Annotated in this window: 47 protein-coding genes (2 of these 47 running past the window's edge); 22 read left to right on the top strand and 25 right to left on the bottom strand. The window is 64.7% G+C overall.

The window, feature by feature from the left end; translation table 11 throughout:
• Nucleotides 1-403, top strand: partial view of a hypothetical protein gene (locus AACY13_RS02735; RefSeq protein ID WP_339459143.1) — the final stretch only. It extends 917 nt beyond the left edge of the window; only the last 403 of its 1,320 coding nucleotides appear in the window; its start codon lies beyond the left edge, outside the window; it ends in the stop codon at nt 401-403.
• A gap of 23 nt (nt 404-426) precedes the next feature.
• Here AACY13_RS02735 and AACY13_RS02730 read toward each other — a convergent pair whose 3' ends face one another.
• Complete coding sequence (locus tag AACY13_RS02730; protein ID WP_339459142.1) at nt 427-2,052, bottom strand: AMP-binding protein; 1,626 nt, start codon at nt 2,050-2,052, stop codon at nt 427-429.
• Nucleotides 2,053-2,221: 169 nt separating this feature from the next.
• On the opposite strand from AACY13_RS02730, the gene AACY13_RS02725 reads away from it, so the two are divergent.
• Together AACY13_RS02725 and AACY13_RS02720 are read left to right on the top strand one after the other, a co-directional pair.
• On the top strand, nt 2,222-3,004 hold the full coding sequence (locus AACY13_RS02725; RefSeq protein WP_339459141.1) for an IclR family transcriptional regulator: 783 nt from the start codon (nt 2,222-2,224) through the stop codon (nt 3,002-3,004).
• Between the two features lie 133 nt (nt 3,005-3,137).
• Nucleotides 3,138-4,511, top strand: coding sequence for a spinster family MFS transporter (locus AACY13_RS02720; RefSeq protein WP_339459140.1), 1,374 nt, complete (start codon nt 3,138-3,140; stop codon nt 4,509-4,511).
• 768 nt (nt 4,512-5,279) lie between these two features.
• Here AACY13_RS02720 and AACY13_RS02715 read toward each other — a convergent pair.
• From AACY13_RS02715 to AACY13_RS02645, 15 genes are all read right to left on the bottom strand, one after another.
• Nucleotides 5,280-6,422: an acyl-CoA dehydrogenase family protein gene (locus tag AACY13_RS02715; RefSeq protein WP_339459139.1), complete on the bottom strand. Its 1,143-nt coding sequence runs from the start codon at nt 6,420-6,422 to the stop codon at nt 5,280-5,282.
• Between the two features lie 11 nt (nt 6,423-6,433).
• Entirely contained in the window at nt 6,434-7,630 is a 1,197-nt protein-coding gene (locus AACY13_RS02710) for an acyl-CoA dehydrogenase family protein (protein WP_339459137.1), read from the bottom strand.
• 19 nt (nt 7,631-7,649) lie between these two features.
• Nucleotides 7,650-8,831: an acetyl-CoA C-acyltransferase gene (locus AACY13_RS02705; RefSeq protein WP_339459136.1), complete on the bottom strand. Its 1,182-nt coding sequence runs from the start codon at nt 8,829-8,831 to the stop codon at nt 7,650-7,652.
• Complete coding sequence (locus tag AACY13_RS02700) at nt 8,828-10,933, bottom strand: 3-hydroxyacyl-CoA dehydrogenase NAD-binding domain-containing protein (protein ID WP_339459134.1); 2,106 nt, start codon at nt 10,931-10,933, stop codon at nt 8,828-8,830. The genes AACY13_RS02705 and AACY13_RS02700 overlap by 4 nt, the downstream gene beginning before the upstream one ends.
• A gap of 343 nt (nt 10,934-11,276) precedes the next feature.
• Entirely contained in the window at nt 11,277-13,847 is a 2,571-nt protein-coding gene (locus AACY13_RS02695) for a LuxR C-terminal-related transcriptional regulator (protein ID WP_339459132.1), read from the bottom strand.
• 194 nt (nt 13,848-14,041) lie between these two features.
• Nucleotides 14,042-15,409, bottom strand: a complete 1,368-nt coding sequence (locus AACY13_RS02690) for a DUF1329 domain-containing protein (protein WP_339459131.1) — start codon at nt 15,407-15,409, stop codon at nt 14,042-14,044.
• A gap of 25 nt (nt 15,410-15,434) precedes the next feature.
• Complete coding sequence (locus tag AACY13_RS02685; protein WP_339459130.1) at nt 15,435-17,219, bottom strand: DUF1302 domain-containing protein; 1,785 nt, start codon at nt 17,217-17,219, stop codon at nt 15,435-15,437.
• A gap of 317 nt (nt 17,220-17,536) precedes the next feature.
• Nucleotides 17,537-17,680 carry a DUF2474 domain-containing protein gene (locus AACY13_RS02680; protein ID WP_339459128.1) on the bottom strand — a complete coding sequence of 48 codons (144 nt, stop codon included), beginning with the start codon at nt 17,678-17,680 and terminating at the stop codon, nt 17,537-17,539.
• 151 nt (nt 17,681-17,831) lie between these two features.
• On the bottom strand, nt 17,832-18,839 hold the full coding sequence (gene cydB / locus AACY13_RS02675) for a cytochrome d ubiquinol oxidase subunit II (RefSeq protein WP_339459127.1): 1,008 nt from the start codon (nt 18,837-18,839) through the stop codon (nt 17,832-17,834).
• A 2-nt stretch (nt 18,840-18,841) separates the two neighbouring features.
• Complete coding sequence (locus AACY13_RS02670) at nt 18,842-20,275, bottom strand: cytochrome ubiquinol oxidase subunit I (protein ID WP_339459125.1); 1,434 nt, start codon at nt 20,273-20,275, stop codon at nt 18,842-18,844.
• Nucleotides 20,276-20,506: 231 nt separating this feature from the next.
• Complete coding sequence (locus AACY13_RS02665; protein WP_339459124.1) at nt 20,507-21,079, bottom strand: nucleotidyltransferase family protein; 573 nt, start codon at nt 21,077-21,079, stop codon at nt 20,507-20,509.
• A gap of 1 nt (nt 21,080) precedes the next feature.
• A complete protein-coding gene (locus AACY13_RS02660) occupies nt 21,081-22,052 on the bottom strand; it encodes an XdhC family protein (RefSeq protein WP_339459122.1) in 972 nt (323 codons plus the stop codon).
• Nucleotides 22,053-22,068: 16 nt separating this feature from the next.
• Nucleotides 22,069-23,277 (bottom strand): cytochrome c, encoded by a 1,209-nt coding sequence (locus AACY13_RS02655; protein ID WP_339459120.1) that lies wholly within the window; start codon nt 23,275-23,277, stop codon nt 22,069-22,071.
• Between the two features lie 2 nt (nt 23,278-23,279).
• Entirely contained in the window at nt 23,280-23,819 is a 540-nt protein-coding gene (locus AACY13_RS02650; protein WP_339459119.1) for a (2Fe-2S)-binding protein, read from the bottom strand.
• Nucleotides 23,812-26,640 carry a xanthine dehydrogenase family protein molybdopterin-binding subunit gene (locus AACY13_RS02645; RefSeq protein WP_339459118.1) on the bottom strand — a complete coding sequence of 943 codons (2,829 nt, stop codon included), beginning with the start codon at nt 26,638-26,640 and terminating at the stop codon, nt 23,812-23,814. Before AACY13_RS02645 ends, AACY13_RS02650 begins: the two co-directional genes overlap by 8 nt.
• A gap of 273 nt (nt 26,641-26,913) precedes the next feature.
• Between AACY13_RS02645 and AACY13_RS02640 the strand changes: the two genes are divergently transcribed.
• The gene (locus AACY13_RS02640; protein ID WP_339459116.1) at nt 26,914-28,140 is read left to right on the top strand and encodes an MFS transporter; all 1,227 of its coding nucleotides are present in this window, start codon (nt 26,914-26,916) and stop codon (nt 28,138-28,140) included.
• Between the two features lie 128 nt (nt 28,141-28,268).
• Here the strand turns inward: AACY13_RS02640 and AACY13_RS02635 are convergent, their stop codons facing one another.
• Nucleotides 28,269-29,144, bottom strand: a complete 876-nt coding sequence (locus AACY13_RS02635; RefSeq protein WP_339459115.1) for a LysR family transcriptional regulator — start codon at nt 29,142-29,144, stop codon at nt 28,269-28,271.
• A gap of 106 nt (nt 29,145-29,250) precedes the next feature.
• On the opposite strand from AACY13_RS02635, the gene AACY13_RS02630 reads away from it, so the two are divergent.
• Nucleotides 29,251-29,661, top strand: a complete 411-nt coding sequence (locus tag AACY13_RS02630) for a DoxX family membrane protein (RefSeq protein ID WP_339459114.1) — start codon at nt 29,251-29,253, stop codon at nt 29,659-29,661.
• A complete protein-coding gene (locus AACY13_RS02625; protein WP_339459113.1) occupies nt 29,658-30,353 on the top strand; it encodes a glutathione S-transferase family protein in 696 nt (231 codons plus the stop codon). Before AACY13_RS02630 ends, AACY13_RS02625 begins: the two co-directional genes overlap by 4 nt.
• A gap of 313 nt (nt 30,354-30,666) precedes the next feature.
• Here the strand turns inward: AACY13_RS02625 and AACY13_RS02620 are convergent, their stop codons facing one another.
• Nucleotides 30,667-31,221 carry a DJ-1 family glyoxalase III gene (locus AACY13_RS02620; RefSeq protein WP_339459111.1) on the bottom strand — a complete coding sequence of 185 codons (555 nt, stop codon included), beginning with the start codon at nt 31,219-31,221 and terminating at the stop codon, nt 30,667-30,669.
• A gap of 176 nt (nt 31,222-31,397) precedes the next feature.
• On the opposite strand from AACY13_RS02620, the gene AACY13_RS02615 reads away from it, so the two are divergent.
• The 3 genes from AACY13_RS02615 (at nt 31,398) to AACY13_RS02605 (ending at nt 34,553) form a co-directional block, all read left to right on the top strand.
• Nucleotides 31,398-32,690, top strand: a complete 1,293-nt coding sequence (locus tag AACY13_RS02615; protein ID WP_339459110.1) for an NCS2 family permease — start codon at nt 31,398-31,400, stop codon at nt 32,688-32,690.
• Nucleotides 32,691-32,838: 148 nt separating this feature from the next.
• Entirely contained in the window at nt 32,839-33,927 is a 1,089-nt protein-coding gene (gene trmA, locus AACY13_RS02610) for a tRNA (uridine(54)-C5)-methyltransferase TrmA (RefSeq protein WP_339459108.1), read from the top strand.
• Nucleotides 33,928-34,058: 131 nt separating this feature from the next.
• Nucleotides 34,059-34,553 carry a DUF4136 domain-containing protein gene (locus tag AACY13_RS02605; RefSeq protein WP_339459107.1) on the top strand — a complete coding sequence of 165 codons (495 nt, stop codon included), beginning with the start codon at nt 34,059-34,061 and terminating at the stop codon, nt 34,551-34,553.
• 1 nt (nt 34,554) lies between these two features.
• Here the strand turns inward: AACY13_RS02605 and AACY13_RS02600 are convergent, their stop codons facing one another.
• Nucleotides 34,555-34,941: a DUF4345 family protein gene (locus AACY13_RS02600; RefSeq protein ID WP_339459105.1), complete on the bottom strand. Its 387-nt coding sequence runs from the start codon at nt 34,939-34,941 to the stop codon at nt 34,555-34,557.
• A gap of 119 nt (nt 34,942-35,060) precedes the next feature.
• Here AACY13_RS02600 and AACY13_RS02595 point away from each other — a divergent pair, with 119 nt between their 5' ends.
• Both AACY13_RS02595 and ypfJ read left to right on the top strand, forming a co-directional pair.
• Nucleotides 35,061-35,495: a DUF411 domain-containing protein gene (locus AACY13_RS02595; protein WP_339459103.1), complete on the top strand. Its 435-nt coding sequence runs from the start codon at nt 35,061-35,063 to the stop codon at nt 35,493-35,495.
• A gap of 57 nt (nt 35,496-35,552) precedes the next feature.
• Entirely contained in the window at nt 35,553-36,422 is an 870-nt protein-coding gene (ypfJ, locus tag AACY13_RS02590) for a KPN_02809 family neutral zinc metallopeptidase (protein ID WP_339459102.1), read from the top strand.
• Nucleotides 36,423-36,603: 181 nt separating this feature from the next.
• Here ypfJ and AACY13_RS02585 read toward each other — a convergent pair whose 3' ends face one another.
• On the bottom strand, nt 36,604-37,491 hold the full coding sequence (locus AACY13_RS02585; RefSeq protein ID WP_339459100.1) for a PA4780 family RIO1-like protein kinase: 888 nt from the start codon (nt 37,489-37,491) through the stop codon (nt 36,604-36,606).
• Between the two features lie 356 nt (nt 37,492-37,847).
• Between AACY13_RS02585 and AACY13_RS02580 the strand changes: the two genes are divergently transcribed.
• Nucleotides 37,848-38,261, top strand: coding sequence for a DUF2218 domain-containing protein (locus AACY13_RS02580; protein WP_339459099.1), 414 nt, complete (start codon nt 37,848-37,850; stop codon nt 38,259-38,261).
• Nucleotides 38,262-38,349: 88 nt separating this feature from the next.
• A complete protein-coding gene (ada, locus tag AACY13_RS02575) occupies nt 38,350-39,387 on the top strand; it encodes a bifunctional DNA-binding transcriptional regulator/O6-methylguanine-DNA methyltransferase Ada (protein ID WP_339459098.1) in 1,038 nt (345 codons plus the stop codon).
• A gap of 354 nt (nt 39,388-39,741) precedes the next feature.
• On the opposite strand, the gene AACY13_RS02570 is transcribed toward ada, so the two are convergent.
• A complete protein-coding gene (locus tag AACY13_RS02570; RefSeq protein WP_339459096.1) occupies nt 39,742-41,019 on the bottom strand; it encodes an acetyl-CoA C-acetyltransferase in 1,278 nt (425 codons plus the stop codon).
• A gap of 166 nt (nt 41,020-41,185) precedes the next feature.
• On the opposite strand from AACY13_RS02570, the gene AACY13_RS02565 reads away from it, so the two are divergent.
• On the top strand, nt 41,186-42,541 hold the full coding sequence (locus AACY13_RS02565) for a 3-oxoacyl-ACP reductase (protein WP_339459095.1): 1,356 nt from the start codon (nt 41,186-41,188) through the stop codon (nt 42,539-42,541).
• Nucleotides 42,542-42,788: 247 nt separating this feature from the next.
• Here the strand turns inward: AACY13_RS02565 and speA are convergent, their stop codons facing one another.
• The 4 genes from speA to AACY13_RS02545 all read right to left on the bottom strand — a co-directional run bounded on the left by speA (nt 42,789) and on the right by AACY13_RS02545 (nt 47,139).
• Nucleotides 42,789-44,702: an arginine decarboxylase gene (gene speA / locus AACY13_RS02560; RefSeq protein ID WP_339459094.1), complete on the bottom strand. Its 1,914-nt coding sequence runs from the start codon at nt 44,700-44,702 to the stop codon at nt 42,789-42,791.
• A gap of 125 nt (nt 44,703-44,827) precedes the next feature.
• Entirely contained in the window at nt 44,828-45,199 is a 372-nt protein-coding gene (locus AACY13_RS02555; RefSeq protein WP_339459093.1) for a translation initiation factor Sui1, read from the bottom strand.
• Between the two features lie 326 nt (nt 45,200-45,525).
• Nucleotides 45,526-46,062, bottom strand: a complete 537-nt coding sequence (locus AACY13_RS02550; protein ID WP_339459092.1) for an NUDIX hydrolase — start codon at nt 46,060-46,062, stop codon at nt 45,526-45,528.
• Between the two features lie 3 nt (nt 46,063-46,065).
• Entirely contained in the window at nt 46,066-47,139 is a 1,074-nt protein-coding gene (locus AACY13_RS02545; RefSeq protein WP_339459090.1) for a DUF2333 family protein, read from the bottom strand.
• Between the two features lie 324 nt (nt 47,140-47,463).
• On the opposite strand from AACY13_RS02545, the gene AACY13_RS02540 reads away from it, so the two are divergent.
• The 8 genes from AACY13_RS02540 to AACY13_RS02505 form a co-directional block, all read left to right on the top strand.
• On the top strand, nt 47,464-49,083 hold the full coding sequence (locus AACY13_RS02540; RefSeq protein ID WP_339459089.1) for a PleD family two-component system response regulator: 1,620 nt from the start codon (nt 47,464-47,466) through the stop codon (nt 49,081-49,083).
• Between the two features lie 133 nt (nt 49,084-49,216).
• Complete coding sequence (locus AACY13_RS02535; protein WP_339459087.1) at nt 49,217-51,181, top strand: methyl-accepting chemotaxis protein; 1,965 nt, start codon at nt 49,217-49,219, stop codon at nt 51,179-51,181.
• A gap of 126 nt (nt 51,182-51,307) precedes the next feature.
• Nucleotides 51,308-53,080, top strand: coding sequence for a protein-disulfide reductase DsbD (locus AACY13_RS02530; RefSeq protein WP_339459085.1), 1,773 nt, complete (start codon nt 51,308-51,310; stop codon nt 53,078-53,080).
• A 120-nt stretch (nt 53,081-53,200) separates the two neighbouring features.
• On the top strand, nt 53,201-53,650 hold the full coding sequence (gene aroQ, locus AACY13_RS02525) for a type II 3-dehydroquinate dehydratase (RefSeq protein WP_339459082.1): 450 nt from the start codon (nt 53,201-53,203) through the stop codon (nt 53,648-53,650).
• 22 nt (nt 53,651-53,672) lie between these two features.
• The gene (gene accB, locus AACY13_RS02520; RefSeq protein WP_339459080.1) at nt 53,673-54,137 is read left to right on the top strand and encodes an acetyl-CoA carboxylase biotin carboxyl carrier protein; all 465 of its coding nucleotides are present in this window, start codon (nt 53,673-53,675) and stop codon (nt 54,135-54,137) included.
• Between the two features lie 17 nt (nt 54,138-54,154).
• The gene (gene accC, locus AACY13_RS02515) at nt 54,155-55,504 is read left to right on the top strand and encodes an acetyl-CoA carboxylase biotin carboxylase subunit (RefSeq protein ID WP_339459079.1); all 1,350 of its coding nucleotides are present in this window, start codon (nt 54,155-54,157) and stop codon (nt 55,502-55,504) included.
• A gap of 287 nt (nt 55,505-55,791) precedes the next feature.
• Complete coding sequence (gene prmA / locus AACY13_RS02510) at nt 55,792-56,670, top strand: 50S ribosomal protein L11 methyltransferase (protein WP_339459076.1); 879 nt, start codon at nt 55,792-55,794, stop codon at nt 56,668-56,670.
• A gap of 69 nt (nt 56,671-56,739) precedes the next feature.
• A protein-coding gene (locus AACY13_RS02505) for a DUF3426 domain-containing protein (protein WP_339459073.1) crosses the window boundary here: on the top strand, nt 56,740-57,671 show its 5' portion. Its footprint extends 346 nt past the window's final position; the window shows 932 of its 1,278 coding nt (coding positions 1-932); the start codon lies at nt 56,740-56,742; its stop codon lies beyond the right edge, outside the window.

Below are 57,671 nucleotides of genomic sequence, written 5' to 3'. Positions count from 1 at the left end.
CGGCTGTGCCGCCCTGCTCGGCGGGCTTGCCGGGCAACTGCTACCGCTGCACGGCCTTGCCGCCACCCTGGCCGTGCGGCCGGGGCTGTTGCACCTGATAGAGGCCGCAACCCTGCTCGGCATGATCGGCCTGGCACTGGTGGGGGTGGCCCCTATCGTGACCTTGAGTCTGCTGGCCGCGCTGCTGGCACAACTGGCCGCTCTCGGGGTACCGCCGCTCGGCCCAGCGGTGGCGCTGGTCTGCGGCTTCGCCATGGCCATGCTGTTGTCGCCCTTCGGCCCCTCGGCGCTGATGCTGTCGCGCCTGAGCGGCGTTTCACCGTGGCACCTGGCCGTCGGCTGGAACGTCCGGCTCGTCGTGATTAGCCTACCGCTACTGCTGTTGCTGCCCCTGCTGACCTGAGGCCCACAGGGGCAGTCGGGATCTCAGACAGCAGCGCCTGGCGCACGGTCACGCAGCTCGCGACGCAGCAGTTTGCCTACCGAGCTCTTGGGCAAGTCGTCGAGAATTTCGACATGACTCGGCACCTTGTAACCGGTCAGGAAGCGCCGGCAGTGGGCCCGCAGGGCGTCGGCGTCCAGCGTTGCCTCCTTGAGGCTGACGAACAACTTCACCGCCTCGCCCTTGCGTTCGTCCGCCACACCGACCACCACACACTCGCGTACGCCGGGGTGACGCATGACCACATCTTCGATCTCGTTGGGATACACGTTGAAACCGGAGACCAGGATCATATCCTTCTTGCGGTCGACGATCCTGACAAAGCCCGCCTCATCGAGCACGGCGATATCACCGGTCTTCAGCCAGCCGTCCGCGGTCAACACCTGAGCCGTCTCCTCCGGGAGCTGCCAGTAGCCTTCCATTACCTGGGGACCGCGCACCCACAACTCACCCGGCTCACCGGCGGGCGTATCGATGCCCTGCTCGTCGACGGTGCGCAACTCGGTTTCGATCAGGGGCAGACCGATATAGCCCTCGCGGTAGGGACTGATGCTGGTGGATGTGGCCACCACCGGCGAGGTTTCGGTCAGGCCGAAACCTTCGCGAATCGGCGCACCGGTCAGCGCCAGCCAGCGACGTGCCACTTCGCCGTTCAGCGGCGCACCACCAGATGTCACCCATTTCAAGCGGGAGAAATCGATGACGTGAAACTCCGGATGGTTCATCAGCCCGACGAACAAGGTGTTGATGCCATTGAACAGGCTGAATCGATGGCGTTTCATGGCAGTAATGGTCTCGTCCAGGTTGCTCCCGTCGCGGATCAATACCGTGTGCAGCCCCATGGCCACCGACAGCAGACAACTGGTGGCGAAAGCCATGATGTGATAAAGCGGCATCGGCGCGATGCGCACATCGCGCTCCGGGTCGATCAGCCCGCTTTGATCGAACAATTCCATGGTCTGCAGCAGGTTGGCCAGCAGGTTGCGGTGGCTGATCATCGCCCCCTTGGCCCCACCGGTAGTACCGCCGGTGTACTGCAGCAGGGCCAGGCGCTCCAGGCCAGCAACAGGTTCGACCTCTGGCAGGCCACGCCCTGACCGCAGCGCCTGGGCGAAGCCATGGACGCCAGCCTCGGCGAACCCCACCTCAGGATCCTCCTGATCGCCGGTGCGCGTCAGGATGATGTGCTCGATGGCGCTGTCCGCCTGGACGCTGCGCAGCAACGGCAACAACGGGGCGAACGCCAGAATCGCCTTTGCCCCAGAGTCACGGAACTGATGACGGGCCTCGGCCGCGGTGTACTTCGGATTGGTATTGACCAGCACCAGCCCCAGCTTCAGCGCCGCGAACACGGCGACCGGGTACTGCAGGGAGTTCGGCAATTGCAGAGCCAGTCGATCACCTGCCTGCAGGCCCAGGCCGTGATGCAGAAAGCTGGCGAAGGCATCCGCCTGCTGCTTCAGCTCGGCGTAGCTCAGCGTGCTTTCGCCACAGGAAAAAGCCGGCCTCTCGGCGTGCCGCTCACAGGCATTGACCAGGAGATCGTATACATTCTGGAAACTATGGCGTGCCAGTTCGGCGGCCACGTATCCCTTGGCAGAAGTAGACATTTTTCTTTCCTATGTGGTTTGTTATTTTGCTGTGCGAAACTATATACCGCAAACAAGCGTAAATAAACCACCTCCTGTCCTGCAATCGCCTGCCGCCGCAACGCTGCCTGTTGCGGCGCTATCTGATATGGTGCGCACGCCACCACGCCTACGCCGAGCCAGAATGCATATGAACGAAGAAGCAGACGACCCCTCCTCCAAAGACCGCAAGTTTGTTGAAGCGCTCGCGCGCGGCCTGGACGTGCTGCGAGCCTTTACCCATGGCTCGGTGGTGCTGGGCAATCAGGATATTTCCAGGCTTACGGGGCTGCCCAAGCCCACGGTGTCCAGGATGACCTACACCCTGACCAAGCTCGGCTACCTCAGCTATGCCCCCCAATTGGAGAAGTACCAGCTGGACTCGGGCGTCCTTGCCCTGGGCTACGCCTATGTCTCCAATCTGCGCGTGCGCCAGCTGGCCAAGCCCTATATGGACGACTTCGCCCGACGCACCAACACCACCGTGGGCCTGACCTGCCGTGATCGGCTGTCGATGATCTATGTGGAAAACTGCCGTCCAGCCGAGGTCACCACCCTGCGCATGGATGCCGGCGTGCGCCTCCCGCTGGCGACAACCGCCGCCGGCCGTGCCTATCTGGCCGCAACCCCGGAACAGGAGCGCGGGCACCTGCTGGCCGCATTGGAAGCCAAGCACGGCGAACAATGGCCGATGCTCGAGGCATCGTTGCGCGAGTCGTTCGCCGAATACCAGCAGCACGGCTTCTGCTTCTCCCTGGGCGACTGGGATCGCAACGTCATCGCCGCCGGCGTGCCGCTGCGACTTTCCGACGGCAGCATCATGGTGCTGACCTGCGGCGCGCCTTCGTTCCAACTCAGCGAGGACAGCTTGAAGGGCGGACTGGCGCAGCAGCTTGCCATGCTTGCCCACGACATCGAGAGCCTTGGCGCTTGATCGCGAATTTCGCATAGCGAAACACAAGCACAAATAAATGGAACTCTTGAGTCACTTTTAACTTGATGAAGGCGTTTATCTAAGGGAAAGTGACGGCTCCGCGGTACCACCCGCCTCCACCCGGAGCCACTTCATGCATAACAACAACAGCTATCCCTCAAGTACCCGCGCCTGGCTGACGGTCACCATCCTGATGCTGGCTTATGTACTGTCCTTCGTTGACCGCCAGATCCTCAACCTGCTGGTCGACCCCATACGGCGCGACCTGGATATCACCGACACCCATATGAGCCTGCTTATGGGGCTGTCCTTTGCGCTGTTCTACACCATCTGTGGCATACCCCTGGGACGCCTGGCCGATCGTAAAAGCCGACGCGGACTGATTGTCTGCGGCGTGCTGCTGTGGAGCCTGATGACTGCGCTATGCGGTACGGCGAAGAATTTCTGGCAATTCCTCACGTTCCGCATCGGGGTCGGTGTGGGTGAGGCAACGCTGTCGCCCTCGGCGTATTCGCTGATCGCCGATAGCTTCCCACCGAAACTGCGCGCCACGGCGATGAGCGTGTACTCCATGGGCATCTATATCGGCTCTGGCCTGGCCTTTCTGCTGGGCGGCCTGGTGGTCAAGTTCGCCTCGGCCCAAGGCGACGTGATGCTGCCGCTACTCGGCGAAGTCCGCCCCTGGCAACTGATCTTCCTGATCCTCGGCGCTGCAGGAGCGGTCTTTACTCTGGTCTTGCTGGCTATCAGGGAGCCGCAGCGCCAAGGCATAGACGCCGGGGTCGAGGTGCCGCTGCGAGAAGTGGCTGGCTACCTCAAGGCCAATCGGCGCACGGTGCTCTACCACAACTTCGGTTTCGCCTGCCTGGCCTTCGCCGCCTACGGCGGTGCCTCCTGGATTCCCACCTTCTTTATCCGCACCTATGGCTGGTCGGCCAGCGAAGTGGGAATACTCTACGGTTCAGTCGTGGCGGTTGCCGGCTCGCTTGGCATCATTACCGGCGGACGCCTGTCCGACCTGCTGCACCGCCGCGGTTATGCTGATGCGCCGCTGCGTGTGGGTATCGTCTCGGCCATCCTCACCCTGCCCCTGAGCCTTGCCTTCCTGGCGGGCAGCGGGGAGCTGGCATTGGCGGTTATCGCGCTGCACGTATTCACCATCGCCATGCCGTTCGGCGTCGGCCCGGCGGCCATTCAGGAGATCATGCCCAACTCGATGCGCGGTCAGGCCTCGGCGATCTACCTGTTCGTCATTACCCTGATCGGTCTGGGCGTGGGTCCCACCGCCGTGGCGCTGGTCACCGACTTCGTCTTCGCCGACGACATGGCGCTGCGCTATTCGCTACTGATCGTCACCGGCATTGCCTTGGTCGGGGCCATTATTCTGCTTGGCATGGGCCTGAAGCCGTACCGCGCCAGCCTGGAGCGCCTGCATCAATGGCGGCCCGAAGCGACGCCGAGGCCAGCCAGCATGGAGCCAACCGCACTGAGCTCGCCCCAGCCTTGATAGCGCCCGGCGATGGAGCCGCGCCCGCCGCAGATCCATCGCCCCAACAGATTCGACGCCAGAGGCCCCGTGGCCGCTTATCCCCACGCCCCACCTGAGGCACCCCACTCAAGACCCGCGACTCAGGGATAGCCCTGAGCGCCTGGCATTCGCCCTGTCTTGATCTGCCGCTATGCCAGACTCAGTCGTACTCGAGAGCCTGCCGCGCACGCTGCCGGTAGAAGGCACCCAGATCCCCTGCAAGATTCTGCTCACTCGTCCCGTAATGCAGTCGATAGCAATCGCCGACAGCTTGGCCCCCGCCTGAATCGGCGCGCAGACCATCCACTCAGCGCGGCCCAGGCGACGCTCCACTGCAGGGGGCTACTGGCGTAAACGGCCGTGGTTAGCCGCGGCACAGAGCCTTCCCGCCGGCATAACGTCCATTGTCAGGCCAGCCGAAGGCACGCCGCGCCATATTGATAACGCGCCCCCGAGCAACGACACAAATCGAGCGGTTCCGCACAAACGGCCGGCAGGCCAAGAGCGCTCAGCAAAAACGGGGAATAGGCAATCGACACGCCGGCAAGCAAGGGCCAAGCGTCGTCCATAGCCGGACGCGGGTAGCGGATACGGTGAGCGAGGCGGCGCTCAGTTTTGGCCGCGCGGACCTGGCCAGAGCACCGCCGTTATTGTCCGCAGCGAGACTGCCCGCTCGCCAACGAAAAGCGGGCCACGAATGGCCCGGAGCAATGGCTGGCTTACGCCAGCCAGACGTAACGCAGCTGATCAGGCGACGTCGAGCAGGTCAGCGTAGGCCTTCAAGTGATGGTCGTCATCGCCGAACTGGTGGCTGAGCATCACCAGGCGCTTGGCGTGATGGGCCAGCACGTACTCCCAGGTCATACCGATGCCGCCGTGCAGCTGGATGGCCTGTTCGGAAATAAAGCGACCGGCTCGGCTGCAAACGAACTTGGCGCTGGCGAGGAGGCGCGAGCGCTCCGCACAGTCGTCCTGATCGGCAACACAGGCCGCCAGGATCACCATGGACGTGGCCTGCTCCAGCTCGCTACGCATGTCCACCATGCGATGCTGCAGCGCCTGGAACTTGCCGATTTCGCTACCGAATTGCTTGCGCGTCTTCAGGTAGTCGAGGGTCAGGCTGCAGGCCTCCTGCATACTGCCCAGGGCCTCGGCACATTGCGCCGCGATCGCCCGGCCTTGCTGATAGCGAATGGCGGGGAGTGCGCCGCCGACCGAGCCGAGCAGCTGGTCGTTCGCCACCACCACCTCATCGAGGAACAGATCGCAGGCTTTCGGCCCATCGATGTTCGAGTAACTGCGCCGCGTAACACCCGCTGCCGTCGGATCAAGCAGAAACAGGCTGATGCCGTCTTCATCACGCGCCTCGCCGCTGGTACGTGCGCTGACCAGAATCTGCTCGGCGCTGTGGCCGCCGATCACCACCACCTTGCGCCCGCTCAGCCTGAAACCGCCCTCGACGGCTTGCGCACGCGTCTCGACGTCGTTCAGCCGGTAGTGGCTCTGCGCCTCTTCGAATGCGACCGCCAGCTGCAGCTGGGCGCTGGCCACCCCACCAAGCAACGCATCTTGCTGCGCCGCGCTGCCGAGCTGCTCGACCAGGCCACCGGCGAATATCACCGAATGAAGGTAGGGCTCCAGGCTCAGGACCCGGCCGAGTTCGGTCATGATCAGCATGGTCTCGACGCCACTGCCGCCGAAGCCGCCCAGTTCCTCGGCAAACGGCACGGCGGTCAGGCCCAGCTCACCCAGTTGCGCCCAGAACTCGGCAGAAAAACCCAGCGCTGTCCGGGCGTGCTGCTCACGCGCTTCGAAGCTATAAAGGTCGCGCACCAGACGCGCCGCGGTGTCTTGCAGCATTTGCTGCTCATCGGTCAGTTTGAAGTCCATTGTTTGTCTCCTTACAGCTCGAGAATCATCTTGGAAACGATGTTCTTCTGAATTTCGTTGGAGCCGCCGAAGATCGACAGCTTGCGCATGTTGAAGTAATGGCCGGCCAGGGCGGGGCTGTAGTCGGCGTGCAGCAGTTCGCCCTGATAGTCCAGCTCCAGTTCTTCCTCGAGGTGAGGCAACGCGTGGGGACCGACGACCTTGCGCAGCAGGTGGGTGATGGCCTGGCGGATCTCGGTGCCCTTGACCTTGAGGATCGAGCTTTCGGTGCCCGGCACCCCGCCCTGAGCGGCTGCCGCGCAGATGCGCAGGGTGCTGATCTCGATCGAGCACAGTTGCATTTCCAGCTCGGCGACCTGCGCCCGGAACAGCGGGTCCTCGATCATCGGCTTGCCATCGCACAGCTCTTTGCTGGCGATGTGCTTGAGTTTGCTGAGTGCGGCCTTGGAAGCGCCGATACCAGCCAGGCCGGTGCGCTCATGGGTCAACAGATACTTGGCGCAGGTCCAGCCCTTGTTCTCTTCACCCACCAGGTTGCCAACCGGCACCCTGACGTTGTCGAAGAACACTTCGTTGACCTCGTGATCGCCATCCAGGGTAATGATCGGCCGCACGCTGATGCCGGGGCTTTGCATATCGATCAACATGAAGGAAATGCCGCGCTGCTGCTGGGCTTGCGGGTCGGTGCGCACCAGGCAGAAGATCATGTTGGCGTGCTGGCCCAGGGTGGTCCAGGTCTTCTGGCCGCTCACCACATAGTGGTCGCCGTCGCGCACCGCGCGGGTCTTGAGGCTGGCCAGGTCGGAGCCGGCACCCGGCTCGGAATAGCCCTGACACCACCAATCCTCACCCGACAGGATGCGCGGCAGGTAGAAGTCCTTCTGCTGCTGGGTACCGAATTTGATGATCACCGGGGCGACCATGTTCACCCCGAAAGGTACCAGACGCGGAGCGCCGAAAGCGGCACCCTCTTCGTCGAAAATGTGCTTTTCCACGGGTCCCCAATCGGTACCGCCCAGCTCTACCGGCCAGCCGGGGGCATACCAGCCCTTGGCCGCGAGAATCTTCTGCCAGCGCTGGTGATCCTGCTTGGACAGGTGCTTGCCCAGCTTGACCTTGGCGGCGATATCGACCGGCAGCTGCTCGGCAAGAAAGGCCCGGACCTCGGTCCGGAAGGCGAGCTCTTCGGTGGTGTAGTTGATATTCATGGTTGTCCTGGTTCCTCTTTCAAGCGATTTCGAACAGGCCGGCGGCACCCATGCCGCCAGCGATGCACATGGTGACGACGACGAAACGGGCACCTCGGCGTCGCCCCTCGAGCAGGGCATGGCCGGTCATGCGCGCGCCGGTCATGCCGTAGGGGTGGCCGACGGCGATGGAGCCACCATTGACGTTGAGCTTCGCGGGATCGATGCCCAGGCGGTCACGGCAGTAAATGACCTGCGAGGCGAATGCTTCATTCAGCTCCCACAGGTCGATGTCATCGACCCTCAGGTTGTGACGTTTGAGCAGCTTGGATACGGCGAAAACCGGACCGATGCCCATCTCATCCGGCTCGCAACCGGCCACTGCAAAGCCGCGAAAGATGCCCAGGGCATCCAGGTTCTGCTGCTCGGCGATACGGCTGTCGACGATCACACACGCGCTCGCGCCATCGGACAGCTGACTGGCATTGCCTGCGGTGACCCAGTTGCCGGCACCCCGAACCGGCTCGAGGCCGGCCAGCGCATCGAGACTGGTGCCGGGGCGATTGCATTCGTCGCGCGCCAGGCTGACGGTCTCGTGGCTGATCGCGCCAGTGGCCTTGTCGGTGCTGACCTTGATCGACTGCAGCGGCACGATCTCGTCGTCGAACAATCCGGCTCGCTGGGCTGCCGCGGTACGCTGCTGGCTAAGCAGCGCCAACTCGTCCTGGGCTTCACGGCCGATACCGTAGCGCTGCGCGACTCTGTCCGCGGTGTCGATCATCGGCAGCCACAGGTCCGGTTTGACCTGGTACAGGCCCGCTTCCTGGATGTGGGCTTGATTGACGCTTGGCTGTACCAGGCTGATCGACTCGACCCCGCCGGCGACCATGGCCGCGACGCCTTCGGCCTTGATAAAGTGAGCAGCCTGGGCAATGGCCTGCAGGCCCGAACCACAGAAGCGGTTGATCGTCGCGCCAGCAACAGCAATCGGCAGCCCGGCCTGCACAGTGGCCAGACGGGCGATGTTCTTGCCGGTGGCCCCTTCAGGTAGGCCGCACCCCAGGATGCAATCCTCGATCAGTTGCGCATCGATGCCCGCGCGCTCGACGGCGTGGCGGATCACATGCCCGGCGAGAACGGCACCATGAGTGTTATTGAAGGCCCCGCGAAACGCCTTGCCGATCGGCGTGCGGGCGGTGGATAGAATGACGGCGTCGTTCATTGGCCGGGCTCCCAGGAGTTGAATGTGCGGCCTTCGGCGGCCAGTTTTTCCAGCAGCGGTGCGGGCTGCCACCAGGCACCGAAACGCTGATGGAACTCGCGAACACGTGCAAGCACCTGGTCCAGGCCGAGTTGATCGGCATAGAACATCGGCCCACCCCGGAAGGCCGGGAAGCCGTAACCGTTCAGGTAGATCGAGTCGATATCACTGGCCCGCTGCGCGATGCCTTCCTCGAGAATCTTGGCCCCCTCGTTGATCAGGGCAAAAATGCTGCGCTCAACGATATGCGCTGCACTCAGTTCGCGGCGCTCGATACCCTGCTGCTGTGAGGCGGCCTCCAGCAGTGCCGCCAGTTCGGGGTTCGGCTGCGGGGTGCGCGAGCCGGCCGGGTATAGATAGAAGCCCTTGCCAGTCTTCTGGCCGAGCATTCCGGCCGCGCACAACTTGTCCAGCAGGCACGGCAGGCGGTACTCGGACGGCAAGGTCTCGCGTTGGCGCTTGCGGATCGCCATGCCGATATCCAGCCCGGAAAGGTCGCGCATGGCCAACGGTCCCATGGCCATGCCGAAATCGCGCAAGGCGGCGTCCACCTGTTGCGCAGTGGCCCCCTCCTCCAGCAGAAATTCGGACTCACGGCCGTACTGGAAGACCATGCGATTGCCGACGAAGCCGTCGCAGACGCCTACCACCACGGCAACCTTCTTCAGGCGTTTGCCCAGGGCCATGGCGCTGGCCAGCACCTCGGCCGAGGTCTGCTCGCCACGTACCACTTCCAGCAGGCGCATGACGTTGGCCGGGCTGAAGAAATGCAGCCCGACCACATCCGCCGGGCGGCGGGTAAGCGCGGCAATGGCGTTGAGGTCCAGGGAGGAGGTGTTGGAGGCGAGAATCGCCCCCGCTTTGCACACGGCGTCGAGCTGCTCGAATACCTGGCGTTTGACCCCCATGTCCTCGAATACCGCTTCGACCACCACATCGACATCGGCCAGGGCCGCATAGTCGGTCACCCCTTCGAGCAGGGCCAGACGCTGGTCCATCGCCGCCTGGGTCAGGCTGCCGCGCTTGACACTCGCGGCATAGATGTCACGGGCACGTTGCAGGGCGCGATCGAGCGCCGCGGCGTCGACCTCCAGCAGCTTGACCGGCAGGCCCGCATTGACGAAGCAGAGGGCGATGCCCACGCCCATGGTGCCGCCCCCGATCACGGCGGCGCACTTGATCTCGCGTACCGGCGTATCGGCCGGCACGCCGGATACCTTGCCGGCCTGGCGCTCGGCGAAGAACGCGTGCACCAGCGCCGCGCGTTGCGGCGAGGCCAGGCACTCCTGGAACAGCTCGCGCTCGCGCTTCAACCCCTCAGCCAGGGGCAGCAAGGTGGCGGCCTCGACCGCTGACACGCAGCGCAGCGGCGCGAACAGGCCCGGCGAGCGCTTGCGCACCTCGGCGCGCTTGGCCTCGATCAACAGCGCGACATCCACATCGACCGACGCGATCCGCTGCTCGCCGCTGCGGCGTACGCCACGGCCCGCGGCCAGCAGGCGCTGGGCAAAAGCGCTGCCGGCCGCGGCCAGGTCGCCGTCGCACAACTCGTCAATGATGCCGTACTCGCAGGCGTCTGCCGCCGCAATGGGCGCACCGCTGACAATCATCTCCAGCGCTTTGGCCACCCCGGCCAGGCGCGGCAGGCGTTGCGTGCCGCCGGCCCCTGGCAGCAGGCCGAGCTTGACCTCCGGCAGGCCAACCCGGGTATCGGAGCGGGCGATCCGATAGTGGCAGCCCAGGGCCACCTCCAGACCGCCGCCCAACGCCGTGCCATGCAAAACCGCCACGCTGGGCTTGCTGCAAGCCTCGATCGCGTTGACCAGCTCGGGCAGGCTCGGCTCCTGCGGCGGCTTGCCGAATTCCTTGATATCGGCACCGGCGATAAAGGTGGAGCCGGCGCAGAGCAGGACGACCGCGTCGACCCGTGCATCCTCCTCGGCGGCGCGAAAGGCGTCCAGCAAGCCCTGGCGAACCGGCTGGCTCAAGGCATTGACCGGGGGATTATTAACGGTGATCAGGGCCAGATTGGCCCGTCGCTCGAACTGCACAGTGGCTTGCATTGCATATCTCCGCTCTATTTTATGGAAATATATTTCGCAGAGCGGAACATGTGCAAGCTTTTTGACAGAATAATCGAAATTAATCTGGGCCTGCCCGCCTTCGGGCCAAGCAATTCGTTATCAAGCCGAGGGATAAGAAAGGCCTGCGCGGAAAATCGCGCAGGACCAGGCCGACACCAACGTCGTCATGCCCAAGGTGCAGCAGTTAGATGGCAGCAGAATGGCCGTCAGCGCTTGTGAAAATATCGAGCGCCGTCGCAAGAGCACCTCGACTGTTCGCGGCACGCCGCGCCAGGCAGGGTGCCTGGGGGCTCACTGCAGGCGGCTATTGGTGTCCCGCCGCTTAGCTTAGCCAGCCCTGCGCCTTGGCATGCGCGACCGCCTGGGTGCGGCGCTCGACGCCGAATTTGACGTTGATATGGCGGGCGTGGCTCTTGACGGTATGCAGCGAAACGCACAGTTGCTCGGCGATCTGCTGGTTGGAGTGGCCCTGGGCGATCAGTTGCAGCACCAGCGCCTCGCGCTTGCTCAAGGGCGACTGGGCTGGCGCGGGCTCAAGCAAACGCAGGCAACCCTGACGCTCGGCCGGTGCTGGCAGCACGGATTCCAGCCAGCCCCTGCGCCGATCCCAGAGGCTGCGCAGCGGGCGCAGCAGAGCAAGACGCTCCGCCTCCGCCAAGGCCTTGCGCAGCAGAGCGGCGGCCGCTTGCTGTTGTCCAGCGAGCAGCTTGGCCTCGGCCAGGGCGAGCTGACACTCGCAGGCCAGGCCGCGCCGAGCGGATTCCCGGCACTCCCGCTCGAGCCCCTGCAGCGCCGCGGTCGCCGCGTCGACCCGGCCCAGCCTCAGCTCGGCCTGGGCAATACAGAGGCGGGCACGCAACGGCAGATCGTAGAAACCCGAGGGGGCCACCAATGCAAACCGCTGCAGGTTCTGCAGCACCTGATGGAAACAGTCCAGCGCGCGCGCCGGTTCGTCCTGGTATAGCCAGAGCACACCCTGGACATGGAGTAGCGCCTCGCGATAACGCACCTCCGGCACTTTCAGCCACTGCATCTGCCGCTCGGCCTTGCGCAAGAGCTGCTGGGCACGGTCGAGCTCGGCATTCTCCGCGGCCAACTCGGCCAGCTCCAGGTAACCGTATAGCAGGTAAGCGTCCTGACAGCGCTCGGCCTCCTCCAACGCCGCGCGCAGGGCGTGCTCAGCGTCGTCATGCTTGCCACGTCCGGCCAGCAATTTGCCGCGCAACACCAGCAAACGCACCATCACCGGCCCACGCTGGCCCGCCGCCTGAATATCCTGCAGGGATTGTTCGACCTGCTCCAACGCACGCTCGCCCTCGCCCTGCATCTCCAGCAGGTGAACGCGCTCGATGCTCAGCAACGCCTCGAAGGGCAGGTTGCCGCGCTGGCGAGTCAGGCGCAGCCCCTCGTGGTTGTACCCCTGGGCAGCCTGCAGGTCGTTCTCGGCCAGGGCCTGCTGGGTCAGCGTCTGGTAGCACAGCGCGCGCTGCGTCCAGGCTGACGAGGCCAGCATCGGCAACGCCTCCAGGCAGTGCTGGCGGGCACCGCTCAGGCCAAGCTGGCGCTGCAGCACGCCCTGAATCGTCTGGTACTGGGCCAGTAACTGCTGCTGACGACGGGCATCGGGCTGCGGCAGAAAGCGGGCGAGATCGTCGAGACAGGCGTTCACTTCCTCCAGTCTCGAGCAGATGATCAACGCCCAAGCCTGCAAGGTAATCAGCCGCGCGGTACTCACGAACAGCCCCGCCGGCAACTCGTCACGCCAAGCCAGGAACTGCGCGACGTTTTGCCCGATCAACAGTCGATCCTGGCCGAAGCGCTGCAGATAGCTGGCCGCCACATCCGGCTGCTCCGCCCAGAGGGCGTGCTCCACGGCTTCGCGCACCTCGCCCTGGAGGGCGAACCAACGGCTGGCCTGCGCATGGGCCGCACAGGGTACCTGGCTGCCCGGCTGAGACTTGAGCATGGCAACCAGGGGCCGGCCCAGGCGGAACCATTCTCTGTAACCGTCAGGCTCATGCAGACACAGCTGACGCTGCAGCAGCTCTTCGAAGACCTGGGTTCCGCGCTCCTCGCCCAGCAGGCGCACGCACAGCTCGACACAGAATTTTGGCATATGGGCCAACAGGGGCAGCGCTTGACGCAATCGCTCGGACAGGTCGGCAAGCAGCTCGCGGACAATGTACTCCTGCAGCAGCGGCGGATTGGCGCTCACCCGCTCGGGCAGATCCTGCGAATGCCCCTGGATAAGCAGCAGGCAGATGGCCGCCAGCCACCCCTCGCTTTGTGTCAGCAACAGCGCGCACTGCTCGCTGGACAGTTGCACCTGATAGCGCTGCAGCAAGGCGTTCAGCTCCTGCCGATCGAGCGCCAGGTCAGCCACGCCCAACTCCATCAGATCGCCCTGCAACAACAGCCGCGGCAGGCTCCAGGCCGGCCGCCGCCGGCCACTGATCCACCAACGCAAGGTGTGCGGCGCGCGCTCGAGCAGTCGGCTGAGGCAGGCATCGAGTTCATCGCAACGCTGCCTGGGGTAATCATCGAGCACGACCCACAGCGGCTGCTCGATACGCCCCAGCAGGTGCGCCAGTTCAATTTCGGGATCGCCGCCCCCATGGCTCAAGCGCAACGCAGCGGCCAAACGCTTGAGCAATTCGGCGGGGTCCAACGAATGGCCGAGCAGGTCGAGCCAGACCAGCCGAGTGTCGGGGCTGGCCTGGCGCAGGCATTCGTTGAGCAGCATGCTCTTGCCATAGCCGGCGGGTGCGCAAATCAGCGTCAGCCGGCATTCACTGGCCAGCAGCCGCTGGCTCAGGCGCGGCCGGGCGATATGCGCGGCAGACAACCGCGGCAAGGTGCACGCGGATCGGCTGGATGATTCGGCGAGAGTCATGGGTCGAGGCTCGTTAGGCGTGGTCATGCTTGGTTATGGTCACGGCTCCGGTCTTGTCCTTGACGAGACTATAGGAGCTCACGCGATATTACCCCGCACCGGCACAGGACGCGCGTAATGGCGAAAGCACGCGAGGCGCAGCCATAAAAAAGGCGACCGCAAGGCCGCCTCAAAGATGGAGCAGCGGACAGGACTCAGCGCACACCGGCGCTGCGCAGCGCAGCCGGGGTGAAGTCCTTGATCGACGCCAGAGTGCCGAACTCGGCGGGACGCTTCTCTTCGTTTCTCAGGCCGGACGCCACATAGCGTCCGCTAAGCAGATCGTAGAGCGCGTCGAAGGCACTGGCCGGGGTCTCGGCAGCGTAGTTTTGCAGCAGCATGCTCTGGCCGACCCGCCACAACTGACCGCGACCGTCATAGAACTCGGACGCGGCGATCTGCCAGGAATCCTCGGCGATAAAGAAACGGCGCTTGGCATAGATGTTCCGCTCGCCGGCCTTCAGCGTGGCTTCCACCACCCATACCCGATGCAACTCATAGCGGGCCAACTCCTGGTTGGTGTGGCCGGCCTTGAGGATGTCGCTGTATTTCAGGCGCGACGACGCGAGCCGGTAATTGTTATAGGGGATGTACATCTCTCGCTTACCCAGCAGCTTCCAGTCATAGCGATCCGGTGCACCGTTGTACATGTCGAAGTTATCCGAGGTGCGCAGACCGTCAGACGCCATGCCCGGTCCGTCGTAAGCCACCTGCGGGGCGCGACGCACGCGGCGCTGGCCGGCGTTGTAGAGCCAGGCCATACGCGGCTCCTTGACCTGATCGAGGAACTCGTGCACCAGCAGCACGTTGCCCGCCAGGCGAGAAGGCGCGGTGACCCGCTGTTTGAAGAACAACAGGGCGTTGTCGGCCTTGTCCGTCGCCAGATCCGGCATGCCGTCGGGGAAGGCCACTTCCTCTTCGACATGCACCGGGGTGAAGGCCCCATTAACTTGCGGGGTCGCCAGAACCGTGGTGCTGCGCTGGTTGCCGCCGCGGTAGCGCGTCATATGGTTCCACAGCACTTCCAGGCCGCTCTGGGGAATCGGAAAGGGGTAGTAACGACTCTCGGCGAAGTTCTTCAAGCCGTTGCCGCCCTCGATCAGTTCGGTCTGCAGCGCGCTGACCCGAGCGGCCTGGTAGATTGCCTGAGGTACCGCCGTCGAGCGATGGGTGGCATAGACCGGCATCTGGTAGCTGTCCGGGTAGCGCTCGAGCATGGCCGCCTGGCCTTCGGACAGCTTGTCGCGGTATTGCGCTACGTTCTGCGCGGTAATGGTGAACAACGGCTGCTCGCCGGCGAACGGGTCAGTGAGAAAGCCGCGCTCATCCACCGCCGCCGCGCCCTTGCCAAGCCCGCCGGTCCAGGCCGGAATACTGCCGTCGGCATTGCCGGCTTTCTCCGCGCCCAAGGGCGTCAGGAGGGTACCGAGCTGGCTGGCCTCCTCCGGGGATACGGCAGCGAGGACACTGCTCGCCAGCAACGAAAGGGTGAGCGCACTGATTAGCTTGCGTGTTGTTTTCATAATGCGAGTTCTCTGTGGGACCTGATTAGAAGTTCACGCCGAAACTGAGGGCGAGAAAGTCGCGGTCGACGGCCGTGTTGTATTCGCCACCGAAGAAGTCGGTGTACGACAGGCTGGCGCTGTAGGTGTTGCGATACTCGGCGTCCAGGCCGACGCTGATGGCTTTGGCCCCTTCGTTGAACACCGGACCGTAGCCGTCGACGTCGTGCGACCAGGACAAGTTGGGCTTGAGGTTGATGCCGGCGAACACATTGCTGTAGTCCCAGATTGCCCGGGTGCGGTAACCCCATGAGGTCGAGGTATAGAAGCCGTGAGTGTCCCCCTCGAAACCGAAAACGCCGAACAGCGAGTCACGTCCAAAACGCTCGCCATCTTCCGGGCTGGCAAGCCCGCCGATGCGCGTTACACCGAGTTCACCTACCAGAGTCAGGCGATCCGCCCCCATCACCTGATCGATAAAGTGGGTAAAGGTAGTCTGCGCCTGGGTCACTTCCATGCGTCGATAGCCGTTGTTATCCGCCCCTGGGGCGGTGGCGATCGGCGAAGTGCTGCCACCGGTAATGGGATTGACCAAGGCACGAGTCAGATCGGTGCTGTTCAGTTGCAGCGGCATGTTCGGTCGGTAGCTCAACTCGCCGGACCAGGCCGTACCGGTGGGCAGGCTGGTGGCGAAACTCAGACCGTACAGACGGATATCCTCGGGGTATTCGAGGAAATAACTGCCATTGCCAAGCATCACGCTCTGCGCCAACCCGGAGCGGAAAGGCGCAGGTGTGGCGGCAAGAATCCCGGGGAGCGCGGCCAGGGTCGCTGAGCCTGCCGTCTGGGTGCTGAAGATCGGGGTACGGCTGTGATAATTGAGGAAATAGGCACCATATTCCGCGTCATCGCCCATCCAGCGCAGGGCGAGTCCCCACTGGCCGTCATCGCGCGCATCACGATCACCCGCTCGCGGCACGACCACCCCCTCGGACGCCACCTCGAAGCCCTGACCGCCGGCGGCCGCGATGGGTTGCAGCGGCGCAATGGCCGGAGAGCCCACGGTGTCGTTGTGGTCGCAGCCATCGGCGACAACATCGCTGGAAGAGAAGAAAGTGCCGCAGTTGTCGACCACGGTCTGATCCCACTCCAACTGATAGAAGGCCTCGGCCGACAGATTGTCGGTCAGGGTCTGGGAGAGGTAGAACATATTGACCGGAATCAGGCCTTCCTTGACCTCGGCACCCGGACGACGGAAAGCGGCGGCATCGACCGGGTTGATCGCATTGATCGAGTTCTGGATAAAGGCGCTCTCACCCCAGCTAACCACCTGCTTGCCGATCCGAAATGTGCCCGGCAGATCGGCAACTGCATAGTTGTGGTAGAAAAAGGCATCGAGGATCTCTGCACCGGAAGCCTGCGCGGCGGTCTTGCGATTGTGGTCGTCGATATCCTTGAACAGACGCTTTTCGTCCTTCAACTCGAAGTCGTACCAGTACTTGCCACGCACGAACACGCCGCTGTCGCCGTATTTCAGCTCAAGGTCGTGGATGCCCTTGAAGATCTTCGAGAAGGTTTCCCCCTTCTTGAAGTTCAGCCGACCGTCATCGCCGGTCTGCGACTGACCCTGGCCACCGTTATTCGCACCGATCAGGTCCGGGTCGGCGCTGCGCATCGACCAACTAGCGCCCACAGACAAGGATGAATCGAACTGACCTTCGATCTCCCCAATGGCGAACGTGATGGCCTGCGCCGGCGCTGCGGCCCCGAGGGCTATGGCAAGGGCGAGGGCATGTGGCTGGAATAATCCGGGCCCTGTTGTTGTTATCATTGCGGCTCTCCAAGTGTGCAGAATGCACGGAGAAACCTACTCAGCGAACAGAGGGTTGATAAGTGATCGAAGGCTGGATTTTAGGCATCATACTTAAGTATGAGTTTTTCGATAAAGCCCCTAGAACAGGGCGTTGTGGCCACCACAGAGCATCCTGAATGCACGATGCTGGCGGTCGACAGGCATGCCGAGCGCCCGAAGGTTGCGAGGATGACTGGCAACGATCGCCGCACCCAGTGGATGCCCGCCTGCCTGCGCACGGCCCTCTCAACTCCGGCTGCGCCCTTGCCCTGAGCCCCCCCTCTTCGGCTCGACGATCAGGGCGTACCCATCCCCGCCGCCTGCATAAACAGGCGCAGCAGATAGGACACCGCGCCCAGGGCCAGCACGCTGCCGGCCCAGATCGCCACCAGCCAGCCGAGACGCTGCCATAGCGGCTTTTTCTCTTCTATGTCGTTCATCTTGCGGCCCTCATAACCTACTTGAGGTCTCGCGAGCTAGAGCCATGCAAGGCAAGAGCAGGCGAGGACGCGGAGTTTACTGCTGTAAATGAGCATCCGAGCCGGCTTTTAACGCAGCAGGGCCGACGCGCAGCAGACCGGAAACAGGCCCTCAGTGGTAGCCATCTTCTTCAGTTACCTTGCCGCGAAACACGTAATAGCTCCAGGCGGTGTACATCAGGATAAAGGGAATGATGAACAGCGCCCCGACCAGGATAAAGCCCTGGCTCTGCGGCGGCGCGGCGGCCTCCCAGATGCTGATCGACGGCGGAATGATATTCGGCCACAGGCTGATGCCCAGGCCGCTGTAGCCGAGGAAGATCAGCGTCAGGGTCAGCAGGAACGGCGCGTAGTTGGCATTGCGCGCCACCGCCCGCAGCAGCGCCCAGGTGCACAGCAGCACCAGCAGCGGCACCGGCATAAACCAGAAGATATTCGGCAGGCTGAACCAGCGCTCGGCGATCTCGGCATGGGCCAGCGGCGTCCACAGGCTGACGATGCCGGTGACGCCGAGCAGGACGAACACCAGCGGCCGCGCCAGGTCATGCATCTGCTGTTGCAGGCGGCCTTCGGTCTTCATGATCAGCCAGGTGCAGCCGAGCAAGGCGTAGGCGGCAATCAGCGCCAGGCCGCAGAACAGCGAGAACGGCGTCAGCCAGTCCAGCGCACCGCCGACATAGACCCGGTCGACCACCTCGAAACCGTCGATATAGGCCCCCAGCGCCACCCCCTGGAAGAAGGTCGCGGTCAGCGAGCCGCCGATAAAGGCCTTGTCCCAGAGATGCCGCTTGGCCGCCTTGGCCTTGAAGCGGAACTCGAAGGCCACGCCGCGGAAAATCAGCCCCAGCAACATAAAGATCAGCGGCAGGTAGAGCGCGCTCAGGACCACCGCATAGGCCAGCGGAAAGGCCCCGAACAGCGCCGCGCCGCCGAGCACCAGCCAGGTCTCGTTGCCGTCCCAGACTGGGGCCACGGTATTCATCATCACATCGCGCTCGCCTTCACTTTTGACGAAGGGAAAGAGAATGCCGATGCCCAGATCGAAGCCGTCCATGACCACATACATCATCACCCCGAAGGCAATGATCACAGCCCAGATCAGCGAAAGGTCGATACCCATGGTCAAGTCCTCTCAGTCAGGCTGTCGTTATCGTCCAGGCCTTCTTCGGCCGCTGACAGCGGCCGTGACGGCGTGCGTTTCTGGCCAGGCCCACCTTCAGCAACTTCTTTGCCTTCGTCGGTGATCGGGCCTTTGCGCACCAGGCGCATCATGTAGCCGATGCCCGCGCCGAACAGGGCGAAGTAGACCACCACGAACAGCACCAGGGTCAGGCTCATCTGCGCGAAGCTGTGCCCGGACGAGGCATCGGCGGTGCGCATCAGGCCATGGATAATCCACGGCTGACGGCCAATTTCGGTGGTGTACCAACCGGCAAGCAGGGCGATGATCCCCGACGGCCCCATCCACACCGCCAGATGCAGCAGCGGACGCGACTGGAACAGCGTGCCGCGCATGCGCGACCAAAGCCCCCAGAGCCCGGTGAGGATCATCAGCATGCCCAGGCCGACCATCACCCGAAAGGTCCAGAACACGATGGTCGAGTTGGGCCGATCTTCCTTGGCGAACTCCTTGAGCGCCGGCACTTGCTTATCCAGGCTGTGGGTCAGGATCAGGCTGCCAAGGGCGGGAATCTCGATCTTGAAGCGGGTCTCCTCGCGCTGCATGTCCGGCCAGCCGAACAGGATCAACGGGGTCGGCTCATCGCCGTGGTTTTCCCAATGCCCCTCGATCGCGGCGATCTTCGCTGGCTGGTACTTGAGGGTATTCAGGCCGTGGAAGTCGCCGATCATGGCCTGGATCGGGGCCACGATCAGCGCCATCCACATGGCCATCGAGAGCATCTTGCGCAGCGCCGGGTTGTCGCGGCCGCGCAGCAGGTGCCAGGCCGCCGACGCTCCGACGAAGAACGCGGTGGAGAGGAACGCGGCGGTGGCCATATGGGCCAGGCGGTAAGGGAACGAGGGGTTAAACACCACGGCCAGCCAGTCCACCGGGATCACCCGCCCATCGATGATCTCGAAGCCCTGGGGGGTGTGCATCCAGCTGTTGGAGGCGAGAATCCAGAAGGTCGAGATCAGCGTGCCGACCGCCACCATCAGCGTGGAGAAGAAGTGCAGGCCGGGACCGACGCGGTGCCAGCCGAACAGCATGACCCCGAGAAAGCCGGCCTCGAGGAAGAAGGCGGTGAGCACCTCATAGGTCAGCAGCGGCCCGGTGACCGCCCCGGCAAAATCCGAGAAGGCGCTCCAGTTGGTGCCGAACTGGTAGGCCATGACCAGACCCGAGACCACGCCCATGCCGAAGTTGACCGCGAAGATCTTCGCCCAGAAGTGATACAGGTCGCGGTACACCGTCTCGCCGCTCTTCAGCCACAGGCCTTCGAGCACGGCCAGGTAACTGGCCAGGCCGATGGTGATGGCCGGGAAGATGATATGGAACGAGATGGTGAATGCGAACTGGATTCGGGCGAGATCGAGAGCCTCCAATCCAAACATGGTGTTTCCTCAGTCAGATGGTACGGGGCATGGCGCACGGGGTGCCAGCCAGTCACGGGTCAGCAGTCAGGGGAGTTATTATTTGGGGGCTATCGAGCAGGGTAAAACGCCTTCACAACCACGCTCCAAAGGTGTTGACGCGGATCAAGGCATGCCTAAAGAGTAGCGCCTCGCTGGGCAAATTCTGCTGTGGTTGATTGTCGCGCGACGAGCTGCCACAAGGGCTGCGCCTCAGGGCTCGAGCAACGCCTCGGGGCGGTCGACATCGCGCAGCACGCCGGGATCATGCAGAACAATCCCGTGGCAGGCCGACGCATTCGCCTGCAGCAGGGCTCGCGCACCTTCATCACCGCGCAGGGTCTGCAGTTGCGACCAGAAGGCGCGACCGAACAACACCGGGTGGCCGCGCTGGCCGTCGTACCGCGGATAGACGATACGTTCGGCCGCCGCATGACTGCACAGCAGCTGCAGGCTGTCCGCGCGGATCCAGGGCATATCGCCGAGCAGCACCGCGATGGCTTCGGCGTCTTGCCCGGCCATGGCGCGGATACCGGCAGCCAGGCTATGGCCCATGCCCTGGTCGGAATCATGGCAACGAATAATCCGGCAAGCGACTGGCAGCCCTAGCGCCTGCGGGTCATCGCCTGGGCGCAGTAGCACATGCACCTCAGCGAACACCTGCAACGCGCTCTCGACGCTGGCGGCCAGCAGACTGCGACCGCCAGGCAAACGGGCCAGGCGCTTGTCACTGCCGAAACGCGTGCCACGCCCGGCGGCGAGCATCAAGGCGATCACCTTGGCCATCTCAGAGCGCATCCCGCGCCAGGCCGTTGCGCACCCGCAGGATGTCGGCCAATACCGCCAGGGCGATTTCCGCCGGGGTCTTGCTGCCCAGGCTCAGGCCAATCGGCGCAATGATCCGCGCCAACTGGGCCTCGTCCAGACCGCCGACCCGGCGCAGGCGCTCGAAGCGCTTGGCGCTGGTGGCCATGGAACCCATCACGCCGATATAGAAGGCTTCGGTGCGCACCGCCTCGATCATTGCCAGGTCGTCGATGCGCGGATCATGGGTCAGTGCCACCACGGCGGTGTCGGCATGGCAACCGCCCAGGCGGATCACCTCGGATGGCAGCTCGCGGCGAATCTCCACCCCCGGCAACTCGACGCCTTGCAGCACCTCGTCACGCGGGTCACAGAGCAGCACCTCGAAGCCCAGGCTCTGGGCGAACTCGGCACACACCTGAGCCACCGAGGAATAACCCGCCAGCAGCAAGCGCTGGGCCGCGCCGACGCGCAGGCGCAGCAGATTTGGTTGACGCTCCACCCGTGGGCCCTGAGCGCCATCAGCCAACAAGCGACGCTCGCCGTTTGGCAGGGCCACTTCGCGAATCAGCCGACGCTGGCCGGCCAGCGCGCCTTCCAGCTCACGCAGATGGGCCTGAACCTCGCAGTCGGCCGGCAGGTTTTCCACCAGCACTTCCAGCACGCCGCCGCAGGGCAGGCTGATCCGCGAGCGCGGGTCGCTGCCATCGCCATAACGCAGCACATAAATCGGCTCGGGGAACGCGCCGGCGGCCAGCTGCTCAAGCAATTCATCCTCGACGCAGCCGCCAGACAACGAGCCAATCCACTCACCACTCGCGGTGGCAGCCAGCAGCGAACCCGGCGCACGCGGTGCCGAGCCGTAGGTGGCCAGCACCGTGCACAGCCACACCCGCTGCCCCGCCGCCGACCATTGCAACGCCTGGCGCACGACCTGCTGATCAAGGTGCTGCATCAGCGTTCACCCAGCCTCAATGGCCCTTCTCGCTGCGCAGTTGGCTGACCTGCTGCGGGCTCAACTCGGCCGCCTGGCCGCCCCAGGTCTGCCGCAGGTAATGCAGCAGGTCGCGCAGCTGCGTGTCGTCCAGGGTGTCGCTGAACCCCGGCATCGGCTGCATGCGCTCGAAACCGGTGAATTGCTGTTCCTTGATGCCGTCATCGATCACCCGCAACAGGTTGCGCGCATCGTTCAGGCGCAGGGTGGTGTTGCCGTCCATGGCCACGGCCACGTGAGGAATGCCCTCGCCCGCCGCGCCGTGGCAACCGGCGCACAGGTTGAGGTAGTGCTGACGCCCCTGCTGAGCACTCTCGTCGAGCTTGTCCAAGGCCACGCTGGCGACCTTGCGCGCCTCGGGCGGCTGGTCGCCGAGCAGGTAGGTGGCCATGGCCTGGTGGTCATCCAGCGGCAGGTACTGGGTGCTGTGATGCAGCACCGGGTACATCTCGTTGAACATCGAGCCCTGGGCGCTGATCCCGTGCTTGAGGAAGGTTGCCAAGTCCTCAGGGTTCCAGCCACGCTGAGCCAAGTCCTCAGCCAACAGGCTCGGGGCTTCATAACCGAGCAACACGCCGCCCTGCATACGCTGATCCTGCTGCAACGCACCAAGAGCATTGCGCGGGGTGTGGCACTCGCCGCAGTGGCCGAGCACTTCAACCAGATACTGACCGCGCTGCCAGGTCTCGCTCTTGCCCTCGACCGGCTGCAACTGCACGCGGTTCTTGTAGAGCATGTTCCAGAAGCTCAGGCCGAAGCGCAGATTGAACGGGAAGCTCAGGGCGGTCTGCGGGCTGGGCTTGGCGATCGGCTCCAGGCTCATCAGGTAGGCGTAGATGGCGTCGGAGTCTTCACGCTTGAGCAGGTGATAGGAGGTGTAGGGCATCGCCGGATAGAGCTTGCTGCCGTCACGCCGCTCACCTTCGGCCACCGCGCGATAGAAGTCATCTGCGCTGTACTCACCGATGCCGTACTGTTTGTCCGGGGTGATATTGGTGCCGTAGATGGTGCCGAACGGCGACTCCAGCGGCAGGCCGCCAGCGTACTCGGCACCGCCTTCGATGCTGTGGCAGGCCACGCAGTCGGCGGCGCGTGCCAGGTACTTGCCGCGCTCGATCAGTTGCTTATCGGCCGCCTGGGCAGCCAAGGGCAGCAACAGGGCGGCAGCGATCAGAATGCTCTTCATGCTTAACCTTCCTTGACCAGGCCGAGTGATTCCACCACATCGCGCGCGGCGCTGTAGTAGCGCACGTAGCCGGTGCAGCGACAGATGTGCTTGCCCAGGGCGTCTTCGATCTCCCCTTCCAACTCGCTGCGCTTGACCGGCTGACGCTGGAGTTTTTCCACCAATACGGTGGCGGCGTTGACGTAGCCTGGGGTGCAGTAGCTGCACTGGAAGGCGAACTTGTCGACGAACTTCTGCTGGATCGGGTTGAGCTCGCTGACCTCGCCCTGCGCATCGCGCTTGGCGTGGCCCTCGATGGTGCGCACGCGCTTGCCGTCGAAGAAATGCACGCCGGTGATGCAAGTGCGGATCTCCTCGCTGGTGCCATCGGGCTTGTCGAGAATCGCCACGCAGGCGTGACACACACCCTGACCGCAACCCAAGCGCGAGCCGGTGAGGTTCAGGTGCTCATGCAGGAAGTCGATCATCATCAGATCGTCTGGCACCTCAACAGGGCCGACAGCCTGGCTGTTGATGATCATGCTCAAAACGCGCTTAGCCATGGAGGGCCTCCTTGATGCGGGCCGGGGTCAGAGGAAGGTCGCGCAAGCGCTTGCCGGTGGCGTGGGCCACCGCGTTGACGATGGCACCGACCACCGGAATCATCACCACCTCGGCAATACCCTTGGCCGGGTCGCTGGGCGATAGGGGCGGCAGAATCTCCGCTGTCTGGGTCCAGACGGCGCAATCCTTGGCACGCGGTAGCTGGTAACGGTTGAAGTTCCAGGTACCGTCGCCGGGGCCGCCTTCGTACAGCGGCATGTCCTCCAGCAGGGCATGGCCGATGCCCATGGCGATACCGCCTTCGAGCTGCCCGAGTACCAGTTCCTCGACAATCACCCGGCCACATTCGAGCCAGGAGTGATGGTTGATCACCCGCGCCTCGCCGCTGCCCTTGTTGACCTTGACCTCGACCAGGGTGGCGACCGGGCTGTAGTAGGTGACCATGGCGTTGTTCAACTGGGTGACCGGGTAGTTGATGCTGACGCGGTCGAGCAGGTGGAAACCGTTGCGGCTCATCTGCGCCTTCTGCGCCGCGGCGGCACCGTCACCGTATTTCACCGCCAGGGCGTCCAGCGGCACGCGCTCGCGCCGGCCGTTGATCTCGAACTCGCCCTCGGCCCAGCTCCAGCGGTTGAAACCGTGCACGCTGACGCCCGTCACCAGCCCCAGCTCATGGGCCTTGTGCGCCAGCAGCTTGAAGGGAATCGGTGGCATACCGTCGGCAGTCAGCTTGCCCTCGACCCAATGGGCATTCTCGCGCCGTACCACATAGGGGTTGGCCAGACCGCCGTGCTCGCCACGGCCCCAGATGGCCAGGGCGGCCGGCCACAGGCCATGGATAAACAATAGGCGCGCCGCCTCGCGGGTGGAGTGCCCGGTGTAGTAAGACGAGTTGGTCGCCGACGAGGGCGAGGCCAGCTTGCCGACCCAGCGCGGGTTCTGCAACGCGGCATCCTGCTCGGCCTGGCTGATCATGTAGGGGTTGCCGCTGGTGGTCAGGGCCAGCTCGCTCCACTCGGTTTCGCCGGTCTTGATTTCATCGGCAGGCTGGCCGAGGTAATCGGCGACCAGCAAGGCCTGCGAAGTGGCCATACCGGTGCCCATGTCGATGGCGATCTGGCGCAGGCTGACACGGCCGTCGGCGCTGAACTCCAGGCTGGCCATCGGCGCTTCGGAACCGGTACCGAAGTCCTTCTGGCAGATGGCGAAACCAACGCCATAGAGATTGTCCGGGTCCTCGGCATCGAAGCGCTGCTTGCGTGCCACGCGGTCCTTCCAGATCTCGTGCTGCGCGGCCTTGTCGAGGATTTCATCGAGGCGCAGGGCACCGGCCGGGATCGCGCCCTGGGTGTTCTTCATGCCGGACTGGAACACGTTCTTCTTGCGCAGCGCGATGGCATCAACGCCCAGCCGCTCGGCCACTTCGTCCACCATCATCTCGGTGGCCGCCATGGTTTGCAGGGTGCCGTAACCGCGCATCGAGCCGGCTTCCACGCCGCGAGAATAGTAGGCAGTCGCCGCCAGATCGCTGCGCGGCAGGTAGTAGATCGACTGCGCTGCGGTGGCCCCGACCGCCGCCACCGAGGAGCTGTAATTGGCACGGCCACCGCCATCGACATCCATATGCCCGCGGAAGATCTGGAAGCTGTGATCCTGCTTGTTCACCGCCAGTTGGTAATGCATGTCGAAGGGATGGCGCTTGATCCCACTCTGAAACTGCTCGTAGCGGTCATTGGCCAGGCGCACCGGCACCCCGTCGCCGTACATAGCCGCAAGGGCGGCGTAGAACACGAAGATGTTGTTGTCCTTGGAGCCGTAACCCACCGTGTAACCGGGGTGCATGCTCAGCTTCTTCACCCCGAAGCGCGACGGCGCGAGCATGTGTGCAGTCTGCTCGGCCACTTCAAACGGGCACTGGGTGGCGACCACGAAATGCAGGGTGCCGCTGGCGGCGTCATACCAGCCGTTGCCGTTGTCGGCTTCCAGCGCGGCCGGCTCGATGGACTGGGTCTTGAAGCGCTCGTCGAACACCAGCCAATCGTCCGGCGGCGTTTGCAGTTGGTTGAGCATCTGCTCTGCGTGGTACAGGCCCTGCTGGGTCAGGTCGCCGCTGACCTTGCCTTCGCCCCAGGCCGGTTTGCGGTTGTGGATCAGCGGAAACAGCATGCTGTCCTTGAGGCTGGAGAAGGTGTCCGGGTCGAACGGCGTGCTGCCGCCGACGCGCACGAAGCGGAAGCTGCCGTAAGGATCGCTCTGGAACGCCGGAGCCTTGTCGCCGTAGCGGATCACCTTGTCGTTGAACTTGAGGATGTTCTTGGCCTGGCGATAGCGCTCGAAATCCTTCCAGATCAGCAGCGCCACCGGATGGCCGATAAACATCGGCACCTGGCCTTCGGGGAGTAGCGGGTCGAGGTTGTGGCCATCCGGGAAGGCGATGCCGTCCCTGACCAGGTCGCTGGCAGTAACCACACGCTGCGGCTGCAATTCGGCCGGCAGCACTGACAGGTCAAAGCCCTGATACAACTGCTCGGTGCGCGTCGCCTTGAGCAACAGGGCATGGCCCTGCTGCTGCGGCCAGCCGGGCATGTCCTTGGCGCGGATATCGCGGGCAAACACCTTGCCGCCCACGACCTTGGAAACCCCGTCGATACGCGCCACGGCCTTGCCGCTGGCGTCGTACCAGGGCTGCGGCATGGCGGTCACCTGCGCTTCGAACAGGGCGGCAAAGGCCTTGCTCCCCAGCGGCGCGAAACTGATGCCGATACCGGCAATGACGCTGCCTTGCAGAAAGGCGCGGCGGGATAACTCAGGAGTGGACATGTCCGTTCCTCGGGGCCAGACCAGCTTGGCCATGTGCGTGAACAAAAGAGAGACAGGCGCACCGCTTACAAGCACGGAGCAGAATCAGCGTAGACGACAGATTTATTGACCTGAACGTCAAATTCTACCCAAGCCATTGCTACAACAGAATAAAAACCTGTCCTTATAGTCAGATAAATTTTACGCAGCTGCTCTAAACCAGTCTTCAGCGCACTGCTCACCCCGGCACATGCTAGGCTGCGCCTCCCGCTAGCCGTGCGAGTTCTTTCGGCCATGTCTCAGCTTTTACGTCACCAGCGTCCGTTCCTGGCCTTCTGGTTCGCCCGGGTATTTACCGCCAGCGGCTTCCAGATGATTACCGTGGCGATTGGCTGGCAGATGTATGCACTGACCGGCAACGTGCTCGACCTTGGCCTGATCGGGCTGATCGAGTTTCTGCCGAAGATCCTGTTTATTCTGCTCACCGGGCATGTTGCCGACCGCTTCGACCGGCGCAAGGTAGCTGCGCTCTGCCAGGGCGCGCAGGGGCTGATTGCCCTGTGCCTGCTACTGGGCAGCAGCGCCGGCGGCATCAGCCGCGAGATGATATTCCTGATTGCCTTTCTGCTCGGCACTGCCCGCGCCTTTGAGATGCCCACCACTCAGGCCTTGCTGCCGAATATCGTGCCGCCAGGGCTATTCCCAGCTGCTGTAGCTGCGGCGGCCTCGGCCATGCAGGCTGCCACCATCATTGCGCCAGCTTTAGGCGGTTTGCTTTATGCCGTAGGCACGCAATGGGTCTATGGCCCGGCGGTTCTGCTGTATGGCTGCGCCCTGAGCCTGATGCTCAGCCTGCCGGCGCGCCAACTGCCGCTGAAACAGAAGGTCTCGCTGGATTCGCTACTGGCCGGCTTTCGCTTTATTCGCAGCCGCCCCGCCGTCTTTGGCGCGGTGTCGATGGACATGCTGGCGGTGCTGCTCAGCGGTGCCACCGCGCTATTGCCAGTGTTTGCCAAGGACATTCTGCTCACCGGGCCGTGGGGGCTCGGCCTGCTACGCTCGGCACCAGCGGTGGGCGCATTGCTGATGTCACTGTGGCTAGCGCGCTTCCCCATTGAGCGACGGGTCGGCCCGGTGATGTTTACGTCGGTGGCGATCTTCGGCGTGGCGACCATCGGCTTCGGCCTGTCCACATCACTCTGGTTTAGCCTGACGGCGCTGGTGGTACTGGGCGCGGCGGACATGATCAGCATGGTGATCCGTGGCGCATTCGTGCAGCTGCAAACTCCGGACGAGATGCGCGGCCGCGTCGGCGCGGTCAACGGTCTGTTTATCGGCGCGTCCAATCAGCTCGGCGACTTCCGCGCCGGGGTCAGCGCCGCCTGGTTCGGTACGGTGCCGGCAGTGCTGATCGGCGGGGTCGGTGCCCTGCTGGTCAGCGGCATCTGGATCAAACTGTTCCCGGAGTTGGCCAAGCGCGATCACCTGAGCCCGCAGCACGAGCAAAGCACAACCGCCTGAGCCTCTGCGCGCAGGCTGTAGACAGAGCGAGCGGCGTAGCGAGACCGTCTCCGGGCGTTCGCGTAGCGCAACGCCAGCAGCGAGCGTTTGGTGGCGGCCGCAGTAGGCGGGAGTTTTTTCACAGCCTCTCAGTGCAGCAGGCGCGGATCGGCGCTCAGGTGCTGGTAGAGGAAGTCGCTCAGGGCACGAATGCGCGCCACCTTGCGCAGATCCGGATGAGTCAGCAGCCAGACCTGGGTATCCAGGGCTGGATCGGCGTCGGCCAGGCGCAGCAGATCGCCCCGCGCCTCGGCTAGCGGACAGAGCAGCAGGCCGAGGCCCATGCCCTGGCGCACACACTCGACCATCCCCACCAGGCTGTCGCTGCGCGCCACCACCTGTTCGGCCGGCACTCGCGCGGCCAGCCAGGTGGCCTGTTCCAGATGGGCCAGGCTGTCATCGGGGCCGACCCACAGGTGTTCGCTCAGTGCCAGCGTCGCCGGCCGACTGGCCAGATAGGCGGACGAGGCATAGAGCGCGGTCTGAATCCGGCCGACGCAACGCCCTACCAGGTTCTCCGGCGGCCGGTTGGTGCCGCGCACGGCCATATCGGCCTCGCGCTGGGTCAGGCTGAGAAAGCTGTTGTTGATCACCAGTTGCAGGGACAGGCCCGGGTGCTGCTGACGGAACTCTGCCAACAGCGGGGTCAGCAGGCTGGCGAACAGGGTGTCGGTGGAGGTCAGGCGGATGCTGCCGCGAACCTGCAGGTCCTGGCCCAGCAACTGGCGCTCGGCTCGCTCGATCTGCTCGGCAACCCCGTCCAGTTGCCCGGCCAGGGCCTCGCCCGCCGTGGTCAAGGCATAGCCGCCGGGAAGGCGCTGGAACAGCGCCACCCCGAGTTGCTCCTCCAGGCGCTGCAAACGACGCAGCACGGTGCTGTGGTTGACCCGCAGGATGCGCGCGGCCTGGCTGATCGAGCCGCACTGGGCGACGGCGAGGAAGTATTGCAGATCGCTCCAGTCCATCGATGCATTTTCGCATAGGCTTTTTGCAGATATTGGGAGTTTATCCGCCATTTTGCAAAGCATAGGCTGTCCTCATCGGCACCTTAGCCTCACTGGAGAATTCGACATGTCCCGCATCGCCCACTACCCGAGCAGCGCGAGCCTGTTACTGCGCATCGCCCTGGCCGCCATGTGGATCAGCCACGGCCTGCTCCTCAAACTGCTCACCTTCGGCGTCGCCGGCCTCGCCAGCTGGCTGGCCGCAACCGGCCTGCCAGCCGCCATGGCCCTGCCGCTGATCATCGCCGAAACCCTCGGCGGCCTGCTGATCCTGCTCGGCTGGCACGGCCGCTGGGTATCCCTGGCGCTGCTGCCGATCCTGCTCGGCGCATTGCTGATCCATGCCGGCAACGGCTGGGTGTTTTCCAACCCCAACGGCGGCTGGGAATACCCGCTGTTCCTCTCCGCCATGTCCATCGTCCACGTCCTGCTCGGCGACGGCCCGCTGGCCCTGAAAGCCGAAGGAGTCCACGCATGAACACTTCGTTCGAGCTGGTCAGCCACCCGCTGTGCCCCTACGTGCAGCGCGCGGCCATCGTCCTCGCGGAAAAGCGGGTGGCGTTCTGCCGCCGCGACATCGACCTCGCCGACAAACCGGCCTGGTTCCTCGCCCTGTCGCCGCTGGGCAAGGTGCCGCTGCTGCGCAGCGAGCGCGGCGTGCTGTTCGAGTCGACGGTGATCGTTGAGTACCTCGACGAAACCCTGGTGCCGCGCCTGCATCCAGCAGACGCCTTCGAGCGCGCCCGTCACCGCGCCTGGATCGAGTTCGCCTCGGCCGTGCTCAACGACATCGCGCGCTTCTACAACGCCGCCGACGCGACGCAGCTGGAAGCCCAGCACCTGGCGCTGAGGCGGCGCTTCGAGCAACTGGAGGACGAACTGGAAGACGGTCCCTGGTTCGCCGGGGCGGCCTTCTCCCTGGTGGATGCGGCCTTCGCCCCGGTATTCCGCTATTGGCAGGTGTTCGAGCGGATCGCCGACTTCGCCACCTTCGCCGACCTGGACAAGGTCGAACGCTGGCGCCTGGCCCTGGCGCAGCGTCCCTCGGTGCGTGGTGCGGTGCCGGCAGACTACGGACAGCGCCTGCGGCAGTTCATCGCCCGCCGCGACAGTCAGCTCAGCACCCTGCTTGAACAACAGGCGATTCGTCGCTCCGTTGCCGAGTGCTAGTCAACAATCCTATTGACCCAGCGCCGCGCTTGCCCAGGCTGGCCGCTCACCGCTCACCGCGCAGGCCTGGCATCGCTCGGCTCAAGCAGGGAGTCTTTCGCGGCGAGACAAGCGCCTGCTTACGAGCAGTGCTCGCGGCGGCTTTGCATCTCATCGGGACGGTGGCCAACGCGACCAGCAGCGCGGTACCGATCGTGCGCCAGGGAATGCGCACGCACGCGGCTATTGCCGCATGCAGTTGGCGCAATCACCTGCTTCTCAGCTGGCGCAACGCCGCAACGGGCATTTGCAGGCGCGCGTTTTTTACCAGCGTTTAATGCACCAGCATCGTCTCGGCCACCTGCTTGCGCACGGCCTTGCCGAGCAGTTGCTCGACCAGTGTCAGGGCGAATTCCAGGGCAGTACCTGGCCCCTGACTGGTGATGCAGTTGCCGTCGACCACCACCGCCTGGTCGACGAAGGTGCAGCCGCTCAAGCGGTCGCTGAATGCCGGGTAGCAGGTCATACGCCGTTGCTTGAGCACGCCGTACTGCTGCAGGGCCACGGCCGGCGCGGCGCAGATGGCGGCGAACAACTTGCCGGCCTTGGCCTGCTGGCGCATCCGTTCGGCCAGCGGTTCATGCTCGGCCAGACGCTGGGCACCGGGCATGCCGCCGGGCAGCACGATCAGGTCGAAGGCCTGGGCCAGCACATCCACCAGCATGGTGTCGGCGGTCAGCCGGGTGCCGCGGGCGCAGGTGATCATGCGCCGGCCTTCGATGCTGGCCACCACCACCTCGATCTCGGCGCGCCGCAGCACATCGATCAAGGTCACACACTCGAGGTCTTCGACACCGTCGGCAACACTGATAAGGGCCCGTGCGGTCATAGCGCTCTCCTTGGACTCAAAACTGTCTGTTCGGTCATAAATTCACCCCTCTCGGGTGAGCTGATATGATGCGCGCCTTTTCCCGGATCGCCAGCAAAATCCTGCACCTGCGCGCGGATGTGCTTTGCTTTCTTTTTGCATAAACACGGCACCACCGCCGTTACGGAGAGTTCCGCATGCTGGAAAGACTGTTCCACCTCAAGGCCCATGACACCACGGTGCGCACCGAGGTACTCGCCGGTCTGACCACCTTCCTGACCATGGCCTATATCCTCTTCGTCAATCCCAACATGCTGGCCGAAACCGGCATGGACAAGGGCGCGGTGTTCGTCGCCACCTGCCTGGCCGCGGCCATCGGCTCGGCCATCATGGGCCTGGTCGCCAACTACCCGATCGCCCTGGCACCGGGCATGGGCCTCAACGCCTTCTTCACCTACACCGTGGTGCTGACCATGGGTCATACCTGGCAGGTGGCGCTGGGCGCGGTGTTCCTCTCCGGGGTGATCTTCTTCCTGCTCTCGGTGTTCAAGATCCGCGAGTGGATCATCAACAGCATCCCCATGGCCCTGCGCGCCGGCATCGCCGCCGGTATCGGCCTGTTCCTGGCGATCATCGCACTGAAGAACGCCGGTATCGTGGTCGATCACCCGGCCACCCTGGTGACCCTCGGCGACATGAGCCAGGGCGGCACGCTGCTGGCCTGCCTGGGCTTCTTCGTCATCGCCGCCCTGGCCTACCGCAAGGTCACCGGCGCGGTGATGATCGGCATTCTGCTGGTCACCGTCCTGTCGATCCTGTTCGGCCTGTCGCAGCTTACCGGCGTGGTGTCGATGCCGCCGTCGCTGCTGCCGACCCTACTACAACTGGACATCATGGGCGCGCTGGATATCGGCCTGCTCAGCGTGATCTTCGCCTTCCTCTTCGTCGACCTGTTCGACACCTCCGGCACCCTGGTCGGCGTCGCGCAGAAGGCCGACCTGCTCGACAAGGACGGCAAGATGCCGCGCCTGGGCCGCGCGCTGATGGCCGACAGCACGGCCACCATGGCCGGTGCCGCGCTGGGCACCAGCACCACCACCAGCTATATCGAATCCGCCGCCGGCATCAGCGCCGGCGGGCGCACCGGCCTGACCGCCTGCGTGGTCGCCCTGCTGTTCCTCCTCAGCCTGTTCTTCGCCCCCCTGGCCGGTGCCGTACCGGCCTTCGCCACCGCGCCGGCGCTGCTGTTCGTCGCGGTGCTGATGATGAGCAGCCTGGCCCAGATAGACTGGGACGACCTGACCGTCGCCGCCCCCGTGGTGGTCGCCGCCCTGGCCATGCCGCTGACCTTCTCCATCGCCAACGGCATCGCCTTCGGTTTTATCGCCTGGACCCTGATCAAGCTGCTGGCCGGGCGCTGGCGCGAGCTCAACCCGGCGCTGGTGGTCTTGTCGCTGTTGTTCGTGGTCAAGCTGGGCTGGTTCGCGTAAAGAACCGTAGGGTGGGTTAGGCGCATAGACGATATCTGGCAACACCGCCAATATTGACGCGCCGTAACCCACCATCACCCTCTGCGTCGCAGGCTTACGAGGCCAGCCCCAGCCTACGGCTGCAACTTATTCACTGTTCGAGTCCCCCATGAGCCGTTCCCAGTTCGATCCCGCCAGCTACGCCAGCCAACTCACCGAAAAGAAGCAGCGTCTGATCGAGTTGCTCGCCCCCTTCGACGCCCCCGCCCCCGAGGTGTTCGAGTCGCCGCGCGAGCATTACCGCCTGCGCGCCGAGTTCCGCCTGTGGCGCGAAGGTGAAGACCGTCACTACGCCATGTTCGAGGCCGGCGACAAACACACGCCGATCTTCTTCGCAGACTTCCCCATCGCCAGCGTGCGGATCAATGCCCTGATGCCACGGTTGAAAGCGGCCTGGCAGGCCTCCCAGGCGCTGAGCTTCAAGCTGTTCCAGGTCGAGTTCCTTACCACCCTGAGTGGCGATGCGCTGATCACCCTGTGCTACCACCGTCCCCTGGACGCCGCCTGGCAGGCCGCCGCCGAACAGCTCGCGGCGGATTTGCAGGTGAGTATCGTCGGCCGTTCGCGCGGCAAACGCATCGTCATCGGGCGGGATTTCGTCGAGGAAGAGCTGCAGGTCGCCGGTCGTAGCTTCCGCTACCGCCAACCGGAAGGAGCCTTCACCCAGCCCAACGGCGAGGTGAACCAGAAGATGCTCGGCTGGGCCTTTGATGTCCTGGGCGAACGTCAGGACGACCTGCTGGAGTTGTATTGCGGTAACGGCAACTTCACCCTGCCGCTGGCCACCCGGGTGCGCAAGGTACTGGCCACCGAGATCAGCAAGTCCTCGGTCAACGCCGCCCTGGCCAACCTGGAAGGCAACGGCGTGGACAACGTCAGCCTGGTGCGCCTGTCCGCCGAAGAGCTGACCGAAGCGCTCAACGAGGTGCGGCCGTTCCGCCGCCTGGCCGACATCGACCTGAAAAGCTACGACTTCGGCAGCGTGTTCGTCGACCCGCCACGCGCCGGCATGGACCCGGACACCTGCGAACTGACCCGGCGCTTCGAGCGCATCCTGTATATTTCCTGCAACCCGGAGACCCTGGCCGCCAATATCGCCCAGCTCAGCGACAGCCACAAAGTGACGCGCTGCGCCCTGTTCGACCAGTTCCCCTACACCCACCATATGGAGTCGGGCGTGCTGCTGGAGCGGCGCTAGCGTTACCGCGCCACCCACAGCTACACAGGGTGCAAGCAGCAGACCCATCGGCGGATTGGCGCAAGGTTTCGGCACCCGGCCTAGACTGCGGTGGCCAGGGTGCCTGGTGCCCACCCGTAAAGGAGTCGTCGATGCGTCGTTATCTGTTAGCCCTGCTGCTGCCCCTGCTGAGTGCCTGCACCAGCACGCCAGAACAGTCGATACAGGTGCTGCAGCCTGTGCAAGCCACGCCATATCAGACCTTTAGCGTGCGGGCGGTCAGGGCCAGTGGTCATCGTATGGATCTGGAGCAGCGCTTTAACCAGGCGGTGCAGAACGCACTCAGCGCCAAGGGTTACCGCTTCACTGAAGCGCAGCCTGATATGCAAGTCATCTACGCCCTGGGCCTGGAGCAGGAGCAAGGCATTGAGCTCGCCCCGGTGGCCGTCGGCGGCACGGTCTATACCCAGGCCCGCGCCACCGAAGATGAACGTGCGCGCCTGGCCCTGCGCATTCTCGATAGCAAGACCCAGGCAGTGCTGTTTCAGGCGCAGATAAACCGGCAACTGCACAACCCGGACATGAGCCAAGAAAACTTCGATCACGGCGTGGCCAAAATCCTCGAAGGCTTCCCCGCCGCACGCTGACTCAGACGCGCTGCAACCCCCGCAGCGCCCAGAAGCACAGCCCCACCGACACCACTTCCAGCAGCAGCGCGTAGAGGTTGAAGGTCTGCTGGGCACCGCCATCCAGCCACAGGCCGCCGATGCGCGCCAGGGCCAGGGCGCTGTAAACCAGCACCAGCAGGGTCAGGGCGGCGCGCATCAGGTCGAGGCGCACCAGGGACAGGCCGATAAAGGCCGCCAGGCCCAGCTGCAGGCCGCCGTAATAGGCACGCACATCGGTCGCCGCCGCCGGAGCCATCAACAGCATGCCGCTGAGGTTGGCCATTTCGTGGGGCAGGATAAAATACGCCAGGCCCAAACCCGTCAGGGCCAGCAGTTGAAGCAGCAGAACCACGCGCGCAAACAGCATTGCCAGTTTCCTTCGCCATCGATGGTCAGCGCAGCATACGCCATCTGCAGCGACAGCCAGCAGTTACGACGCACCCGGCAAGCGCGCTATGCTCACCCCGTCACCAAGAGGATCCTTCCATGCGTCTTTCAGCCCTGTTTCTCTGTTGCTTCGCCGGTCTGGCCCAGGCCGCCGAGGTGCTCAGCATCGATGTGCACCGCGACCCCAACTGCGGCTGCTGCAAGGCCTGGATCAGCCACCTGGAAGACCACGGCTTCCAGGTCAACGACCATGTCGAAAGCGACATGAGTGCGCTCAAACAACGCCTGGGCGTACCGCCGCGCCTGGCCTCCTGTCATACCGGGGTGATCGACGGCCAGTTTATCGAGGGCCATGTGCCCGCCGCGGACATTCTCAAACTGCGCCAGCGCCCGGATCTGCTCGGCGCAGCCGTGCCGGGCATGCCGACCGGTTCGCCGGGCATGGAATACGGCGACGTGCGCCAGGCCTACGAAGTGATCGGCCTGGACAAGCAGGGCCAGGATCAGGTGCTTAGCCAGTACCCGGGCAATTGATGCAGCGGCGACAGGCCAATATTCGAATAGCAGCGATACACAGCCAGGGATAAACAGATGCGCTGGAAACGCGGAAGACGCAGCGACAACGTGGTGGATGCACGGGGCAAGGGCGGCGGCCTGCGCGGCGGCAAGGGCCTGACCCTGGGCGGCGTTGCCGTGGTGGTGATCATCGGCCTGCTCAGCGGCCAGGACCCGATGCAGATTCTCGGCCAGCTGGCCGGCCAGGCCATGCAGGGCAGCTCGCTCGGCGCGCCGCAAAGCGCCCCGCCGGCGGCCAATGACCAGCAGTCGGAGTTCGTCCGCGCCATCCTCGGCGACACCGAAGACACCTGGCGGGAAATCTTCCAGGGAGCCAGTCGGCAGTACAAGGACCCGACCCTGGTGCTGTTCCGTGACGGGGTCAATTCCGCCTGCGGCTTCGCCAACTCGGCGGTCGGCCCCTTCTATTGCCCGGGCGATCAGCGGGTGTATATCGACCTGGCGTTCTTCCGCGAGCTGGAACAACGCTTTGGCGCGGCCGGCGACTTCGCCCAGGCCTATGTGATCGCCCATGAAGTCGGCCACCACGTGCAAACCCTGCTCGGCGTCTCGGCCAAGGTCAACGCCGCCCGCCAGCGCGGCGAGCGCGTGGAGGGGGCCAGCGGCCTACTGGTGCGCCAGGAGCTGCAGGCCGACTGCCTCGCGGGCGTGTGGGCCTACCACGGCCAACGTCGACATGACTGGCTGGAACCGGGAGATATCGAAGAAGCGCTGAACGCCGCCAATGCCATCGGCGATGACCGCTTGCAGAAACAGGCCCGCGGCCAGGTGGTGCCGGATTCTTTCACCCATGGCACCTCGGAACAGCGCGTGCGCTGGTTCAAGACCGGTTTCGAAGGGGGCGCTGTCGGCCGCTGCGATACCTTCAAGGCCGCCCGCCTGTAGCCCCCGGCTCCGAGGGTCATGGCGGGCCCCGCAGGGTGGATATCCCTGCACTTCGCGGCCAGATGCTGGATAAAAAAGCGTTATCCACCCTACAGACTGAAGGGTGGCAGCCATAAATGGCTGACATAAAAAATGCCGCTCGCCCGATCGGGTGAGCGGCATTTTTTCTCAGCGTCTCAGCCTATTGCGCCCAGGGCGGCGGCGGTTCTACGCCCTGGGGCTCGTCGTCGGCATTGAGCAGCGCCTGGCGACGCTCCTCATCGGCCAGAGCCGCCTTGATTTCGCGCATCACCGCATCGATATCGGCCGACTCCTCCGGATCGTCGAATTCGCCGGTCAGCGGCGTGTCAGGGGTCAGCTTGCCTTCTTCGTAGAGCGCCCACATTTCCTTGGCGTATTTGGTGAACTTCAACTCCGGGGCGAACTGGCCGAAATAATCGGCCATATTGCCGACATCGCGCGCCAGCATGCTGAAGGCATGGTTGTTGGCCGCCGCATCCACCGCCTGCGGCAGGTCGATAATCACCGGGCCTTCGGGGCCGAGCAGCACGTTGAACTCCGATAGATCGCCATGCACCAGCCCGGCGCAGAGCATCTTCACCACCTCGTGAATCATAAAGGCGTGGAACTCGCGGGCATCGTCAGGATGCAGGTCGACATCGTTGAGACGCGGAGCCACCGCGCCCTCCTCGTCGGTGACCAGCTCCATCAGCAACACGCCTTCGAGGAAGTCATAGGGTTTGGGCACCCGCACCCCGGCACCGGCCAGATGGAACAGGGCCGCGACCTCGGCATTCTGCCAGGCATCTTCCTGGCCCTTGCGGCCGTACTTGGAGCCTTTGGCCATGGCCCGGGTGTCGCGGCTATTGCGCACCTTGCGGCCTTCCTGATACTGCGCGGCCTGGCGGAAGCTACGTTTATTGGCTTCCTTGTAGACCTTGGCGCAACGCAGCTCTTCACCACAGCGCACCACATAAACCGCGGCTTCTTTACCGCTCATCAGCGGGCGTATCACTTCGTCGACCAGACCCGCTTCGACCAGGGCTTCAATACGTTTTGGCGTCTTCATCAGCTTTAATCAGGGGTCCTGTGTTGCCCAATGCGCATCTGCCGCCCGTTATACGGCAATCTTTGTGCAGCGCCCACCCTCCTGTCGGCAAGACCCGCTTCCCGGCAGGCTGGCCCAGCCGCCTCCGGCCGGGCGAGAACCGCTCAACCACGCCTGCTGGCTGCACGCCAACACCGGCCAAGCGAAGCAAACCAATCGCTACAAGCAAGCCATCGATGCAACCAAAAGGGATTAAGTACAGTCCGATGGGCTACAAACCAGCGAGTAGTGCCCCGCGAGCATGCAACACGCGCTGGACGTTATCTTGCCCCCGCGAAGGCACCTCGCCTGAGCCAGCAGTGATTGGGGAACGAACCTTGAAATATGCCCAATCCGGCGTCCGCTCCCTGACTCGAAGGCCTGCCCTCTACCCGCACACCATGCTGCCCGTACGCGACAGCCTGGCCGCCCAGCGCCATACCCACTCCAGCCGCTGCAACGGTATCAGTGCCCCCTGCATCGCCTCCAGCCATGTCGCCACCGCTACGCCGGCGCGCTATATCAGCCGTCTGTGCGCGCAGTTCGCCCACAAGCTGCCGGTCAGTTTCGATGAGCAGCAGGGCCGCATCGAGTTCGCCTTGGGTCTCTCCCACCTGCATGCGGACAGCACAGGCCTGCACATCACCGCACTGAGCCATAACCCGCAGGACCTGGAAAAGCTCAAGCACCTGATCGCAGCCCTCTTCGAGCGTTTCGCCTGGCAGGCCGAGCTAAGCCTCGACTGGCAGTGAGAGCCGCCGACCTTTGAAAGTCTGATTCGGATTGGCGCAGCGCCGACAAAGGTCGACAATCGCCCCATAGTCCCATGGGAGCCAAGCGATGCTCGATCCTGATAGCTGCTGGCAAGCCGTCTGCAACCGCGATGGCCAGTACGACGGCCAGTTCGTCTTCGCCGTGCACTCCACCGGCATCTACTGCCGGCCGAGCTGCCCGGCGCGCAGGCCGCTGCGGCGCAATGTCAGTTTCCAGCGCACTCCGGCCGAAGCCGAGCAGGCCGGCTTTCGCCCCTGCCGGCGCTGCTCGCCCCAGGGCCTGAGCCCCGCCGAACAGCTCGACCAACTGGTGAGTGCCGCCTGCCGCCTGCTCGACAGCAGCGACAAACCCCTGACCCTGGCCCAGCTGGCCGCCCGTATCGGCCTGTCCGCCTCGCACCTGGCGCGCGCCTTCAAGGCCCGCACCGGGCTGACGCCCAAGGCCTGGAGCGAGGCGCAACGCCGCGCGCGCCTGGAGCGGCAGTTGCCCGCGGCAGGCAGCGTGCTGGATGCCGCCCTCGGTGCCGGTTACTCCGGCACCCGTGCGCTCTATCAGCAAGCGGCGGCCCTGACCCCGGCGCAGCGGCGCAAACAGGCCGCGGGGGAGCGGCTGCGCTACAGCATCGCGCCCTGCCCGCTCGGTCTGTTGCTGCTGGCCAGCAGCGCCAAGGGCGTCTGCGCCCTGCTGTTTGGCGACGACCCGGCCGCCCTGCTGAGTGAACTGCAGCAACGCTTTGCCGCCGCCGAACTGCATCTGGATGACACTGGCCTGGGCGAGGAGCTGCGTCGAGTACTGGCGCAGGTCGGCGAACCGCAGCGCGCCGCCCAGCTGCCGCTGGATATTCGCGGTACGGCGTTTCAGCAGCAGGTATGGCGCGCCCTGCAACAGATCCCGACCGGGCAAACGCGCAACTACGCCGAGCTGGCCGCGCAACTGGGCAGCCACCCACGCGCGGTGGCCCGCGCCTGCGCCAGCAACCCGTTGGGCCTGCTGGTGCCCTGCCACCGGGTGATCGCCAGCAATGGCAGCCTCAGCGGCTACCGTTGGGGCCTGGAACGCAAGGCGGCGTTGCTTAAGCAGGAAGCCAGTGCCGAGACGGAATAGAGCAAATTCGTAGGGTGGGTTAGGTCGCCCCCGCTCCCGGCGGGCTTGCGACATTCTCTCCATCCATGGGGATTGCGCATGACCATGGGTTATCTGCCGAGGCCTAAGTCAGCTGCGCCGTAACCCACCAGCGGGGCCAACTCGATCACCGCTTGGTGGGTTACGTGGCACCCCATCCCACCATTGCTTCGCCAACCCAGGTCCGCGCCACTAACCCACCCTACAACAGCGGCCAGCAACAGATGATCGGGGCAGGCCATAAAAAAAGAGCGGCACCACTTATGAGTGGCGCCGCTCCAAATCACGGAGTTGCATACATCAGTACCCGCACAGCGTGCGAATACCGCTGTTTGATTACTTTTCCAGGATCGCGGTCACACCTTGACCGCCGGCGGCGCAGATCGAGATCAGCCCACGGCCTTCCTGTGCCACCGACAGCAGCTTGGCCAGGTTGGCGACGATACGCCCGCCGGTGGCGGCAAAGGGGTGGCCGGCGGCCAGCGAGCTGCCCTTGACGTTCATCTTGCGGCGATCGATGGAGCCCAGCGGCGCATCCAGGCCCAGGCGGGTCTTGCAGTAGTCGGCGTCTTCCCAGGCCTTGAGGGTGCACAGCACCTGGGCGGCAAAGGCCTCGTGAATTTCGTAGTAATCGAAGTCCTGCAGGCTCAGCTTGTTGCGCGCCAGCAGGCGCGGCACCGCGTAGGCCGGGGCCATCAGCAGGCCCTCCTGGCCACCGACAAAGTCCACCGCCGCCGCTTCGCCATCCTTCCAGTAGGCCAGGATGGGCAGGCCACGGGCCTTGGCCCAGTCTTCGCTGGCCAGCAGCACCAGGGACGCGCCATCGGTCAGCGGCGTCGAGTTGGCGGCGGTCAGGGTGCCGCGCGGGCTGCGCTCGAAGCAGGGGTTGAGGGTGGCGAGTTTTTCCAGGCTGATATCGGCGCGCAGGTTCTGATCGCGGGTCAGGCCCTGGAAGGGCGTGAGCAGGTCGTCGTGCCAGCCTTCGGCATAGGCGGCGGCCAGCTTCTGATGGCTGGCCACGGCCAGTTGATCCTGCTCGTCACGCGGGATGGCCCAGGCCTGCGCCATCAACTCGCAGTGCTCGCCCATGGACAGGCCGGTGCGCGGCTCGCCGTTGCGCGGAATCGCCGGAGCCAGATGGCGCGGGCGGATCTGCAGCAGGCTCTTGATCTTGTCGCCGGTGCTCTTGCCGCGGTTGGCCTGCAGGAGAATCTTGCGCAACCCTTCGTTGACTCCGATCGGCGCATCCGAGGTGGTGTCGACGCCGCCGGCGATGCCGCATTCGATCTGTCCCAGGGCGATCTTGTTGGCCACCAGCAGCGCCGCTTCCAGGCCCGTGCCGCAGGCCTGCTGCAGGTCATAGGCGGGGGTTTCCGGGGCCAGGCGCGAACTCAGCACGCACTCGCGGGTCAAGTTGAAATCGCGCGCATGCTTGAGCACCGCACCGGCCACCACCTCGCCGAGGCGCTCGCCGTGCAGGTTGAAGCGCTCGACCAGGCCGTCCAGCGCACTGATCAGCATCTCCTGATTGCTCGCGGTGGCGTAGAGGGTGTTGGAACGGGCGAACGGAATGCGGTTACCGCCGACAATGGCGACGCGACGCGGCTGGGTCATGGAGAGGTCCTTGGCTAGTGAGGCAGATGGATGAGGCCAAGGCTAGCCTATACCTGGCCACCCGCATTGGCCGCCTTGCCGGCGCGGCAGGCGGTGCGGTCAATTGCGCATTGCCGTGGCCTGCGTAGAGTGGGCGTACTTTCGATCCATGCGCAGGAGCCACTCCATGTCCGACCGTTATCTCGCCTTCGCCAACTCCAACGCCGGCCGCCGCCTGGTCGGCGCACTCGGTCTGCCTGCTCCGCTGCTGCTGGAGCGCTGGATGGCGGGCCGCAGCCGGCCGGTGGACGGAGCCCTGCTGATCGGCGGCGAAGGCAGCCTGGCCAGCGCCGTGCTGCCATTCGCCAACAAGCTGACCGACGCCCTGTTCGCCCCTCGCGAAGGCCAGTTCGAGCTGCCACGCTGGACCGCCGAGCACGGCCCCAAACTCAAGGCGCTGGTGTTTGACGCAAGCGGGCTGACCCGCTTCGAGCAACTGATCGAGCTGCGCGATTTCTTCCAGCCGACCTTCAAGGGCCTGGGCAAGTGTCCGCGCGTGGTGATCCTCGGCCGCGCCCCGGAATCCCTGAAAGACCCGATTGCCGCCAGCGTGCAGCGCTCGCTGGAAGGCTTTAGCCGCTCCCTGGGCAAGGAAATCCGCCGTGGCGGCAGTGTGCAGCTGATCTATGTCGGCAAGGGCGGCGAGGCGCAGCTGGAAGGTGCGCTGCGCTTCTTCCTCTCGCCGAAAAGCGCCTATGTCTCCGGCCAGGTGCTGCGTCTGAACGCCTGCAGCGAACAGGTCAAGGACTGGACCCGCCCGCTCGCCGGCAAGAAGGCCCTGGTCACCGGTGCCTCGCGCGGCATCGGCGCGGCCATCGCCGAGACCCTGGCCCGGGATGGGGCCGAGGTGGTGCTGCTGGATGTGCCGCCCGCCAAGCAAGCGCTCGACGCCCTGGCCGCGCGCCTGGGCGGACGCGGCCTGGCCCTGGATATCTGCGCCAGTGATGCCGCCGCACAGCTGGTCGAGGCGCTGCCGGACGGTATCGATATCGTTGTGCACAACGCCGGCATCACCCGCGACAAGACCCTGGCGAAGATGAGCGACGAATTCTGGAACTCGGTGATCAACGTCAACCTCAACGCCCCGCAGGTGCTGACCCAGGCCCTGCTGGACGCCGGCAAGCTGCACGACAACGGCCGCGTGGTGCTGATCGCCTCGATCAGCGGCATCGCCGGCAATCTGGGCCAGACCAACTATGCGGTGAGCAAGGCCGGGGTGATCGGCCTGGCCCAGGCCTGGGCCCCGGCCCTGGGCAAACGCGGCATCAGCATTAACGCCGTGGCCCCCGGCTTTATCGAAACCCAGATGACCGCCGCCATCCCGCTGACCATCCGCGAAGCCGGCCGGCGGATGAACTCCATGGGCCAGGGCGGCCTGCCCCAGGACGTCGCCGAGGCCGTGGCCTGGTTCGCCCAGCCGGGTTCAGGCGCAGCCACCGCGCAGGTGCTACGCGTATGCGGGCAGAGCCTGCTCGGAGCCTAATCAACGCAGAAACTCTTCCCGGATTGCACCCGGGCTACTGGCTTGGCGTAGGGTGGATGACGCGTCACCCATCCACCAATTGCACCTCGAAGGTGGATGAAAAGAGCGTCAGCTACGCGCCCCAATCCACCCTACAGCTCTGGGCGCTTAATCGCCCCCCGGATTGCATCCGGGCTACGGTTCTTGATCAGTGTCAGCAGAAAACAAAAGGCCCCGCACTGCGGGGCCTTTTGCATTCAGCGTGAACTTATGAGGAGAGGTAAGACGAACGGGTAAGCCCCAGCCGCAAAGCGTCGAGGAACTGGGTACGCTCACGCGGGCTGATCTTGGCGCTGGCGACCTTGTCGCGGTAGTGGGTCATCAACTCCTCCGGCGACAGGTGCACGTAGCGCAGCATGTCCTCGATGGTGTCGTGGGTCTCGATACCGGCGTGGTACACGCTGCCATCCTGGTTCTGGTAGATGTTCACCGAGTCGGTATCGCCGAACAGGTTGTGCATATCGCCGAGAATTTCCTGATAGGCACCCACCAGGAAGATCCCCAGCAGATAGTCCTCACCCTCGCGCACTTCATGCACCGGCAGGCTGGTCTCGATGCTCTGTTCGTCGACGTACTGGCGGATCTTGCCGTCGGAGTCGCAGGTCAGGTCCTGCAGCACGGCGCGGCGCAGTGGTTCTTCGTCGAGGCGGTTGAGCGGCAGGATCGGCAGCACCTGGCCGATGGCCCAGGTGTCCGGCAGGCTCTGGAACACCGAGAAGTTGCAGATGTACTTGTCGGCCAGCTTGTCGTTGAGCTCGTCGAGCACCTGACGGTGCGAGCGCTGGCGCGCCTTGAGCGAGTTGTACAGGCGCCGGCACAGGGCGAAGTAGCACTGTTCGCCCAGGGCCTTGTCGGTCAGGCCGATCTTGCCATCGGCATACTGGCTGGCGATATCGCTCATGTAATGCGTGGCACGCCAGTAGGTCTCGGTGACCATCTCGATATCGGTCGGGCCAAGCAGATCGACCAGGTACTGCACGGTCTCCGGCAGGCTGGCCTTGTCCTCGATCACCGGCACCGCGTCGTTGTGTTTCTCCACGTCGGTGACCTGCACCACCAGCATGGCGTGGTGCGCGGTCAGCGAGCGGCCGCTCTCGGAGAAGATATGCGGATGCGGCAGCTCCTGGGCATCGCAGAACTCCTTGAGCATGCCCACCACCACGCCGGCATAGTCGTCCATGTCGTAGTTGATCGAGCTGGCGTTGCGCGAGTGGGTGCCGTCGTAGTCAACCCCCAGGCCGCCGCCGACGTCGATATGATCGACCGGCAAGCCCAGCCCGCGCAGCTCGCCATAATAGCGGATGGCTTCCTTGAAGCCGTGCTGGTAGTCGGCCAGGTTGGCGATCTGCGAGCCCATATGGAAATGCAGCAGGCGGATGCCCTGATCCAGCTTGGCCGCGCGGAAGCGCTCGACCACCGACAGCAGCTGCGCCGCCGACAGGCCGAACTTGGATTTCTCGCCGCCGGTGTCCGCCCACTTGCTCGATGCCAGGGACGACAGGCGCACACGCAGGCCGATCTGCGGAGCGACCTTGAGTTCGGCCGCCTCCTCGATCACCAGCTGCACCTCGGATTCCTTCTCGATCACGATAAACACGTTGTGGCCGAGCTTCTGCCCCATCAGCGCCAGCTTGATAAATTCACGGTCCTTGTAACCGTTGCAGACGATGGTGCCGCCCTTCGGCGCGAGCGCCAGCACCGCCATCAGCTCCGGCTTGGAGCCGGCTTCCAGGCCGATGGAGACGTTCTGCGTGGCGATGATGTTCTCCACCACCGCTTCCTGCTGGTTGACCTTGATCGGGTACAGCGCGGTATAGGGGCTCTGGTACTCGAGACGGGCGATATTGGCATCGAAGGCCCCGGTCAGCTGGCGCACGCGGTCCTGCAGGATGTCCGGAAAGCGCACCAGCAATGGCAGGCTGAGACCACTGGAGCGCAGTTCATCAACCTGTTTGAACAGGTCGATGGGCGTGCTCTCGGGCCCGTTCGGACGCACCTCGACGCGGCCCTGGTCATTGATCGCGAAATAACCCGCGCCCCAATGGCGAATGCCATAGACGCTGCGACTGTCCGCTACCGTCCATTGGCTGCCGTCATCTTTGCGTGTGCGTCGTGCAGACATCGAAGTCTCCCTTGCTGGCGATAGTGGCCCCGGATCGACCGGGGCCTGTGCAGATTAAAGTCTGGAAATGACGATTACCCGGCGATGGACTGGCCATGTGCTGGGGAAGTTTAGAAAACCTGGGGTCAGCCGCCGGATTTTTTGGCTTTAAAGCCACGCTTGATCAGCTCGGCGATCAGCAGTTCGACGTGATCGCCCTGAATTTCGATCACCCCGTCCTTGAGCGAGCCGCCGCAGCCGCAGCGCTTCTTCAGCGCGCTGGTCAGCTCCTGGAGCGCCTCGATGGCCAGGGGCACACCGCTGATGGTGGTCACCGTCTTGCCGCCGCGGCCTTTGCTTTCGCGGCGCACGCGGGCGATGCCGTCCCCTTCGGGGATCAGGGTCTGTTTGCAGATGCAGGCGTCCACCGGTTGACTGCAGTCCGGGCAATGCCGGCCGCTGTCGGTGGAATACACCAGGCCGCCGAGGGCGGCAAATGCGGAAGCTTTCTTGACCACCGGTTGGTCCTCGAAGGGGTCAGGATAGCGACTGATCGACTGAGTGTTCAGAGTCGACCGCGAAGCCCCACTCAGGCAGGGGCAGCGCACCCAGGCGATACACGGCCAGGGCTTGAAGGCCGCGCAGTGTAACGGCAAAAACCCGCGCTGCTAAGTGTAAAAATGCGCCATTAATCGGTGGATTGGCGACGCCGTTGTGGATGATTTACAGCTGCGCTCAAAATCTCGGACAAAGCACAACGTAGGATGGGCCGCAGGCGTAACCCATCAACTCAAGGATGCGGGAAAGGCCAAAACCGCATGGGTATCGCTACGCTCAACCCATCCTACGCCCGGGCCGCCAGATAACGCTGCAAGGCGGCCAACGAGTCGGGGCAATAGGGCAGGTGCCGGGTCTCGGCCAGGGCTTCGTCGATGGAGATAAAGCGCGCCTCCAGCACCTCCTCCGGCTGCAGTGCCAGGGGCGCATCGGACACCGCCGAATAGGCCATGCACCACAGGCGGCTTTCCGGGGCGTCGTAGAAAAAGTGCGCGTGTTCGACCAGCGGCGCACCCTCGATACCCAGTTCCTCGGCCAGCTCGCGGGCGGCCGATTCGGCATAGCTTTCGCCTTCGAGCACCATGCCGCCGGCCGCCACATCCCAGTAACCGGGATACAGCGCCTTGCTCAGGGTGCGCCGGTGCACGCACAACTGGCCGGCACCGTTGAACAGCAGGATATAGCTGCCCCGCCCGATCAGCCGGCGCTCGCGCAACTCGGCGCGCAGCACGCCGCCCAGGGGTCGGTCCTGCTCGTCGACCCAGGCGATCAGCTCGGCGTCGGAGGCGGCGCGGTGCGCCACCTCGGCTTCGGACCAGGCCATGGCTCAGCCCTGCGACAGCAGCTGACGCAGGTCGATCAGCCCGGCATTGGCCCGCGAAATGTAGTTGGCCATTACCAGCGAGTGGTTGGCCAGCAGGCCGTAACCGCTGCCGTTGAGGATCATCGGACTCCACAGGGTTTCCTGGGCGGCCTCCAGCTCGCGGATGATCTGGCGCACGCTGACGGTGGCGTTCTTCTTCGCCAGCACATCGGCAAAGTCGACTTCGATGGCGCGCAGCAGGTGCGCCAGCGCCCAGGCCTGACCGCGGGCTTCGTAGAACACGTTGTCGATCTGCAGCCACGGCGTCTCGTAATTGACCCCCGCGACAAAATCGGCTGGTGCGTCATCACCCAGCAGGCTCGGGTCGACCACCGCCGTGTTCAGGCGTACCTGGCCGACGCTGGCCGACAGCCGTTGCGACAGCGAGCCCAGGCGCGTGGCGGCATCGCCCAGCCAGTTGTTGAGGTTGTCGGCGCGGGTATAGAACTGCGCATTGGACTGGCCCGGATCGGCCAGACGCGCCAGGTAGCGATCCAGGGACTTGATGCCTTCGGCATACTCGGCCTCGGAGGCCGGCAGCGCCCAGCTCTTGTTGTCGAAGTGGAAGCGCGGCTCGGCCTTGGCCAGGTCCGGGTCTTCGGTGGACTGCGACTGCGAACGGGTGAAGTCCTTGCGTAGCGCGCGGGACATGTCGCGCACCTGCACCAGCACGCCAAACTCCCAGCTGGGCATATTGTCCAGCCACAGGCCCGGCGGGGCGAGGTCGTTGGACAGATAGCCGCCCGGCTTGTCGAGCAGGGTGCTGGCCACCTGCTTGAGGGTTTCGGCCGTGGTGTAGCCATTGACCAGCTTGTGCCCGCGGGCCTGGGAGGCGGCTTCAGCACGCTGCTGCACCGAGAACTGCGCCGGCTCCTGGCTCCAGTACCAGCCCACGATCACGGCCAGCAGCAGGTAGCCCCCCAGCAGAGCGCCGATCACCCGGACGGCCCAGCCGCCGGCGAAATAGCTGCGTACGTTATCGACGGAATCCGCAGCACCATTGCGTGCGCCGGCAGTTCGGTTCTTCCAATCCAACATGGCCTTGTCCTTTGTTTGCTCAACTCGGTGATTCGACCGCAAGCCCTGGGCAGGGTTGCGAACAGACCCTAGGGTCTATTGCCGCGCCATCACAAGCGCGCGGAAGCGGCAACAGACCCTAGCACTATAAGTGAAGCGCGACGCGCTGCGCAGCGTCGCGCGGCAAACTTACTGCCGGTTGCCGTTGTCACAGAGTGTGACGCCCTAGACAGAAGGCCGCCGTCAATAGATCGACGGCACCCGCAGAGGCGATTGCCAGTGGTAGCATTGCTGGCAATGCGCCACCACTTGCGGCCGCCAGGCCGCCCAAGCAGACCAAAGGCCATGACCGAGCACGAAGACCCCAGCAGCGACCGCCTCAAACAGCACTTCGCCCAGCGCGTGATCAACCAGGCACGCCAGCTGCTCGAGGTCTGGCAACGCCTGCAGCGCAGCGAGTGGAATGACAGCGGCATGCGCGAACTGGTCCAGGCCAACCAGCTGCTGCAGCGCTACGCCGAACGCTTCGAGCAGGCCGAACATGGTCAGCTGGCCGGGGAAATCGGTCATTGCCTGGAGCAGGTCGCGAGCAACCGTAGCCGCCTCAACAGCGAGCTGATCAGCCAGCTCAACCTGCTGATGCAGCGCCTGTCGCGCACCGGCCTGCGCCATGGCGACCGCTTCGAACAGACCGTCCTGCCGCCCCTGCGCAAGCCGGTCTACCTGGCCCTGCAGCATCTCGACCAGGCCGAGCAGCTGGCCCAGCGCCTGGAGTTCTTCGGCATGACCGCGCTGCCCTTCGACAGCGCCAATGCCTTTCGCGATGCGGTGCTGGAGCGCCACCCGGCCGCCATCCTGATGGACGTCGACTTCTCCGGCCCGGGCTGCGGCCTGCAACTGGCCCAGGCGGTGCAGGAAGGCCTGGAGCACAAGCTCCCCCTGCTGTTTTTCAGCCGCCAGGATACCGACACACCCACCCGCCTGGCCGCGGTACGGGCCGGCGGCCAGGAGTTCTTCACTGGCAACCTGGATGCCTCGAACCTGTTCGAGCGGATCGAAGTGCTCACCCATGTGGCCCAGTACGAGCCCTACAAGGCGCTGATCATCGACGACTCGCGGGCCCAGGCCACCCACACCGAACGGGTGCTCAACAGTGCCGGCATCATCACCCGCACCCTGATCGAACCGATTGCCGCCATGGGCCAGCTGGCCGAGTTCCAGCCGGACCTGATCATCCTCGACATGTATATGCCCGAGTGCAACGGCCCGGAACTGGCCAAGGTGATCCGTCACAATGACCGCTATGTCAGCGTGCCGATCATCTACCTGTCCGCCGAAGACGATCTGGACAAGCAACTCGACGCCATGAGCGAAGGCGGCGACGACTTCCTCACCAAGCCGATCAAGCCGCGCCACCTGATCGCCACGGTGCGCAACCGCGCCGCCCGCGCGCGCAACCTCAAGGCGCGCATGGTGCGCGACAGCCTGACCGGCCTGTTCAACCACACCCACACCCTGCAACTGCTCGAGGATGCGCGCTTTCGTGCCGAGCGCGACAGCCAGCCGCTGAGCTTTGCGATGATCGATATCGATTTCTTCAAGAAGGTCAACGACACCTACGGCCACCCCATGGGCGATCGGGTGATCAAGAGCCTGGCGCTGTTTCTCAAGCAGCGCCTGCGCAAGAGCGACCATATCGGCCGCTACGGCGGTGAAGAGTTCGCCGTAGTGATGCCCGACACCGACGCCCAGTCGGCCAAGCGGGTGCTCGACGAGATCCGCCAGCGCTTCGCCGAAATCCAGTACTCGGCGCAGCCCCACGAACTGTCCTGCACCTTCAGTTGCGGGATCGCCCAACTCGCCCCCGAACTGGACGGCAAACTGCTCTCGCAGCAGGCCGACCAGGCGCTCTATGTGGCCAAGCATGGCGGGCGTAACCGGGTGGAGATTTATCAAGGCGACTAAAGTGACGGCGAAAAGCTGTGACGCAGCCCACGCAGTCATACTCCGGTCATAAAAAAGCAATAAATTCCGAGGCTTAGCCGGCCACCCCGAAACCTCGGAGGTGGCCCGTACCGTTCTCCATCGGTCGAGCCCCATGCGTCTTAAATCCCTTACCAACCTCAATACCCTGCTGCTGGTCGCGGTCTGCGTGGCCCTGGCGGCGACGCTCTGGTGGTCGCAGCGCGCCCTGCAGCGCCCCTACCAGCTGATGGAGCGCTACCTGAGCCTGTCGCAGCAGTTTCAGGACGAGAGCGCGCAGAACATCGCCGCCTACCTGGAAAGCGGCGACGCCCTGCGCCATAGCGCCGCCCTGCAATCCTTGGCCGCCCTGGAGCTGGCGCTCACCGAGCTGCCGGCACAGCTGGCGGAAAACCTGCGCCCCAGTCTGAGCGAACTGCAGCGCTTCAGCGCCGACCAGCTGCTGGCCGCCGGCAAACTGTCCGGCGACCCCCAGGGGCTGCTGCTGCAGGCCGAACGGGAAATGGACGCGGCACTGGAACAACTGGCGAGCTACGCCGACAACGGCGAACCCGCCAGCGCCGCCGACTATCGCCGCCCGCTATTCAATGCCGCCCGCCACCTGACGCGCCTGGGCCATGCTCGGGGCAAGCTGGTCAGCAGTGGCCGCGGCGAACTGGTCAGCGAGGTCGAACGCGAACTGGCCGCCCTGCAAAAGCAGGCCCGGCGACTGGATGCCCTGCCGCTGCTCGGCGTGGTCGAGGCCGAGCAGTCCCCCGGCAACGCCTTTGCCGACCTGCTGGGACTGGACACGGTCAACGAAAACAACCAGGCCGCAGACCGCGGCATCGCCCTCAAGCGCGACCTGGCCAACCTGATCAACCGCTATCCGGCCGAATTGCAGCGCACCCGCGAGCTGATCGAGCAACGCGGCGTACTGGCCAGCAGCACCCGCGCCCAGGTCGATCGGGTGCAGCAGGCCCTGGCCGCCCTGAAACCCCTGGTGCGCGCCGAGCACGGGCGTATCCAGGGCGAAGTGCAGCTGATTCTGGGCCTGATGATCGGCCTGATCCTGCTGATCGCTCTGCTGATCGACCGCATCCAGCGCCGCCTGACGCAGATCCTCACCCGCCTGGTGCCCTCCCTCTCCGCCTGGGCCCAGGGCGACTTCGCCACGGATATCCGTCTGGGTTCACAGATCCGCGAGCTGGCGGATATCGAGGCCTCGCTCAATCGCCTGCGCGCCTACCTGGTCGATCTGGTCGGCACCATCCGCCAGCACGCCGAACAGGTGGTGGGTTCCAGTCGCACCCTGGCCGAGCTCAGCGGCGGCCTGCATGGCGGGGCCGAGCGCCAGGCCGGCGATACCGCGCAGATCCACGACGCCCTCGGCGAGCTGCAGGCGACCATCCAGCAGGTGGCCGGCGACGCCAGCCAGGCCGCCGATGCCAGCCGCGACGCCGACCGCGCCCTGGGCCAGGGACAACAGGTGATCGGCCAGAGCCTCGATGGCCTGCACGCGCTGGTCGGCGAGGTGCAGGGCAACGCCCAGGCCATCGAGCGCCTGGCCGAGGAAACCGCCACCATCGACAAGGTGCTGACGGTGATTCGCGGCATCGCCGAGCAGACCAACCTGCTCGCCCTGAATGCCGCCATCGAGGCCGCGCGGGCCGGCGAGCTGGGCCGCGGCTTTGCCGTGGTGGCCGACGAGGTGCGCTCGCTGGCGCAACGCACCAGCGGCGCGACAGCCGAGATCCAGGCGCTGATCGGCCGCCTGCAGCAGGCCGCTCTGCAGTCGGTACAGGCCATGCGCGCCCAGGTCGAGCATGCCGAACAGACCGCCAGCCAGGCCGAAGCGGCCGATGGCGCGCTGGACGAGATAGTCGCGGCGATCCGCACCATCGCCAGCATGGCCGAGCGCATCGCCGACGCCACCGCCCAGCAGAGCGGTGCGGTCAGCGAGATCCGCGGCCACAGCGAGCGCATCCACAAGCTGGGCGGCGACAACCTGTTGCGCATCGGCGAGGGGCGCAACCAGGGCGAGCAGCTGCTGCACCTGGGCGGCCAGTTGCATACCGCGGTGCAGGCTTTTCGCGTTTGACGGCCACCAGCGCGGCAATCTGCCGCGCCCCTTTTAGCGTGCCGACAAGACCGCTTACAGCCTGGGCCGTGCCCTCGGCACGCCGGCTCCGTTATGATGCGCGAACGCCCGCATCACGAGCCCGCCATGCACCGTTTACTCAGCCTGTTCCTGCTTCTGTTGGTCCTGCCCGCCAGCGCCGGCCTGTTCGACCAGCGCCCCGTACCTGCGCAACTGGGCGCGGCATTGAACAACAGCGCGGATTTCCTGCCGGTCAGCGAGGCCTTCAAGCTGAACCTGATCGACAGCTCCAGTGCGTCGGTCAAACTGCGTTTCGTCGCCGCCGAGGGCTACTACCTCTACCGTCATCGGTTCAGCTTCAGTGCCGAACCGACGAGCGTGCGCCTGGGCGAGGTCGTTCTACCGGCCGGCCAGGCCAAGACCGACGAGTACTTCGGCGATGTCGAGGTGTACTACGAGGTGCTGGATATCGAGGTGCAGGTCGACAACCCAGACAATCTGCCGTTCAACCTCAGCGTCAACTACCAGGGCTGCGCCGACAAGGGCCTGTGTTATCCGCCGGAAACCACGGTGCTGGCCATTGGCGGCGGCGCAGCGTCCGCCGGCACCAGCAGCCCGGATGCCGCGACGCCCTGGCGCTGGACCGACCTGGCGCTGTTCTTCCTCGGCGGCCTAGCCCTGACGTTCACCCCCTGCGTGCTGCCGATGCTGCCGATCCTCACCGGTGTGGTGCTGCGCGGCCAGCCGGGCGGCGTGCGCAGCCTGGTGTTGTCGCTGGCCTACGTGCTGCCGATGGCCCTGAGCTTTGCCATCCTCGGCGCACTGATGGGCCTGTTCGGAGCCGAACTCAATCTGCAGGCGCGGCTGCAGTCGCCCTGGGTGCTGGTGCCGTTCGCCATCTTCTTCGCCCTGTTCGGCGCGGCCAGCCTGGGCTTTATCGAACTGCGCCTGCCGGCGGCCCTCGACGGCCGCCTGCAGCGCCTGAGCCAGCGCCTGCATGGCGGCACCGTTGTCAGCGCGGCCGCCCTCGGCGTGCTCTCCAGCGTGCTGGTGTCACCCTGCGTATCCGCCCCGCTGGCCGGTGCCCTGCTGTATATCAGCGCCAGCGGCGACGCCTTGGGCGGCGGCCTGAAACTGCTGGCCCTGGGCCTGGGCATGGGTGCGCCGCTGGTACTGTTCGCCGTCGGCGGCGGCGCGCTGCTGCCGAAATCCGGGCCCTGGATGCTCACCGTGCGCAACCTGTTCGGTGCCCTGCTGCTGGCCGTGGCCATCTGGCTGCTCGAGCGGGTGGTGCCGGGGCCGGTCAGCCTGGCTCTGTGGGGTCTGCTGGCGGCCGGCGTGGCCCTGTGGCTCGGCGCGCTGGAGCTGACCCCCAAGACCCATCACCAGAAGCTCGCCCAACTGCTCGGCCTGCCGCTGCTGATCTACGCCCTGGCCGCCTGGACCGGGGCCCTGCAAGGTCAGGACGACCCGCTGCGCCCCCTGGGCCGCGACGCCGCGCCCAGCCTGCAGGCCAGCCCACAACAAGCCGGCAGCTGGCAGACCATCAGCACCCCGGCGCAACTGGAGGCGGCCCTCAGCGCCGCGCAGAACGCCGGCCGGCCACTGCTGCTCGACTGGTACGCCGACTGGTGCATCAGCTGCAAGGTGATCGAGCGCGAAGTGCTCAGCGCCCCGCAGGTCGGCAGCCAGTTGGGCGACTACCAACTGCTGCGCTTCGACATCACCGAAAGCAACGCCGCGCAACGCGCCCTGCTCGACCGCTACCAGCTGTTCGGGCCACCGGCGATCCTGCTGTTCGACGCCAAGGGCAACGAATGGCGGGATTTGCGTGTCGTCGGCGAGATCGATGCCAGCGCTTTTGCCGCCCGCCTGAGCCAGGCGCGCGAACGCTTTTAAGCAAGTCAGTCACATTAATGGCGCAAACTACGGTCATCGTGCAGGCTATTGCTGAGAACTGGACAGTCGCAAGGCGACTCCGGCATAGTCCTGCGAGTGTAAAAACAAGGACACAGGATCATGGCTACCCTCTTGGTGCTGCACGGCCCCAACCTAAATCTGCTCGGCACCCGTGAACCGGGCACCTACGGCTCCACCACCCTGGAGCAGATCAACCTGGACCTGGAGCGTCGCGCCCGCGAAGCCGGCCATCATCTGCTCTATTTGCAGAGCAATGCCGAGTACGAACTGATCGAGCGCATTCACGCCGCACAGGGCGAAGGTGTCGACTTTATTCTGATCAATCCCGCCGCTTTTACCCACACAAGCGTCGCATTACGTGACGCATTGCTGGCGGTGAGCATCCCATTCATCGAAGTGCACCTGTCCAACGTGCACAAACGCGAAGCTTTCCGCCATCACTCCTACTTTTCCGATGTAGCTGTAGGGGTGATCTGCGGCCTTGGCGCCAGCGGTTATCGACTGGCCCTGGAGGCTGCACTCGAACAACTTGAACTTAAGCGCCCCTGACCTCACCGGGAGTTGAAAAACTATGGATATTCGTAAAGTCAAAAAACTGATCGAGCTGCTGGAAGAGTCCGGCATCGACGAGCTGGAGATTCGCGAAGGCGAAGAGTCCGTACGCATCAGCCGTCACAGCAAGCAGCCGGCCTTTATGCAACAACCCATGTACGCCCCGGCTCCGGCACCAGCACCAGCTGCCGCCGCACCCGCCCCGGCCGCCACTGCCGAAGCCGCTGCGCCAGCCGCGCCGAAGCTCAATGGCACCGTGGTGCGTTCGCCGATGGTTGGCACCTTCTACCGCGCCTCCGGCCCCACCTCGGGCAACTTCGTCGAAGTCGGTTCGAGCGTGAAGAAAGGCGACATCCTCTGCATCGTCGAGGCGATGAAGATGATGAACCACATCGAGGCAGAAACCAGCGGCACCATCGAATCCATCCTGGGCGAGAACGGCCAGCCGGTGGAATACGATCAGCCCCTGTTCACCATCGTTTGAACCGCGGAGAGCCTGCGATGTTGGAAAAAGTTCTGATCGCCAACCGCGGCGAGATCGCCCTGCGCGTCTTGCGCGCCTGTAAAGAGCTGGGCATCAAGACCGTCGCGGTACATTCCACCGCCGACAGCGAACTGATGCACCTGGGCCTGGCCGACGAGTCGGTATGCATCGGCCCGGCGTCCGGTGCCCTGTCCTACCTGAATATTCCGGCGATTATCAGCGCCGCCGAAGTCACCGGTGCCACCGCCATCCACCCCGGCTACGGCTTCCTCGCGGAAAATGCCGATTTCGCCGAACAGGTGGAGAACTCCGGCTTCGCCTTTGTCGGGCCGAAAGCCGACACCATTCGCCTGATGGGCGACAAGGTCTCGGCCAAGGACGCCATGAAGCGCGCCGGCGTGCCGGTAGTTCCCGGCTCCGACGGCCCGCTGCCGGAAGACGAAGAAGTCGCCCTGGCGATTGCCCGTGACGTCGGCTACCCGGTGATCATCAAGGCCGCCGGCGGCGGCGGTGGTCGCGGCATGCGCGTGGTGTACAAGGAAGAAGACCTGATCAAATCGGCCAAGCTGACTCGCAGCGAAGCCGGTTCGGTGTTCGGCAACCCGATGGTCTACCTGGAGAAGTTCCTCGGCAATCCACGTCACGTGGAAGTCCAGGTGCTGTCCGACGGACAGGGTAACGCCATCCATCTGGGCGACCGCGACTGCTCGCTGCAGCGCCGCCACCAGAAGGTCCTGGAAGAAGCGCCGGCACCGTACATCAACGAACAGTCGCGCGCCGAAGTGCTCAAGCGCTGCGTCGACGCCTGTATCGAGATCGGTTACCGCGGTGCCGGCACCTTCGAGTTCCTCTACGAAGACGGCCACTTCTACTTTATCGAGATGAACACCCGCGTCCAGGTCGAGCACCCGGTGTCGGAAATGGTCACCGGTATCGACATCGTCAAGGAGATGCTCAGCATCGCCGCCGGCAACAAGCTGTCGTTTACCCAGGACGACGTGGTGATCCGCGGCCATTCCCTGGAATGCCGGATCAACGCCGAAGACCCGGACAACTTCATGCCCTGCCCCGGCAAGGTCAAGCACTTCCACGCCCCGGGCGGCAACGGCGTACGGATGGATTCACACCTGTACAGCGGCTACACCGTGCCTCCGCACTACGACTCGCTGATCGGCAAGATCATCACCTACGGCGCGACCCGCGACGAGGCCCTGGCCCGTATGCGCAACGCCCTGGATGAAATCGTCGTCGACGGCATCAAGACCAACGTGCCCCTGCACCGCGACCTGGTCCGCGACAAGGGCTTCTGTAAGGGCGGGGTGAATATCCACTACCTGGAAAAGAAACTCGGTATGGATAAGCACTAAGCTTCGGCATAGCGCGATCAGAGCCTGTTTAGGATCTCGCGAGCTAGAGTCATGCAAGGCAAAAACAGGCGAGAAAGCGGAGTTTACTGGTGTAAATGAGCATTCCGAGCCTGTTTTTAACGCAGCAGGGCCGACGCGCAGCAGATCATAAATAGGCTCTAGACAAGGGCTGCCATTCGGCAGCCCTTGTCGTTTCTGCGCGGCGCGGCGGTGGCAGCCGCCCCACCGCTTCAAGTAAGCTGCGCGCCAATTTGCACCATCACGCCACAGTGCTCACGAGGTTTGCCATGCCCTGGTTACAAGTCCGTCTCGCCATCACCCCGGAGCAGGCCGAAACCTACGAAGACGCCCTGCTGGAAGTGGGCGCCGTGTCGGTAACCTTTATGGACGCCGAAGATCAGCCAATTTTCGAGCCGGACCTGGGCACCACCCCGCTGTGGTCGCACACCCACCTGCTCGCCCTGTTCGAGGCCGACACCCCGGCCGAGGCGGTATTCGCTCATCTGCAACTGCTGACCGGTGCCGAATTGCCCGAGCACCAGGCCGAAGTGATCGCCGATCAGGACTGGGAACGCAGCTGGATGGACGGTTTCCAGCCGATGCGCTTCGGCCAGCGCCTGTGGATAGTGCCGAGCTGGCATGCCGCACCCGAGCCCGACGCGGTCAACCTGCTGCTCGACCCGGGCCTGGCCTTCGGCACCGGCACCCACCCCACCACCGCCCTGTGCCTGGAATGGCTGGACGGCCAGAACCTGCAGGATTGCAGCGTGATCGACTTCGGCTGCGGCTCGGGCATCCTGGCGATTGCCGCCTTGCTGCTTGGCGCGCCGCAGGCGGTGGGTACCGATATCGACATTCAGGCCATCGAAGCCTCGCGCGACAACGCCGGGCGCAACGGCATCGACCCGGCGCGTTTCCCGCTCTATCTGCCGGCCGACATGCCGCAACAGCCGGCCGACGTGGTGGTCGCCAATATCCTCGCCGGCCCGCTGGTGGCGCTGGCCCCGCAGATCACCTGCCTGGTCAAGCCCGGCGGCCGCCTGGCGCTGTCGGGCATCCTCGCCGAACAAGCCGACGAGGTGCGCGCCGCCTATGCCGACGCCTTTGCCCTTGACCCCACCGCCGACAAAGACGGCTGGGTACGCATCAGCGGCGTACGCCGCTGACCGCGCGCCCGACTGCTGCTCGCCGGGCACTTGGGTTAGACTAATCCTCCTGTTTAGCCGGATCGCCGCATGACCCAGAGTTTCGTCACCCAGTGCCCCCATTGCCGCACCAGCTTTCGCGTCAATCTCGCGCAGCTGGGAGCCGCCCATGGTGCCGTGCGCTGCGGGGCCTGCCTGCATGTGTTCAATGCGGCGCAACAACTGCGCGAACAGGGCGCGCAACTGTCGGCCGCCGCGCCGGACAAACCCGCGCCAGCGCCCACAGCGCCGCCAGCGTCGCCCCCTGCGAGCAGTGCCGCGCCGAGCGACAAAGCCGACGAGACCCTGTGGATTCACGACGACCTGGATCTCGACAGCCTCGATCTGGATGAGGAACTGGCCAAGCTGGAGGAACAGGAACAACAACTGTCCAGGCAGTTCCTGGCCATCGACCAGGCTCCCAGCCGCAGCGAGAGCTTCCCGGCGGCCGAGCCGGAAGAGGCCGATGCGCATGACGAACGCTGGGCCGAAGCGCTACTGCACGAGGACGCGGGCCAATCCGCGCCCGCTGCGCCAGCCTCCCGTGCAGCGCCGACACCTCCCGCTCAGAAACCGGCCGCCGCCCCAGCGGATACGCCTGAGGGCGAGCCGCTCGCCGCGGCAGAGGATGACGCCGAACCCGTGGAACAGCACTTCGGCTTGCGCGCCGAACGCGAACCACTGCCGGAACAAGACGATGACGAGGACGCGGTCGACAGCGCGCCCGCTGCGCCGCGCAAGGCCACACCCAGCCTGACGGCACGCAGCGAACCCGAATTGCGCGATAGCTACCAGTTCGACCTCGACGAAGATCCCCTGCAACTGGACTGGCAGCCGGCGAAAAAGCCCTGGGGCCGCTGGCTCGGCTGGGGCCTGCTGAACCTGCTCGCGGCCAGCGCCCTGGCCACCCAGTACGTGAACTACCACTTCAACGAACTGGCCCGCCAGGACCAGTACCGCCCCTGGTTCGAACAACTCTGCCC

It is taken from the genome of Pseudomonas sp. EA_105y_Pfl2_R69 (assembly GCF_963970915.1).
In the GTDB taxonomy this organism is placed as follows: Bacteria; Pseudomonadota; Gammaproteobacteria; order Pseudomonadales; family Pseudomonadaceae; genus Aquipseudomonas.
The sequence above is the reverse complement of the archived record's forward strand: the minus strand, read 5'-3'. Positions and strand labels throughout refer to the sequence as shown.

Excerpts from the sequence above, each read along its gene's own strand:
- AACY13_RS02605 (WP_339459107.1), top strand. The coding sequence starts at position 34,059 with ATGCGTCGTTATCTGTTAGCCCTGCTGCTGCCCCTGCTGAGTGCCTGC.
- ypfJ (WP_339459102.1), top strand. The coding sequence starts at position 35,553 with ATGCGCTGGAAACGCGGAAGACGCAGCGACAACGTGGTGGATGCACGG.
- AACY13_RS02550 (WP_339459092.1), bottom strand. The coding sequence starts at position 46,062 with ATGGCCTGGTCCGAAGCCGAGGTGGCGCACCGCGCCGCCTCCGACGCC.
- AACY13_RS02625 (WP_339459113.1), top strand. The coding sequence starts at position 29,658 with ATGAACACTTCGTTCGAGCTGGTCAGCCACCCGCTGTGCCCCTACGTG.
- AACY13_RS02615 (WP_339459110.1), top strand. The coding sequence starts at position 31,398 with ATGCTGGAAAGACTGTTCCACCTCAAGGCCCATGACACCACGGTGCGC.
- AACY13_RS02710 (WP_339459137.1), bottom strand. The coding sequence starts at position 7,630 with ATGAATATCAACTACACCACCGAAGAGCTCGCCTTCCGGACCGAGGTC.
- AACY13_RS02595 (WP_339459103.1), top strand. The coding sequence starts at position 35,061 with ATGCGTCTTTCAGCCCTGTTTCTCTGTTGCTTCGCCGGTCTGGCCCAG.
- accC (WP_339459079.1), top strand. The coding sequence starts at position 54,155 with ATGTTGGAAAAAGTTCTGATCGCCAACCGCGGCGAGATCGCCCTGCGC.
- AACY13_RS02570 (WP_339459096.1), bottom strand. The coding sequence starts at position 41,019 with ATGACCCAGCCGCGTCGCGTCGCCATTGTCGGCGGTAACCGCATTCCG.
- AACY13_RS02660 (WP_339459122.1), bottom strand. The coding sequence starts at position 22,052 with ATGCAGCACCTTGATCAGCAGGTCGTGCGCCAGGCGTTGCAATGGTCG.
- AACY13_RS02635 (WP_339459115.1), bottom strand. The coding sequence starts at position 29,144 with ATGGACTGGAGCGATCTGCAATACTTCCTCGCCGTCGCCCAGTGCGGC.
- AACY13_RS02725 (WP_339459141.1), top strand. The coding sequence starts at position 2,222 with ATGAACGAAGAAGCAGACGACCCCTCCTCCAAAGACCGCAAGTTTGTT.
- AACY13_RS02655 (WP_339459120.1), bottom strand. The coding sequence starts at position 23,277 with ATGAAGAGCATTCTGATCGCTGCCGCCCTGTTGCTGCCCTTGGCTGCC.
- AACY13_RS02650 (WP_339459119.1), bottom strand. The coding sequence starts at position 23,819 with ATGGCTAAGCGCGTTTTGAGCATGATCATCAACAGCCAGGCTGTCGGC.
- AACY13_RS02640 (WP_339459116.1), top strand. The coding sequence starts at position 26,914 with ATGTCTCAGCTTTTACGTCACCAGCGTCCGTTCCTGGCCTTCTGGTTC.
- AACY13_RS02645 (WP_339459118.1), bottom strand. The coding sequence starts at position 26,640 with ATGTCCACTCCTGAGTTATCCCGCCGCGCCTTTCTGCAAGGCAGCGTC.
- accB (WP_339459080.1), top strand. The coding sequence starts at position 53,673 with ATGGATATTCGTAAAGTCAAAAAACTGATCGAGCTGCTGGAAGAGTCC.
- AACY13_RS02530 (WP_339459085.1), top strand. The coding sequence starts at position 51,308 with ATGCACCGTTTACTCAGCCTGTTCCTGCTTCTGTTGGTCCTGCCCGCC.
- AACY13_RS02705 (WP_339459136.1), bottom strand. The coding sequence starts at position 8,831 with ATGAACGACGCCGTCATTCTATCCACCGCCCGCACGCCGATCGGCAAG.
- AACY13_RS02545 (WP_339459090.1), bottom strand. The coding sequence starts at position 47,139 with ATGTTGGATTGGAAGAACCGAACTGCCGGCGCACGCAATGGTGCTGCG.
- ada (WP_339459098.1), top strand. The coding sequence starts at position 38,350 with ATGCTCGATCCTGATAGCTGCTGGCAAGCCGTCTGCAACCGCGATGGC.
- AACY13_RS02720 (WP_339459140.1), top strand. The coding sequence starts at position 3,138 with ATGCATAACAACAACAGCTATCCCTCAAGTACCCGCGCCTGGCTGACG.
- AACY13_RS02540 (WP_339459089.1), top strand. The coding sequence starts at position 47,464 with ATGACCGAGCACGAAGACCCCAGCAGCGACCGCCTCAAACAGCACTTC.
- AACY13_RS02670 (WP_339459125.1), bottom strand. The coding sequence starts at position 20,275 with ATGTTTGGATTGGAGGCTCTCGATCTCGCCCGAATCCAGTTCGCATTC.
- prmA (WP_339459076.1), top strand. The coding sequence starts at position 55,792 with ATGCCCTGGTTACAAGTCCGTCTCGCCATCACCCCGGAGCAGGCCGAA.
- AACY13_RS02535 (WP_339459087.1), top strand. The coding sequence starts at position 49,217 with ATGCGTCTTAAATCCCTTACCAACCTCAATACCCTGCTGCTGGTCGCG.
- AACY13_RS02715 (WP_339459139.1), bottom strand. The coding sequence starts at position 6,422 with ATGGACTTCAAACTGACCGATGAGCAGCAAATGCTGCAAGACACCGCG.
- AACY13_RS02620 (WP_339459111.1), bottom strand. The coding sequence starts at position 31,221 with ATGACCGCACGGGCCCTTATCAGTGTTGCCGACGGTGTCGAAGACCTC.
- AACY13_RS02685 (WP_339459130.1), bottom strand. The coding sequence starts at position 17,219 with ATGATAACAACAACAGGGCCCGGATTATTCCAGCCACATGCCCTCGCC.
- AACY13_RS02690 (WP_339459131.1), bottom strand. The coding sequence starts at position 15,409 with ATGAAAACAACACGCAAGCTAATCAGTGCGCTCACCCTTTCGTTGCTG.
- AACY13_RS02630 (WP_339459114.1), top strand. The coding sequence starts at position 29,251 with ATGTCCCGCATCGCCCACTACCCGAGCAGCGCGAGCCTGTTACTGCGC.
- AACY13_RS02680 (WP_339459128.1), bottom strand. The coding sequence starts at position 17,680 with ATGAACGACATAGAAGAGAAAAAGCCGCTATGGCAGCGTCTCGGCTGG.
- speA (WP_339459094.1), bottom strand. The coding sequence starts at position 44,702 with ATGTCTGCACGACGCACACGCAAAGATGACGGCAGCCAATGGACGGTA.
- AACY13_RS02585 (WP_339459100.1), bottom strand. The coding sequence starts at position 37,491 with ATGAAGACGCCAAAACGTATTGAAGCCCTGGTCGAAGCGGGTCTGGTC.
- AACY13_RS02695 (WP_339459132.1), bottom strand. The coding sequence starts at position 13,847 with ATGACTCTCGCCGAATCATCCAGCCGATCCGCGTGCACCTTGCCGCGG.
- AACY13_RS02730 (WP_339459142.1), bottom strand. The coding sequence starts at position 2,052 with ATGTCTACTTCTGCCAAGGGATACGTGGCCGCCGAACTGGCACGCCAT.
- aroQ (WP_339459082.1), top strand. The coding sequence starts at position 53,201 with ATGGCTACCCTCTTGGTGCTGCACGGCCCCAACCTAAATCTGCTCGGC.
- AACY13_RS02600 (WP_339459105.1), bottom strand. The coding sequence starts at position 34,941 with ATGCTGTTTGCGCGCGTGGTTCTGCTGCTTCAACTGCTGGCCCTGACG.
- cydB (WP_339459127.1), bottom strand. The coding sequence starts at position 18,839 with ATGGGTATCGACCTTTCGCTGATCTGGGCTGTGATCATTGCCTTCGGG.
- AACY13_RS02565 (WP_339459095.1), top strand. The coding sequence starts at position 41,186 with ATGTCCGACCGTTATCTCGCCTTCGCCAACTCCAACGCCGGCCGCCGC.
- AACY13_RS02700 (WP_339459134.1), bottom strand. The coding sequence starts at position 10,933 with ATGCAAGCCACTGTGCAGTTCGAGCGACGGGCCAATCTGGCCCTGATC.
- trmA (WP_339459108.1), top strand. The coding sequence starts at position 32,839 with ATGAGCCGTTCCCAGTTCGATCCCGCCAGCTACGCCAGCCAACTCACC.
- AACY13_RS02665 (WP_339459124.1), bottom strand. The coding sequence starts at position 21,079 with ATGGCCAAGGTGATCGCCTTGATGCTCGCCGCCGGGCGTGGCACGCGT.